Below are 55,060 nucleotides of genomic sequence, written 5' to 3'. Positions count from 1 at the left end.
CAGGAGGAGTTCGACCTCTCGATCCTCTTTATCAGCCACAATATGTCCGTCGTAAAACACATCTGTGACAGGGTCGCCGTGATGTATCTCGGGAAGATCGTCGAGATCGGCCCGACGGAGCGGCTCTTTACCGACCCACGACATCCCTACACGGAAGCGCTCGTTTCGGCCATTCCCACACCCGACCCTCGACGGAGGCGACGAAACATTACGTTGGAGGGGACCGTCCCGAGCCCGGCCGACCCGCCGTCCGGCTGCCGGTTCCACACGAGATGTCACCGGATCATCCAGCCGGCGGGGGTCTCGCTGCCACAGGATGGGTGGCGGCGCGTGATGCACTTCCGGGAACACGTCAGCCGCGGTGCGATAGATATCGACGGGATCAAGGAGAATACCGTCGCGGACGGATCGGAGGCGACGCCCGCTCACCTCGAAGCGCAGGTGCGCGAGGAATACGGGCTCACCGAACCCTTACCGGACGAGCGGGCGGATGAAGCGTTGGATCGAGCCATGGAGGCGCTCGTCCGCGGTAAGACCGACGAGGCTCGCTCGGTCCTCGAGGACCGTTTCACGACGCCCTGTGAGGAGACCGAGCCGGGATTCACCGAACACGACGACGATCACCGGTCCGCGTGTCTGCTTCACTCCGAGGAGTACGACACGCGGGATGTCGAGAGCGACGCCTACAGAACGGGTGACGGGTCCGACACCGGCGGCGAGGACATCAAGACCGATACCAGGGACTAGTGCCGCCGAAACCGACACCAAGGGCTCGCCGGTTTCTGACGCGAAAGGCGACGTTATGGGACCGCCGAGAGTCGAACTCGAGTCCTACGGACCCCATCCGCAGAGGATACCACTACCCCACGGTCCCAAGCTGCATGTGGACGGATGGGCGTTCGGTAATTAAGAACTTCGTTTCGTGGACGGGTGCGGTTTCGCGTCACTCCGTCACATCGCGCGGCACGACGAGGTCACCGTCATCACGCACCGCGAGGCTCGCGATCGGGTCACCCTCGTAGACGGCGAGCCCATCGGTTCGGCCGAGCATGTAGCCGTCGTGCTCGACCCGGATCGTCGCTCGGGGCTCGCCGGTGGCGGAAACGACCTGCGCGAGCACGTCGCCATCCTCGAACACCTCGCCGGGGCCGACGTGGTGACGAACGAGGCCGGCCACCTCAGCGGTCGGTCCGCGATACCGTCGAACGGGGAAGGAGACGGACGGAGCCGTGACGCCTGCCTCGTGTTCCAGCTCGTCTCCCGTAAGGAGGCCCATGTCGAGGGCAATCCGGTGGATCCCGTCGACGGCGGCCGCGACGAGTTCGTCATCCACGACGCTATGCGCGCCCAGTTCGGCGGTGAACGCCGGAACGCCGGCATCGTTGAGGACGGCACCTGCCAAGGAGCGGTGGAGGTTCTCCTCGACGTACTCCGCTGCGGGATACTCCGTCACTATCGGGAAGCCGAACGCGTCGACGATCGTCTCCAGTTCGTCCGCCAGCGCGTTCGCCTCTGCCTCGGTTCGGCGGTCGCCGTACAGGACACGGTCGCGGATCGCGAACGGCTCACTGGCGACGCCCGCGGTGTGGCAGTCGATGAGCGCGTCCGCGGCGGTCGGGCCGTCGACGATGGCCTCGTAGAGCCGCCTATCGATCCGTTCCTGGAGCTTCGGCGGCCGGGAGGCACTCGCATCGGCGTCCGGGAAGTGACGGTTCGGGTCCGCGTCGTCGTAGTAGGTGTGGCGAACGCTCCGTCGGAGCCCGGCCGGCGAGACGACCGGCACGGCGACGACCGCACCCGAGAGGGCCGAGAGCGACGCCTCGAACGCGGCCATCGCGTCGAGCACGGCCGCGATCCCCGTCGCCTCGTCGCCATGGACGCCGCCGGTCAGCCAAAGGGAGGGCCCGGGTTCGGAGCCGTTGGCGATGAGGACCGGCAGGCGCTCGGGTGTTCCGGTCGGGAGGTCGGCGACCTCGAACCAGCCGCGTGCGAACGTGCCGGGCTCGGCGGTCGCGGTTCCGAGTTGCATGCCCCCATCTGCGACGAGTCAGATTATAAAAGGACTCGCTCAAGCTCGACGACAACGCCGGAATCCGCATCCGGGTGACCCACGAGCCGTCCGAGACAGACCGCTACGTCGTCGGGCGTGTAGCAGGTGACAAGTGGGTTCTCTTCCGCACCCTCGTGGTTGCCCGCGTCGCCGTCGGCGTCGCCGTCACCGACCGCACCGGAGACGCCGGCTGCTGGCTCCGAGACATCGATCACGCCGGGTGCGTACACCGGCGCGCCCGTGGCGACGGCGCGTGCGGCGGAGGGCGCGATCGTCACGGACGGGAGGTGAACGAACGCCGCCTCCGCGGGACGGACGATTTCACGCAGGAACGTCTCGTCGCCGTCGGCGGCCCACACGAGCGCGTCCGTCAACTCCTGAAGCGTGTGGAGATCACGGTCGTCGAACGGATCGGTTGCGGTGCGCCGGAGGTGGCCCATGTGCGCGCCAACGCCCGCGGCCAAGCCGATGTCGTGGCACAGCTTGCGAACGTAGGTCCCGGACTCACAGCTGATCCGGAGCAGGGCACGGCGATCGTCGCGCTCAAGCAGATCGAGTCGGTGGATCCGTCGTACCCGGAGCCGTCGGCTGACCGCGCTTTTACGTGGCGGTTTCTGATAGATCGGCCCCTCGAACTCGGCGATCACCTCCGGGAGGTCGCCCGGTGCCGGCCCGTGGAGTTCGAGCGCCGAGACGTACTCCTTTCGCCCCGCAAGAAAGACCTGTGCGGCACGCGTCGCGGTCCCCGTGAGCGTCGGGAGACAGCCGGTGACCTTCGGGTCGAGCGTCCCGGCGTGTGCAACACCCGCGATCGGTGGGCCCTCCGGATCGATGGCCGCCAGCGTCTCGTTTATCAGATCGCGGACCCACGCGGAGACCTGATGGGAGGACGGGCCGGCCGGCTTATCGAGGTTGATCACGCCGAATCGGAGCAGTTCGGGGACGCTCCGGGCAGTCGGTGGCGCCCGCAGCCGATCGACATCGGTGTCAGCCGCGGTGTCGCCCGCCGTTGAGGCGTCGGTGACATTTTCCCGAGACGCGACGGCGTTCTCCCGAGACGCATCGGCGGCGTTCTCCCGAGACGCACCGGCGGCGTGCTCCCGAGGCGTGCCGCCGGGATGATCACTCATGTGCTATCGATTCGAGGCGGGGCGTGGTTAAAAGTCGTGGGTGACGCCCACGACCGGGACCTTTCCCTCGTCCGTCGTGGGTTCATACGCCTCCACGGTCGCGACGAGCGCATCAAGGAACCGATCGGGGCCCCAGCGCGCGGTGTTGTATGCCGCATCATAGATCGAGAGGTCATCGATGTCGATCCCGTAGTACTCCAGATAGCGCTTCCGCTCGGACGCTTCTCGACGTTTCGTCTCCTCGCGGGCACGGGGGACGGGTTTGTCCTCACGCGCGGCGATCCGTTCGGCACGAACCGCGACCGGCGCGTCGAACCAGAATCGGAGGTCGGCGTGATCGCCCGCCAGCCACCCCGCAAGCCGTGATTCCAACACGAGGTCGTCTCGCGTCGTCGCGATCGTATAGAGCCGCTCATCGAGGGCGTGATCGATGTCGTCGTCGTTTTCGGCGTGTTCGTTGAACTCGACGGGCGTCATGCCGCGCTCGGCGGCCATCTCACGGAAGATGTCGCCGCCGGAGACGTGTTCGAGCCCCAGTGCCGCCGCGAGCCCCGCGGCGTTCGTGCTCTTCCCGCTTCCCGGCGGGCCGGAGACGGTGATCAGCATATGTCCATTCCGGCGGTATCGCTCAAAACCGTTGTCGTTCGTCGGTTCACTGCGATACCCCCACTGGGATCACCGATCGCCGTCGGCGGCGGTCGCCGCGGTCATCGACCAGACGGCGATGAGGCCGAGCAGCACGGCCGGGATCAGCGGTAAAACGAGATAGGTCCCAAAGAAACTGAGGCCGAACGATCCGGCCGCGTACGGATAGGCGTAGATGATCCCGGGGATCACGAGCACACAGACGATGAGCGCCGCCGTCAGCGCCCATCCCTGTCGACCGAAGCCATCCGCTGCGGGCTCGTCGGGACCGGTGTCGACCCGCTCGCCGTCGGGCGTGTGGACGTAGCCGCCGTCGGTGCCCGGACCGCTGTCCGGGTCGCTCTCAGCGCTCACTATCGGGGATTACGACTACCTTGCCAAAGCCCTCACGGTTTTCGATCAGCTCGTGGGCGCGGGCCGCCTCGCTCATCGGGAGCGTCTCACGGATCCGCGGCTCGAAGGTGCCGTCCCAGACGAGTTCGAGCACGTCGTCGACCTCCCCCGGCGTCGCCATCGTCGACCCGATGACGCTGAGTTGGTTCCAGAAGATCCGATTCAGCCCCGCATCGGGGTTCGGTCCCGTGGTCGCCCCACAGGTGACGAGCCGACCGCCCTTCGCGAGCGACCGCAGCGAGTCCGGGTAGGTCGCCGCGCCGACGTGGTCGACGACGACGTCGACGCCGCGCTTGCCGGTCATCGCCGCGACCTCCTCGGCGAGATCCGTCGATTCGTAATCGATGACGTGGTCCGCGCCGCACGCCTCGGCGTGAGCGAGCTTCTCCTCGCTTGAGGCGGTCGCGATCACCTCACAGCCCGCGTGATCGGCGATCTGGACGGCCGCATGGCCGACGCCGCCGGAGGCCCCGAGCACGAGGACGGACTCGCCGGCCTCGATGTCCGCCCGGGTGTGGAGCATCCGCCACGCCGTCTGAAAGACGAGCGAGGCCGACCCGGCCACCTCCCACGCGACCCCCTCGGGGACGGGGACGAGGTTGTCCGCGGGGACCGCGGCGTACTCCGCGTGAACGCCCGGCAGATGCTCGCCAATGATCTGAAAGGAGACACAGAGCGACTCCTCGCCGTCGCGACAGAACTCACACGAGCCACACGAGACGCCGGCGCTGACGGCGACCCGGTCGCCCGGTTCGAAGCGGGACACGTCGTCGCCGACGCGCTCGACGACGCCGGCCGCGTCGCTGCCGGGGATGTGCGGCATTTCGAGGTCGATCTCCGGCAGCCCACGTCGCGTCCAGACGTCGAGATGGTTGAGCGCACCGGCTTTGACGTCGACGAGCACCTCGTCGGCGGCGGGCTCCGGGTCCGGCATCTCGCCGTACTCGATCACGTCACGGTCGCCATGCTCGGAGAATCGAACGGCTTGCATGAAACGACCCACGCGGACGGCCGATAAAAGCGTGTGTGAATCGGAGACACACGGAGGTCACATCGATCCAGCGATCGGACGAGTATAAAAAGGACGACGACCCGGCTATTGGAACGCGCCGCCGTATTCGGCCTCGGCCGGCCGATCGACGTCGGAGCGCTCGAACTGCTTTTCGATCTCCTCGTAGCGTTCGCGCGTCTCCGGGGTGACGCTCGGGTTGACCTCCTCCAAGGCCGATTCGAAGTGCGCCATCGTCACGCGGACGTTGCCGACGGACTCGGCCACCTCTTCGGGCGAGACGCTGGCGATGAACTCCCGGGAGGCGCTCATCGAGGCCTCGCGGGCGACCGCCTCGAGGTCGGCACCGACGTAGCCCTCGGTCTCGCGGGCGATCCGGTCGAGGTCGACGTCCTCCGCGAGCGGCTTCTCGCGTGTGTGGACCTCGAGGATCTTCCGGCGCGCCTCCTCGTCGGGGACGGGCACGTGGACGTGTCTGTCCAGCCGACCGGGACGCAGGAGCGCCGAGTCGATGAGGTCCGGGCGGTTCGTCGTCGCGATGACGACGACGTCCTCCAACGATTCGAGCCCGTCGAGCTCGGTCAACAGCTGGGAGACGACCCGCTCGCTCACGCCGGAGTCACTCGTGTTCGATCCGCGCTCGGTCGCGATCGAGTCGATCTCATCGAAGAACACGATCGTGGGCGCGTTCTCGCGGGCCTTGCTAAACACCTCGCGGACGCCCTTTTCGGACTCACCCACGAACTTGTTGAGCAGCTCCGGGCCCTTGATCGAGATGAAGTTCGACTCGCTCTCGTTGGCGACCGCCTTCGCGAGCAGGGTCTTGCCCGTCCCGGGCGGGCCGTACATGAGGACGCCCTTTGCGGCCTCCATGTCGAGCTGGTCGAACACCTCGGGGTACTCGAGCGGCCACTGGATCGTCTCCCGGAGCCGCTCCTTAGTATCGCCCAGTCCACCGACGTCGTGCCACGTAACGTCGGGCACCTCGACGAAGACCTCACGCAACGCCGAGGGCTCGATCCCTTTTAAGGCCTGCTTGAAGTCGCCCTCGGTCACCTGGATGGCGTTGAGGACGTCCGCATCGATCTCGTCGCTTTCGAGGTCGAGCTGCGGGCGGATGCGACGCAGCGCGTGCATCGCCGACTCCTTCGCGAGCGACTCCAAGTCCGCGCCGACGAAGCCGTGGGTGTTCTCGGCGTACTCGTCCAGGTCGATCCCGTCGGCCAACGGCATGTTGCGGGTGTGGACCTGCAGGATCTCCTTGCGGCCATCGCGGTCCGGGACGCCCACTTCGATCTCCCGGTCGAACCGTCCACCACGGCGGAGCGCGGGATCGATAGCATCGACGCGGTTGGTCGCGCCGATGACGACGACCTCACCGCGCTCCTCCAAGCCGTCCATGAGCGAGAGGAGCTGGGCAACGACGCGGCGTTCCACGTCGCCACCGGCCTCCTCGCGTTTGGCGGCGATTGAGTCGAGTTCGTCCATGAAGACGATCGCGGGCGACTCCGCGGTCGCCTCCTCGAAGACGTCACGGAGCTGCTCCTCGCTCTCGCCGTAGTACTTCGACATGATCTCCGGGCCGGAGACCGTGTGGAAGCTGGCGTCGATCTCGTTGGCGACGGCCTTCGCGATCAGCGTCTTGCCCGTACCCGGCGGGCCGTACAGGAGCACGCCCTTCGGCGGGTCGATGCCGAGCCGCTGGAACAGCTCCGGGTGCCGCATCGGCAGCTCGATCATCTCCCGGACCTGTTCGAGTTCGTCGTCGAGCCCACCGATGTCCTCGTAGGTGATGTCGAGCGAGCCGTCGCCGGGCGCGCCGCCCCGTGCGCCCGCGTCCATGATCTCCTCGGCGGGCTTCTCGGAGATGGTGATCTCCGTCGAGTCGGTGACGACGACCGTCCCTGACGGCGACGTGGACGCGATCTTCAGCGGGACCGCCTGCGTCTGCCCGCCCATGAAGCCGAATCCGAGCGGAAGCCGGACGTTCTGGCCCTCGGTGACGGGCTGGCCGCCGAGTTCCCGACGGATCAGCGCGTCGATATTGCCGCGGATCCCCAGTCGCTGGGGGAGCGCGATGGTGATCCGATCGGCGGGCTCGACATCGACCGCCTCGACGCTCACGCGGTCATCGATCCCGACGCTTGCCTCCTGACGGAGCTTTCCGTCGATACGGATGACGCCGGTGCCGTCATCTTCGGGGTAGCCGGGCCAGACGCGGGCGATCGCCGCGCCCTCGGGCCCCTCAACACGAATGAAGTCGCCGCCGGCGAGATCGAGCTCCTCTGCGGCGACGCGGTCGATCGCGGCCAGCCGACGGCCGGCGTCCTTCTGTTTTAACGGTTTGACGGTGAGTTTCATAGCGCGCCCTCGATGGTCAATACACCGTTCGACACCGAAACGGTATCGGCGCTCCCGGGAAGCTCGAACTCGGATTCGACCGGTTCGCCGTGACTTTCGATCACGACGATGGCCGTCTCGCCGACGGTGTCGACGCTGATGGCCTCGTCGTCGACGCCGATATCGGCGGCGACGACCCACCGGTCCTCGTATTCGTACCGACGAAGCAACGCATCCCCGCCGACGGATTGGGTGAGTCTCATGATTGTGCTAACTCCAAGTTAGGCAAGAAAATATTTAAATCTTTCGTAGACAAATCGCATGACTGCAGGTATGTGCTGAATTTCTATAGTTTTGCGGTTCGATCGGCGGGCCCATACAGATCGGTACGAAGGGGCCTCGATCAGTTCGTGGTGAGTTCTTCCGGAGGACCGACTCCCGTTTAAAAGAACGGCGGTGATACTCGCCAACACACGTATCATACCCGAGAACGAACCGCACGCACATGAGCGTCGAATCACCTCCGCCCAACTACCGGACGCTTCCCGAGAGCGAATTCCAAAAGCGCATTGCCGATCTTTGGGAGCGATACGCCGACTGTGACCTGTGTGCGTACGATTGCCGTGTCGATCGAACACGAGGCGAGGAAGGCACCTGCCAGGTCGACGATACCGCGTACGTGTCGAGTTATTTCCCGCATTTCGGCGAAGAGGAGTGTTTGAAAGGCCACAACGGTAGCGGGACGATATTTCTGGCGAACTGCAACATGAAATGCGTCTTCTGCCAGAACTTCGAGACCAGCCACGAGGCGGAAGGGGATCCGGCGACCCCGGAGGAAATCGCCGGGATGGCGCTGGAACTCGAATCGAAGGGCTGTCACAACATCAACTTCGTCTCTCCGACCCACCATTCTCCCCACCTCGTCGAAGCGATCAAGATCGCGAAGGACCGTGGACTCGATCTCCCCATCGTCTGGAACTGCGGCGGATACGAACGCACCGAGATCCTCGAAACACTCGACGGGATCATCGACATCTACATGCCCGACGTGAAGTGGGCCGACGATCGGGCTTCGGCGTTGTACTCGAAGGCACCGAATTACTGGTCGAACATCCGTGAATCGCTCCGGGAGATGCACCGGCAGGTGGGTGACCTGCGGATGAACGATAGGGGGATCGCAACCGACGGATTGCTCGTTCGACACCTCGTGATGCCCAACCACGTCGGGAGCGGAAAGCGGGTGATGGAGTTCATCGCCGAGGAGATCTCCGAGGATACCTTCGTCGACATCATGGCCCAGTATCAGCCCTACTACAAGGCCGAAAGCGAGGATTTCTACGAGGAGATCGGCCGCCCCATCACCGAGGAGGAGTACGGGGAAGTGGTCGAACACGCCCGGGAGGTGGGATTAACGCGTTTGTATCTGGACCGTTCGATGCTGAAAGACCGATCGGCCGTCTTCGATCTGATCTGACAAGCCGATCAGTATCGACCAACCCCTTATATACCGCTCAGTATCCGGCGAGCGGGTCGTCGAGGTCGATCTCGCCGGCGTCGATCGCGGCTTCGACCTCGCGGGCGGCGGTGACCATGTTCTTCGTCTTCCCGTAGGCGACCTCCCGCGGGAGGAGCTTCAGCCCGCAGTCGGGCGAGACGGTGAGTTTCTCCGGCGGGACGATGCGGAGGCCCTGGAGGATGTTCTCCTTGATCTCCTCGACGCTCTCGACCTCGGCGGTGTGGGCGTCGGTGACGCCGAGCGCGAGGTCCGGCTCGAACTCGGGGTCCTCGAAGACCGGCACCTGCTCGTAGTCGCCGTTGCAGAGTTCGACGTCGAACTCGTCGATCGGATAGTCGTTGATCTCGGGGTAGATCCGCGAGTAGTCGCCGTAACAGACGTGCAGGCCGATCCGGATCTCCTCGGGGATCCCCGAGACGATCCGTTCGAGCGCCTCGCCGACGATGGCGTGGTCCTCCGGCGTCGTCGCCAGCGCGGGCTCGTCGATTTGGATGTAGCGTGCGCCCGCCTCGACGAGCTTTTCGACCTCCTCGTTCACCAGATCCGCGAGGTCATAGACCAGCTCCTCCGTCGAGGGGTACGCCTCGTTGAACGCCCAGAAGCCGAGGGTGTACGGTCCCGTGATCGGTACCTTCACCGGACGGGAGGCGACGTTCGAGGTGAACTCGAACTCGTCGACCAGCCACGGCTCGTCGTAGGTGACCTCCTCGACGACGCTCGGTTTGTCGAAGTAGTTGTGTCCCCACACCTTCACCGGGCCGTTGAACTCGTAGCCGGGGATGCGCTCGGCGAAGAACTCGACCATCTCGTTGCGGCGCATCTCGCCGTCGACGACCGTGTCGAGTCCCGCACGTTCGTGTTCGTCGGTGATGATCCGACAGGCATCGTCGTGGGCCTCCGCGAGGTGGGCCTCATCGAACTTCGAGTCGGGGTCGTCGACGAGTTCGTCCGCTCGATTCAGCCACTTCGGCTTCGGATAGGAGCCGACGACGGTCGTTAACAGGAACGAGTCGTTCGGGTGATCGTGCGGGCGGAACTGCTCGCGGTTCTTCTCGGGATTTCGGGCCATTAGTCGATCACCTCCGTCGCCGCGGCGAGCGCGGCGAGTTTCTCGGTCGCCTTGTTCGAGGGCAGATGGAACAGTTCGGTGTTCGCCGTCAGATACGTCGTTTCGAAGGACTCGACGGGGACCTGCGATTCGAACCACTCGACGCGCTCGGCGATCGTCGCCGGCTCCTCGACGAGCGTGTTCTGCCCGTCGACGAGCCCGAGCGCCAGCGAGTCGGTCGAGCCGTACTCCTGCACGTTATAAACCGTCGCGTCACGGTCGCCGGCGACGAGGTCGAGCCCCAGCGCGTCGGCTCCCGCCTCGTCGACGAGGTGCGCGTAGAGTTTCTCGTCGAGCGCGCCCCAGTACGTGTGAACGACGACCTCGGCGTCCGTCGCCTCCGCGACCGTCCGGATCGCATCGGTCGCCCGCTCCTCGGTATCCGTTGCCGGCGGGTTCTCGATCAGCGAGGGTTCCAGCAGGAAGAGCGTCTCGTGTGCGGGGAACGCCTCGACTTCGCCCGCGAGGAACTCCGCGACTGCGGCGAGGAACTCGCTTTCGTCGCCGTAGTAGTCGTCGCTCGCGAGGTCCGCGAGCGAGTACGGCCCGGGCAACACCGCCTGCAGCGGGGCGTCGCCCGCGAGGACGTCGGCGGCGGCCTCCAGGTCGGCAGCGACGTCACCGGAGGGGGTCAACTCGCCGACGACGCGGGGGTCTCGGTAGAAGTTGTTGTTGTCATAATAACGGACGATCCCGCCCGTTTCGACGTGCTCGTGGATCGTCAACGGGTGAGCGATCATGTCGTCCCACCGGCCTTGGCCCTCACCGACGCGGTCGAGACCCGCGTCGAGCTGATCCTCGACCAGTTCGCCGCGAACCTCGTCGTACGTCTCCGTGATCTCCGCGCCCTCGTCACCGCTCAACAGATCACCTTTCTGGTGACCTTTGAGGTCCGAAAGCGTGTCCTTCGCCCAGTCCGGGAGGGGAAACAACCCCGGCGTGGTCGCGACTCGTTCAGTCATCACCGGCGCTTCGCTATGCCGCTGTATAATATTTGCGAACCTATTTGATGACTACTGGTAATCCAATTCCGGATGAACGGGACGGGGGAATGCGCCCACCTGCGATACCTGCGGCGGGTACGCTTATGCTGCGTCTGGCGAAACGGCCAGCCATGTCAACGCACTCGGTCGTCTCGTTGTTTCCCTCGGCCTCGGAGGTGGCCGCCGAGCTGGGGGTCGTCCCCGCGGCGGTCTCACACCAGTGTGACCATCCCCCGGCGGTGCGCGACCGACCGACGCTCACCGGCCTCGTCCGTGATCTCGATGCGGATCCCGCGAACGCGGACCGGATCGTCGCCTTCGATGACGTCTACTACCTCGACGGCGACGTCCTCGCCGACGCGGATCCCGATGTCGTGCTCACACAGGGGGTCTGTGCGGTCTGTGCGCTCGACGCCGGATTGGCCCACGAGGCCGTCGAGCGACTCGATCTCGACGCGACGGTCCTCGATGTCCACGCCGAGACCCTCGAAGACGTGCTTGAAAACATCGATCGGGTCGGGGAGGCGATCGGTCGTTCCGGGGCGGCCACCGCCCTCCGTGCGGATCTCGAATCGCGGATCGAGCGAGTCAAAACGGCGGACGGTGCTCCCCCATCGAACTCGCGGCGACCGCGCGTGGCCGTTCTCGACTGGACCGACCCGATCCGCCACGGCGGACTCTGGGTTCCCGAACTGATCGAGGCGGCGGGCGGCGAGTGCGGCCTCGCAGAACCCGGCAGCCGCGCCGGTAAAGTGAGCTCGGCGGAGCTCCGGAGCTTCGATCCCGAGGTGCTCGTCGTCGCTCCCTGTGGCTACGACCTCGCGGAGTCGACCGCGGCCACAGAGGAACTGCTCGTGCGCGAAGCGTTCGAGACGGTCGCAGCCGTCCAAGCGGGACGTGTCTACGCGATGGACGGCGCGGCCCACTTCAATCGACACAGCCATCGCGTGGTCGACGCGCTCGAGACGCTTGCGGAGGTGATCCGCTCGCCGGACGCCTCGGTGGCGGTGGAGAAGCACGTGAGCGAGGGGATCGCGGACTCGTCGGTTGAAAAGCGGGTTCGTCGCGTGACGGTTCCGGGCGTCGAGGGGTAGGAGCGCTCATCCGATGAACCGATCTGATACATCCGTTTCAGGGGGATGGGTGATATGCGGTCTCGGTGAATTCCGTGATCTCTTGTGAGATGGTTTCCAATGCGCTATCATTGGTGACGTTTTCGATCGCACGGGCAATGAAATCTGCAACGTGCTCCATATGCCGTGTTTCCAGTCCATTAGCGGTGATGCTGGTGGTACCTAGTCTAATGCCGTCGGTATTGGTCGCGTGCTGAGTGTGTGGAAGCGACACCCGATTCGCGATAATACCGGCCTTTTCTAGCGCGTGTTCGACGTCCCTCCCGGATCGCCCCTCGTCAGCATGACGAAGGTCGATGAGAACGATGTGGGTATCCGTTCCACCGGTGAATATCTCCAGTCCACGTTCAACAAGGGCCTCTGAAAGGGTTCGTGCGTTAGCGATCACCTGATCGATGTACGTTTTGAATGCATCCGTACGAGCTTCAGCGAACCCGATGGCTTTGCCGGCGATATTCGACATCGTTGCACCACCCTGAAGCATCGGAAAGAGCGCGTTATCAACGGCTTCCGCGTACGCATGATCACAGAGGATCATGCCCCCGCGACCCGCTCGAATTGTCTTGTACGTAGAGCTTGTACAGAAATCGGCGATTCCCACCGGCGAGGGGAACCGTCCAGCCGCGATCAGTCCGCTGAGGTGAGCGATGTCTGCTAAGTGATACGCGTTCGTCCGGTTAGCGATCGCTTGGATTCGTTGCCAATCGATCTCACGGGGATACGTCGAGTATCCAGAGATGATGAGATCCGGATCGATTCGATCAGCACGCTCCTCGAGCGAGCGATAATCGATCGCACCGCTTTCCGGATCCAGGTGATAGAATTCAGTGTCGTACAGTTCACCACTGACGTGATGGTCGCTACCGTGAGTGATATGACCCCCGTCCTGCGGATCCAATGCCAGAATCTTGTCACCGGGATTAAGCACCGCCAAGTACACCGCGAGATTGGCCAACGAGCCACTGTGCGGTTGAACATTGACGTGTTCGGCGCTCCACAACTCCTCTGCGTACGCAATTGCCAGCGATTCAATCTCATCGATGTGTTGTGATCCGGGATACAGCCTCGAATCGGGATATCCGAGCGCGTTTCTGTTCGTAAGCATCGTTCCCTGCGCCCGTTTTACCGCATCACTCGCCTCGTTTTCGGATGCGATCATCATCAAATTCCGTCGCTGTAACTGGTGTTCCCGTTCGATGGCGTCCCCAATGGCGTTGTCCGTCGACGTCAGAAGATCGTATGGCATTAATTAACAAATCCAACTCCACAACGAAGGATAGGTATTTCGACTCTACAGTGGACGCTTCAACAGAGTTGAGTCACGGTGAAAGCAATGACTGTCGTCAGCCATCGGTTCGAGCCCAATATGATCACCGCCGATCAGCCACAAAACGACAAAAGAGCACGAAAATTAGAGAACGCGAAAAGTTAGATGATCCCTTGAGCCCGAAGGACGAATTCAGCTATCAATGCGGAGCCGATGAACGTGCCGAGCATCGCGATGACCGTGACGATCACGATCTTCCAGCTGATCTCTTTGAGCCTGTCGTACTGCATCGCCACAGAAAGGCCAGCATATGCCAAGATTGGCGTCGCCGTGGCGAGGAAATTGATCTCACCGACGGCTGAGAGAAACGGCTCTTGAACCGGGGAGAACGGAAGCGAAAGGATCGTTGCGACGAGGATCGCCCAGGCGATTCCGGGGAAATTAACGGGGATTTCACGTGCCAGAATGAGCGAGACGAGGCCGATGGCAATGATCATCAGGATTCCTGGAATGGACTCAACGATACCGGCGTCGTAGCCGACAGCATTGCCGATAATCGTGATGACGCCGACGATGATGAGCATCTTCAGCGACTCGATGATATACTCAATACGGTCCATGTTACTCACCCCTCCCAAGAACGGGGTTCAGTTTCCGGTAGAGGAAGTTGACGAATGGCAGTCCGACGAACAGGACGATCCACAGTCCGGTGAAGTTCGTGAGCGTGTTACTGGTCGCGGCGAACGACAAGATTTGGTCCTCAAGTCCGGGTGGCGACACGGCAGCGAGCGAGCCCGCACAGGCCGTCATCATGCTTGCACTTCCCATTCCGCATCCCATACTGAGTGATAACGGATGCAGTCCGAACAGCGGGGCGACCCCACCGAGAATGCCGAAAAAGATGGTCCCGATGAACGTGCCGATCAAGTAGTTTCCGAGGACACCGATCCCCTCCGGGGATTTGGGACCGTAGTACTCCGTAACGATCCCGTAGACCGGTTCCCGAACAACGCTGATCGTGGCGCCGATCGCCTCACGCTTCATTCCCAGCAGGAGTGCAACCGGTAAGGAGATCACGATGGTTGCGAGGTTCCCCACTTCCTGTAACACGAACGCCGGACCGGCCTGAATTATCTCCCAGAAGGCAGGCCCGACGAGTGTGCCATAAATCACCCCCAATGGCATCAGCGAGATCAAGATCATTGGCGTGCTGATCCGACTTACCTCGGGAGGTGCAACCTTCTGCAGTTGCGTGAGATAAGCCCCCAAGAATCTGAAGCTGATAAGCATTCCAAAGACGACCGCATACAACATCGGGAGAATGATGATCGCGGCCTCGCCGATCGGGTATTCGAACGTCCCAATATATTCGGAGACGACGACGATAGCGAGTACCACCGCGTGTGCTTTTAAGTGGAATTCCCATCGGCCCGTCGTGCGTATCGGATCCCATTCATCCGCCCCTTCGGCTTCTGGATCGGTTTCTGTAGTATCGTTTTGTGCATCAGTCATTTAGTACCACGGCCCAGTCGAAACAGCAATAGTACAAATAGATTTCTCTGAAATACGGATCGTAGTACCAAGTGAACGTGTCCGAAAATAGCAACGAATAGACTTCTGTTTCGATCCCCCGCAACACTACAACAGTTAATCTGTGAGATAGTGAATATCGATCCCATATCCTTGTCCAGCATCGGCCATCCGTCATGGGTCGTCAACGAACACCCGGTTCAGTTCGAAAGGAGCTGTTCGAGAAACGCACTCAGTACCGCTGCTGCCGACTCAACGTCGGCGATGGGTACGTACTCGCCATCGGAGTGAGCGATCGGTTCCGTTCCATCATGTATCAGGCCCGGGCCAAAGACGATAACCGGCATCGAAGGGGAGAAAAAAGCCGCTTCGGTGGCCGCTTCAAACGGACGAGTCTCCACTGATCGGTTAGTTACTGAACTCGCCACCTGCGTAAACCGTTCGACGAACGCGTTCGCCGGATCTGTTTTAAATGAGTCCAACGAGGATCCCGCATCATATTGGGTGATCGCGTGATCGCAGTCGAGATCCTGGAGACAGGCTCTGATCCGCTCTGTCGCATCCTCACGGGATTCACCGGGTATTGTCCGATAATCTACAACGAATTTTGCGTATTCCGGGACCTGATTCGGACGATTCCCCCCTTCGATAATCGTTGGAGTGAAATCGTTTCGTCCCAGTTCGTCGTCCTCTCGTGGCCGTAAGTTGCGTATAATATGGATAGCCCTAGCGGCACACATAGTCGCGTTTATTCCACTTTCCGGTGTGCCACCGTGTGCGGATTCACCGGATAATTCGATCAGCAAATCGTAGTGTCCGCGGGCTCCGTAGCAGACATCTAACCCAGTGGGTTCTCCCACGATGGCAAAGTCAGCCGAGATCCCATCTGAAAGGTATTCATACAGACCACGCTGGGTCGTCTCTTCGTCCGGTGAGACCAGCAACGTGATCGTTCCTCTCTCGGGATCAATCCGGTCGAAGGCAGCCACCATCGCCGCGAGCGAGCCCTTGGCATCACACGCACCTCTGCCATAGATCGTTTCGTCATCTCGACTGAATGCAATATGTGGAGAGACGACATCCATGTGGGTGTTGAAAACGAGTTCTGGGCCACTCGCGGCCCCTTCTTTTGTTGCATGAATACAGCCCGTCTCGTCCAACTCCGCGTTCGCAATCGTTTCGAGGAGATAGTTCTGGATTTCAGAGACGGTTTCATGACTCTCGATCTTCATGAGTTGTTCGAGATATGACACTGGCTCCATAGGTCCACTACATCCGTCCGCCATTTACTGTTACCGGGGATTCATGAGAAAGCCGATTGCGGCCATCCACGTAAATGAGTAATCTTACCGCGGAGACGATGTCGTCCAAGCGGTCGGTGAAGTACTCGTTCTCGGGCGACGTTTTATTGAAAACGTCCGCTGTTTATTCTGTACTCCGTATCTGCACACCAGCGCTCAATCACCCCTTATCCATCGTCCCGATCGAACCGAACGACGCTCAACGTCTCGAAGGGAAACGATTCCTCACGGACGACCTCGTGGGTGAAGCCGGCGGCTTCCGCGAGCGCCAGCACCTCCTCGTAGCCGGTGAGCGAGGAGACGAGCAGGACGACGCTGCCGCCGGGCGTGAGCACCCGCCCGACGTCGGCGAGAAACGGTTCGATGAGGTCCCGTCCGGACTCCCCGCCCGACAACGCCCGCTCCATCCAGTCGTCCCACTCGTTTTCCGGGTCAGTCGGCAGATACGGGGGGTTGAAACAGACGACGTCGAACGCGTCGTCGCGGAAGGGATCGAGTAGGTTCCCGAGCACGGCCTCGACGCCCCGGCCGCGGGCCTCCCGTGCCGCGTGGGGATTGACGTCGCTGCCGACGGTCCGGACGCCGCACCGCTCGCGGATCCGTGCGGCGACCCAGCCGGAGCCGGTGCCGACCTCCAGCACTCGGTCGGGGGTGGCTCCGGCCCCAGCAGCACGCTCGCGAGCGACCTCGACGGCGCCCTCCGCGAGCAATCCGGAGTCCTCCGCGGGTTGATAGACATCGACGTCGAGCCCGCGTCGTTCCGCGAGATCGCTCATCGATCGTCACCGTTCCCGGCAGTCGATGACCGATCCCCACCGTCTCCGCGTGGCACATCCTCTGCACGGCGCATCCGCGTCGGATCACGGCCGATCGAGGAGTCGAGTTGCACACCGAACTCCTCCTCGCGCGCCGACAACGTCTGTTGTGGGAAGGGGATGGTGATGCCTTCATCCTCGAGGCCGGCTTTGATGGCACCCATCGCGGCCGTCTGTGTCCGCCACCGCTTGCGCATGCTCGGCTCCGTGATCCAGTAGCGGACCCCCAAGACGATCGCGGAGTCCGCGAAGCGTTTCGTAACCACGTCGGGTTCCGGCATCAAGGCGACGCCCTCGATGTCGCGAACCGCCTCGCGGATCGTCGCGCCGGCGCGGTTGATATCGGCGTCGTAATCCACGCCGACTTCGATCTCGATTCGGAGGCGGTTCCGCTTCGAGCGGTCGATGACCGGCCGCGCACGCACCTCGTCGTTGGGGATCGTGACGACTTCGCCGTCGAACGAGCGAAGCCGCGTGTTGATCACCGATATCTCCGTCACCGTTCCCTCGTGGTCGCCGATCGAGACCCAATCACCGACCTCGAAGGGCCGCGAGAACATCAACACGAAGCCGGCGAGCACCGCCCCGAGCGTCTGTCTCGCCGCCATCCCGATCACGATCCCGAGGAACCCGGCCCCGACGAGGAGGCTGCCGACGTTGTCGGTGAACAGTCCGATAATGACGAGCACGACGAGCGTATAGACGCTCACCTGCAGGGTCCGCAGCAGGATCTCCTCTTGATGTTCCGAGATCGCCGTGCTCTCCATCGAAAGCTCACGGATGACCCCGCCGAGGAAGTCCGTCAGCGCGTACGCGCTCGCGAGCAATACGATCGCGAGCACGACGTTCGAGAGCTGATCGGCGATGGCAGCGTTTTCCAGCGCGCTCACCAGCGCCCCGCTCATTCCCCAGATGGCAAGCACCGCGAGGACCGCGAGCGCCGTCGTTCCGGCGACGGTCGTCGAGAGCAGCAGCCGTCGTTTCGAGGAGAGCTCCTCGCTGTGTTTTTTCAACCGTCCGCTCACGAGTCGAACCCCGATCACGATCCCCAAGACGGCGAGCGAGAGGGCGATCCGCTCGACGTTTCCACCCGCCAACTGCTCGATGGACGCGATGGTATCCGTGACCGCGAGCAGTTCAGGGCCGATCGAAGGCGGCATATGCGGGGTCATCCCTCCGGCGACCCGTGTGTTCGAGCCAGTTCCGCGAGCGAAGCGAACGCCGCCGGATCGAGGTCGCCGGGTCGCTGTCGGAGCAGCCGTTCCTCGGCGGCGTCGACGACCGCATCGGCGTCGGCGAGCCCGGAGATGTGGCCGGTGTTTCGGATCGCGTTTCTGACCGTCTTTCGTCGCTGGGTAAAAAGCGCCTTCACGAATCGGAGGAAGAACGCCTCGTCGCCGACCTCGTACTCGGGCGTTCGGGGCGTACAGCGGACGATGGCGCTCTCGACGGCCGGCTGGGGGTCGAACGCCTCCTTCGGGACGTGCTCGACGAGTTCGACGTCGGCGTAATGCCCCGCCGAAACCGAGAGCCGACCGTACTCGCTCGTTCCCGGGTCGGCAACCATCCGTTCGGCGAACTCCCGCTGGAACATCAACACGAGCGGCTTACTGGCCGGCAGCAGCCGGAAGGCAATCTCCGAGGAGACGCCGTACGGCAGGTTGGCGACGCAGGCGGTGAACGGCGGGAACTCGACCGACAGCGCGTCCCCCTCGATCACCTGGAGGAAGTCGTCGGCGATCGCCTCGGCGAACTCCTCCCGAAGAAAGGCCGCGAACGCGGGGTCGCGTTCGATGACCGAGAGGCGGTTTTTGTGTCCCGTCTCACTTCCCGGCACGTTCACGATCGTCGCGAGCAGCCGGTCCGTGAGCGCACCCGCGCCGCCGCCGACCTCGAGGAGATGTCCGTAGTCCGTCCCCTCGGGGAGATACGTCGGGATCCGATCGAGCACCCGATCGTCCACGAGAAAGTGTTGATCGTGAGTGGGGTTCGCTCGTGTCCCCGCGCGGCGCGCCAGGGCGTCGGGGTCCCGGTGACCGTACCGATGGTCGTTCACGCGCGCGTCGCCTCCCGAGCGATGAGTCATTACCGGTCGTACAGGGTGATTCCGGGTAAACCCCTCGTTTCTGGAGGCGATGATCCTCCCGCGACGGCGACGTGGTCTCATCGTGGACGGTCGTTCAGTAATGCCACGGATACTCCCTAAAGGCCGGCTCGCGCTTTTCGAGGAAGGCATCACGCCCTTCGGAGGCCTCCTCGGTCATGTACGCGAGCCGGGTCGCCTCGCCGGCGAACACCTGTTGGCCGACCATGCCGTCGTCGGCGAGGTTGAACGCGAACTTCAACATCCGCATCGCGGTCGGCGACTTACGGGTCATCTCGTCGGCCCACTCCAGCGCGACCGTCTCCAGGTCCTCGTGAGGGATCGACTCGTTGACCATCCCCATCTCCTCGGCCTCGGCGGCCGAGTAGGTCTTGCCTCTGAAGAACACCTCGCGGGCCTTCTTTTGGCCGACCTGTCGGGCGAGGTATGCGGACCCGAACCCGCCGTCGAAGGAGGCCACGTCCGGGTCCGTCTGGAGGAACTTCGCGTGCTCCGTGCTTGCGAGCGTCAGATCACAGACGACGTGTAACGAGTGACCGCCGCCGACGGCCCAGCCCGGAACGACGGCGACGACGGGCTTCGGCATGAACCGGATCAGCCGTTGGACCTCGAGGATGTGCAGCCGACCCGCTCGCGCCTCTCGGACGAGGTCGTCGTCCGCTGCATCCGCCTCGTCGCCGTCGCGGTACTCGTAGCCCGAATCGCCGCGAACCGACTGGTCGCCACCCGCACAGAACGCCCAGCCGCCGTCCTTCGTGGACGGGCCGTTACCCGTGAGGAGGACACAGCCGACATCGGCCCGCTTGCGGGCATGATCGAGGGCGGCGTAGAGCTCGTCGACCGTTCCCGGTCGAAAGGCGTTGCGCACGGCGGGGCGATCGAAGGCGATCCGAACCGCGGGCACGTCGACCGCACGGTGATAGGTGATGTCGTCGAACTCCTCGGTGACGGGCTCCCACGCGTCGGGGTCGAAGATCTCCGAGACCATGCTCGGTTCTTGACCCGGCAGGGTATGAATCGTCCGACGTGCAGGGCGAGGTCACGTTCGGCCGGTACTGCTTTAGCATCGGTCCCACACGGAAATGCATGCACGGAGTTGGCCACCACGGGGGTCGGATCGGCGGCGACGCGTTCACGTTCACCACCCCGCACGTCAGGTTCGGCGACGGCGTCGCGAGGGCGATCGACGACGTCCTCGCCCGCGCGGAAGTCCAGAACCCGCTCGTCGTGACGGATGAGGGGGTGGAGGCGGCCGGCGTCCTCGATCCCGTGCTCGAATCGATCACGGGCGATCCGCTCGTTCACTACGCGACGACCGAACCGTCGACGGCGGACTTCGACGCGCTCCCGACGGACGCCGCCGACGGCGTCGTCGCGGTGGGTGGCGGTTCCTGTCTGGACACCGCAAAGGTCGTCGCGACCCTGCTGGCGCATGGGGGCGACGCGGCGGAGTATCTCGGCGTCGACACGGTCCCCGGCCGCGTCGCGCCGCTCGTCGCGATCCCGACGACGAGCGGCACCGGTTCGCAGGCGACCCAGACGGCCGTCCTCACCCACGACGGGATCAAACGTGGCGTGAGCGACGAGTACCTCCGGCCCGACTACGCGCTGGTCGACCCGACGCTCACCTTCGGGCTCCCCGCGAGCGTCACCGCACGGTCGGGATTCGACGCGTTTGTCCACGCGCTCGAATCGTTGACCGCCCGCGATCATCGGTGGATCGACCCACGGCCGATCACGTATCAAGGGGCGAACCCGGTCTCCCGGTCGCTCGCCCGCGAAGCGCTCGTGCAGGTTCACGGGGCGATCGAACGGGCGACGTTCGACGGCGACGATCGCGACGCGCGCCGGGCGATGAGCCTCGGCTCCCATCTCGCTGGGACGGCGTTCTCAGCATCGGGACTGGGGATCGTCCACGCCCTCGCGAGCGCGCTCGGGGGACTCGTCGACGCGCCCCACGGCGACTGTCTCGCGGCATCGATCACGGCCGGGTTGACGTACAACCTCCCGGTCCGTCGGGACGCGTATGCCTCGGTCGCCCGGCTGCTTGATCTCGACGATCCCGCAAGCACTCGGAACGGTGCCTCTGCCCTCGTCGACGAGTGTGACCGCCTTCGACGATCCCTCGGCCTCCCGACCGGGATGGATGATCTCGGTTTCGATCGGGCTGACGTCGACGAGATCGTCGCCAACACGCTCGTGCAAGAGCGCCGACTGCCGACGAACCCACGGCGGGCCGGCGATGACCTTCAGGCGCACCTGATCGAGATGGAGTTCGACGGCTGAGCGGTCGACGGCGTGGGAACCATCACAGCAATCCACGTATGCGCTCGCCACCCTCGTCGTGAGTCGCCGACTGGAGGATCGATACGAAGAGATGGTCTCACTCTTGATCCGTCGTGGATCGCGTGGGAGGGTAAGGAGGAATGCCCGGAAGGCCGATCGGCTCCGGGTGGGCGTGTGATTCAGGCGTCCCGTTGGGCTTCCGGCTTCAGGCGTCCAGTTCGGGTTCTGACCTCAGGCGTACCGTTCGAGTTCCGGTCGGTCGAGGTCCTCGAGGACGTCGGCGGCGACCCCGGAGAGGAACGATTCACCCTCGTCGGTGAGCCGGCGACCCTCGCCGGAGGCCGTCGAGACGAGTCCCTCCTCCTCTAACGCCTGCAGCGAGGAGCGAATGAGCTTCCGGGAGCCGGCGGAGTGTTCACCGGGGCGGACCGAGTAGCGGTTGGAGCCGCGCTTTTTCGAGCCGTACTCGGTCGCGAGCCGCTCGATGCCGATGGGCTCGTTTTTGGCGACCTTTCGGAGGAGGCTCGCCGAACGGACGTACCAGAAGTCGTCCTGTTCGGGGGGGAGTTCGCGACCCTCGCCGCTTTTGCTGAAGGCGACCCAGTCGGGCTCGTCGATCCGGTCCTCGAGTCGTGCGGCGACCTCCTCGATGAGGGCGTCCGCCGGCACGTCGTAGATGGTAACCATTGGGGGAAGTTCAGCCTTGCGTCGTTTAAACCCATCGTATTCGGGAGGTGCCGTGTGACCCGTTTTCACGGGCTCTGGCGTCGATCCCCGTCGAAACGCTCGACGCAACCACGACCGCCTTCGGCGGCCTAGCTGGGCCGTTCACCGGCCGTCTCGGGCCCGTCGAACACGAATTCGTCCCCCGCGCTCCGCAGGGTGAACCGATCGAGTTCGGCGACGAGCGTCCCCGCACCATCACGCAGCTCGGTGATCTCCGTCGCGATCTCGGCGATGTCGTCGGCGGTTCGCTCGGCCCCATCGGCGACCGAGTCGCCCGTCTCCGCCAACGCCCGCGCACGATCGGCCACGTCGGCGATGGTCGAGGCCACCTCGGTCGCCGACGCGGCGCCGTCGTCCGTCGCATCCGCGACCTCGCCCATCGAGTCGTCGAGACGGTCCATCGCCTCCGTCACCGTCCCGAACGTCGACCCCGCGGCGTCGACCTGCTGGCGGCCGTCATCGACCGAGGACTGCAGCTCGCCGACGTCCGTCCGAACCGCCGTCACGTCCGAGAGCGTTCGATCGACGTTCTCGCCGATCGTCGCGGCGTGCGTCTGAGTGCGGTCAGCGAGCGCTTTGACCTCCTCGGCGACGACCGCGAAGCCGGCACCGACGTCGCCCGTCGCGCCGGCGCCTGCACGCTTGCTTCCACCCGCTCCCGTGTCCACGCCGCCATCCGTCGCCGACCCGGACGCAACCGCGCCACCTCCAGCGCGAGCCGCCTCGATGCCGGCGTTGAGCGCGAGGATGTTCGTCCGGTCGGCGATGTCCTCGATGGCGGCGGTCGTCTCCTCGACGGCATCCATCCGCTCGTCCATCGACTCCGCGAGGTCGACGACGGTACCGACGCTCTCCTCGACGGCGTCCATCACCGTCACCGCATCGCGAAGCTCGTCCTCCGCGTCGTTGGCGATATCGGCCGTCTCGGTCGCCTCCGTCGAGACGGACTCCGCGCTCGCGGCGATCTCCTCGATCGTCGCCGAGAGCTGTCCCATCTCCCCGCCGGCGGTCTCCAAGGCCGTCGCCTGGTCACGAAGCCGCTCGGAGAGATCGCGGACCTCCCGGGCGCTTTCGCGCTGTGTCTCACGGAGCGTCTCCGCGCGGGCCTGCACGGAGTCGGTCGTCGATTCGACGTCGGCCGCGAACGTCCGAAGCTGGATGATGACGTCGGAGAGGTCGTCCGTCATCGATCGGTAGGCGTCGCTCAACTGCCGGATAGCCTCGACGTCGCTGTCGCGCGGCGGTTCGACGGTGAGGTCACGGTCGGCGACCGCCGACAGTGCATCGGCCAGCTCGGACGCCTCCAAGCGAAGGGTCTCGTTGAGCGTTGCGACCTGCTCACGCTGTTTTTCCGCCTCCTCGCGGGCTTGTTCGACCTCCGCCTGTTTTTCGGCCAACGCGTCGAGGTCGTCCTGCCGATCGTCGAGGTCGCTGTAGGTCGCCTCGAGCGAGCGCCAGTGAAAGAGGATGGCCACCGCGAGGCCGGCGACGAAGACCCCGTGTATCACGCCCCACGCGATCGGGTGGTCCATCGCCGCCGGATGGTTGTACACGTGCATTCCGGTGACCATCCCGAAGAGGCTGTGCTGAAAGACGACGTAGAGAATCGCGGCCGCGAACGGCACCCAGTCCTCATACAGCGCGACGACGCCGACGCCGACGAAATAGAGGAAGTGCGCCTCGATGAATCCACCCCAGAAGTACGCGAGGACGGCGGCGACCGACATGAACGAAAGCGATGCGAGCGTGGATCGAACCCGGCGTGGAAGGGCCGGAATCGCGGCGAGCGCGGCGAGGATCCCGACCGCCGCCACGCCGCCGATGGCATGAGTGATCGGGATCTCCGGAAACGCCGCCCCCGTGAGCGTTCCGGTTCCCTCAAAACGGCTGATGACGAGCAGCACCGGAAGCTGGGCAAGAATACCGAGGAGGATCATCCGATGGCGTCGCTCGAAGTCGCGCTCGGTGACGCGGTGGCCATCCGGAATCGCCGCGATGAACGCGGCCAGTTCACCAGCGACGCTCCCACCCTCCACCGCACGTTCTGAAGACATCCTACCCGTTGGATGTTAAACCCAATATAAACACCTACGCCCGAAAATATCAGCATTGATGGCTCCAACCCCAAAATCATCACTTGAGAAACTAATTTTCCGGGGATGAATCAACCTCCGCGCGAGACTGGATGTAATCCCTCTACGCGATGTACGCGTATTTTCGCTCGTTCATGCGCCCCCAGCCGGTGAAGACGAACTCCGCCTCCGGCGCGGTGAACTCCTCTATTTCGCGGTCGAGCTCCTTGTCGTACTCGTGGACGTCGTGGACGTCCTCGTACTCCTCCCATGAGAGGTCATAGCGGGCGGCGAGCTGGGCGTCGATGTCGAGCGCCTCGATCTCCGCCTGCCAGCCCTCACACACCGTCTCGGCGTGGATCTCCGCCTGTGCGCCGGAGCCGTACGATCCGACGAGCAGCGTCTCGCCGACGCCGTCGCCGTCGCGCTCGAGCAGGTCACGCAGCGCGCTGGTGCGGGCGACGTGGACGGAGCCGGTGTACCAGTTGCCGACCTCTCGTGCGAGCCCCAGCGTCGGCTCGACGACGTCGGCGTACCACGCCTGGTACTGGTCGGTTCCTTTGAGTTCGTCCATGTACTCGCGGATCGCCTCCTCGAACGCCTCGCGGTCATCGTACTCCGCCTCACGGGGCTGTCGGCCGATCTCCCCGGCGAGGTCGTCCTCATAGCTCGTATCGCGAATGACGTGGCGGTACGCGAGCAGCGCGGCCTTGCGGACCATGCCCGGGAACGGGGTGTGGAAGGGCGCGTACGCGAAATCGTCGAGTTCGACCTTGCCCGCGACGGACTGGTAGTCCTCCAACGCCTCGCGCATCCGGGCGAGATACACCTGCATCGAGCGCTTGCCGTCGACGCTGGGGAACTGCTGGTTCGGCTTCAGAAAGTCCGTCTCGTCTTTCGAGCCATACCCCTGATGCGTCGAGAGTTCGACGATCGAGGGATCCTCGTCGATGAGCATCGCGACTGCGCCGGCACCCTGGGTCGCCTCGCCGGGGTCGCCGCGGGCGTACAGCGCCGTATCCGTCGCGATCACGAGTGCCGCGCGGCCACGGTTCCGCCCCGCCCGGATCCAGTTGTACGCATCGTCGATCGCCTGGGTCCCCGCGACACAGGCGAACTTGCGCTCGCCTTTGTTCGCGTGGGTGAAATCGCCGTCATAGACCTGTTCGAGACAGCCCGCGATGTACGTCGAGACGGGTTTCGAGTGGTCGAACGCCGACTCCGTGGCGACGTCGATCCGTCCGATGTCCTCGGGGACGAGCCCCTTGCGGTCCATGAGCGTCTTGGCGGCGTTCGCGCCCATCGTGACGATGTCCTCGTAGACGTCCGGGAACGAGGAGTTGTTGAGCCCGAGCCCCTTCGTGTACTTCGCCGGATCGTCGCCCTTCTCCGGCGCGAAGGTGTTCGGTAAGTCGAGTTTGAGCTTCCCCGTCCGGATCTCGATCGCGTCGATCCCCACTGCGGTCATACATGGTCGTTCATACAGCGGGCTTATGGGCCTGTCGATGGGAGTTACGTCGATCGTGGAAACGAATTGGGGGAGAGGGATATAAATGAGCCGCACCCGCGGTAAACGTTATAGTAGTACGAATACGTATTACAAACATGTCAACGACGGTTTCCGCGAAGATTCCGGAGGAACTCAAGCGTGAGTTGGAGGACGAGAACGTTAACGTAAGCGAGGCGATCCGCGAGGCCTTGGAGGCTGAGGTTCGTCGACGGCGACGGGAGCGACTGTGCGAGCGGGCGGCGGAGCTTAAAAATGACACGAGAGACCCAGTCGACGCCGATGAGATCGCGGGGTTGGTGCGCGAGGACCGAACGGAACACGACCGATGAGCGACGATGCAAACGGCGAGCCCGGCCGAACGCCGGTCTTCGACACGAGCAGTCTCATTGCCGTCCTACTCGATGACGACACACCCCCGATATCGGTCCTCTTCGACGGTCACGTCCTCGATCTCACCATTTATGAGGCGGGAAACGTCCTCTGGAAGATCCACACATTACAGGGACGAACAACACAACAGGAGCACGCGGAACTGATCTCGTTGCTTGCGGACCTTCGGCGCGAACTCGTCGTGCACGATCTGGAGGAGATCGGCGTCGATACGGTGATGAGGGTCGCAACGGCGACGGATTTGACGTTCTACGACGCCGGATATCTCGCATGTGCTGAGATGGTGGAGACGACACTGGTGACTGAAGACAGCGAACTTTCTGCGGTCGCTAACGGTCGCGTGAGGTCGAAGCGAGTACGGAACGTTGACGTTTTCACTGATAATAATAATAAATGAAGTTATCAGTTTGTTAGGAACAGTTGACCGTCTTTGGATCGGCGTACCGCTTTCGATTTTTACCGTGACTATTTTCTTTCATAATTATGGGCTACTTTCAGATATTTCGGCTAGACGGCTAGTTACCCGGACCAGGGACACCCGTAATATATATTGTTCTACGGTTATCGTCGTCAATAAACGTTATACCGATCATGGATCCTCGGGCATCGCTGTCAAATTCGAGTGTTATTGTATTTGTGTCACCTGTCTCTTCAAACGAAAGAGGCTCCGGGAGGTCTTTGAAGCCACCACGAAGCTCAATGTCAATTTCTTCTATCGTAAATGAATTCTTAACCGCCGAACCATCATAATATAAATTATATGCGATTTCTTCAAACACAATACTCTCTTCAGCATCGTTGCGGAAGGTGAGTTCCACTTCACTGTTGCTCACACCACTACTTTGTCCTCCTCTTATATCATCCAAAATTACTCTGTTATCTCCCCCGCTAGGATTCAATCCTTCAGGATCACCACTACGTTCTTCAGTATCACTGATCTCAAATTCTACAGACTGCCAGTCTTCTTCCCCAATGCTTGCAGTGACATCGTTGGATCCAATGCTAGTGAACACACGACCGTCGTCGTTCGTAGTAAAGGAGCCTCCATCAATTGTCACTGTTGAGCCGGAAACCGGATTATTGTATTTATCTCGCACCTCGACACCGATCTCACTATTAGGTGATACGATTTCTGAGCCGACCGGAACGATGTACGCCGGTTCACTCGTTCCCTGACCGTCGATTGAGACCTCCGATAAGCGGAGGTCATACTGGTCAGATTCCATGAACTCGATTCGTATCTCCCCGTTTCCTTCAACAGGTTCGGCAGTCACCGGGATGTCCTTGAGTTCAAACCTATCAGTCCACAACTCTGCGGCACGAGTCTCGTCACTCAAAGCGGTGGGAAGGACGATACTGTCACCAGCTTCGACGTCTATTGGCACCGTTCGAGCACCCTGAGAGACGGCTTCCGGATCAACGCTTCGTGCTTCAACACCGTCCTCAGAGACCGTTCCAGACAGAGTTGTCAACGAGATCCGGTCGCTCCGGACAGCGGTCTGATCCGTTCTGAACAACGTCGCATCGCTCGGGAACTCGGCACCGACGATGGAGTGTTCATAAATAAGCGTTGGAGCGTTCTGGAACTCGTTGTAGTTCGCAGTGTATCGAACCGACCGCGTTCTGTACTCCGCTCCACCGTCGTTCCAGAAGCTAACAATGTTCTCGTGTGCAGCACTTTCATTGATCGTGATATCATTGAGATCGATTTCTTGGTCAGAAGTTGTTTCGAGGCTTCCCGTTGCAGGGGGTGGATTCACGAAGAACGTCCGCTGTGGATACCGCGTCCCGAGTTTCACTGATGTCGATCGACCATCACCGGAGCGCCCGGCACTCAGGATCGAGTTCCGGAGATCGACGAAATCACCCTCCACCTCTTGACTATGTTCGAACTCCACCTCGGTGTTCTCCTGTGGTACAACCAACGCCTGATAGACGGCCAACGAGATGATCAGAAAGCCGAAAAGGACCACGGCCCCGACCACGACCGACTGCCCCCGCCGGTCGTGAATGAATGTCATGATCCACGGTCCGGGACCGACCCTTATAAATTCCGCACCCGCGCTCTCAACATTGATACGCGATCGGCGGCATCGGTCCGTCCTTCGATCGCGCAGCGCACACTATCCCGCCGCCCGTTTTCCGGTTTTCACCGCGACGATGGCGGAGACGACCGCCCCGGCCCCGCCGATCAGGACCGCCTGCGTCGAATTGATATCACCGAGATAGATCCCGAGAAGCGAGACGGTCACGAACGTGAACACCATCGCGGCGATCACCGACCCGAGGCCCGGTCCCGCCGACTCCCCGCCGCTAGATCCGCTCATGGCCGATCGCCTCCCGCCGCTCACTTAAAAGGCGCGCCGTTGTGCGCGCCCCCGTGGGACCCGGACCGGGTCGTTTTTGCGGGCGGCCGCCGCAGTCGGGCGTATGGCGAAACAGCCGCATCTGTTGATCGAGGAGGGCGACGTCCACGAGACCGCGATCATCCCGGGCGACCCCGGTCGCGTCGACCGCATCGCGGACCTCTGTGACGACGCCGAACTCGTCGCGGAAAACCGCGAGTACAAGGTCGTCAACGCCAGCTACGAGGGCGACCCGCTCACGATCTGTTCGACCGGCATCGGCTGTCCCTCCGCGGCCATCGCCGTCGAGGAACTCGCGCGCGTCGGCGTGAAGAACTTCATCCGCTGCGGGACCTGCGGCGCGCTGCAGGAAGGCATGGAGATCGGTGACATGGTCGTCGCGACCGGCGCGGCCAAAGAGGAGGGGACGAGCAAGCGCTATGAGGACGCGGTCTACCCAGCCGTCCCCGACTACGACGTGCTCTCCGCGCTCGTCGACGCCGCCGAGGCGAACGACGAGGAGATCCACGTCGGCCCCATCGTCTCCGATGACGCCTACTACAACGAGAGCGACGAGTTCGTCGCCGACTGGGAGGCCGCGAACCTGCTCGCGATCGAGATGGAGGCCGCCACCGTCTTCGCGCTCGCCCGCCGCAAGGGGCTCCGAGCCGGCGCGATCTGCACCGTCGACGGCAACCTCGTCGAGGGGACGCAGAAGGGTGCCGACTCCGACGACGAGCTGCCGGAAAAGGCAAAGGACAACGTCGAGCGCGCGATCCGGATCACGCTGAACGCCGTCGTCTCGTTATAAGGACGCGGATCGGTGGACGCTGTCTCCGTGTCGACCAACACTCGTTCACCGATCAAGGAGGTCGGCCGCGTCCACGACCGTCGCGAACTCCCCGTTCAAGTGCGCGAGCGCGACGCGGTGGGACGTCTCGGCGTCGACCCGCTCGCCGTCGGGCGTCTCGCGGTCGTGTGTCGCCGTCGCGTCGGCGACGAGGTACACCTCGTAGCCGCGGTTCTCGGCCATCCGAACGCTCGTCGAGACGCAGTGATCCGTGGTCAGCCCGCAGACGACGAGCGTCCCAGAGCCCTGCTCGCGAAGCCACGCGTCGAGGTCGGTGTCGACGAACGCGCCGTTGACCGACTTCACGAAGGCGACCTCGTCCTCCAACGGCGCGAGGTCGGGTTTCCACGCGAATCCCGGTCGGTCGGGCCGCAGCGGCGAGTCCGGTTCCGTCGAGGCATGGCGGACGTGTGCGACCGGGCGATCGGCGGCTCGCCACGCCGCGAGCAACGCCGCCGCGACGGACTCCGCCTCGGGATTGTTGCGTGCGCCCCACCCCGACTCGTCGAACCCCGTCTGGAAGTCGATGAGCAGGAGGACCGCGTCGTCCGGGAGGGGGGTGTCATCCCGAAGTTCGGGGGCCCCCTCAGTCATCGTCCGCACCGACGATAGTGGGGGACGGACCGCCGCTGTCGGCGTCGCCGGCCGCCGAGAAGCGCTGCCATGCGCCGGGTTCGAGCAGCTCGGCGGGAGCCTTCGGATGCTCACGGGTCGGATTCATCGGGCACTCGTCCGGACTTTCGGCGTCGTCCTCGCGGAAGAGATACTGCGGCCACTCGCGGTCGCCCTCGGCACCCCAGTCGCCGAGGTCGGCGTGTGGACAGACGCCGTCGTACTCGGCCATCCGTTCCTGAATGACCTCCCGGGCCTGCTGCCCGGCTTCGGTGTCGGCGGTGATCCCCTCGAAGACCGCCCGCGGCTGGAAGGTGATCTCCAATCCGACCGGCGAGTACCGGCTTCGTCGCTCGTCATAAAACGGGGCCCGCGAGGTCGGAAAGAGCGGCTCGCCGCCGAAACAGAACTCCCAGTAGGGATCGTCGGGATCGGTCGGAATGTCTTCGGGCCATGGCTCGGGGTCGTGAACGTGGAGGAATTCGAGGACGTGCCAGAGCGCCTCGTGGAAGTCGGCCTCCGTGGCGTCGTCCGCAAGCGGCTTAAAAAAGACCGCGAGCGGCACGCGCTCGGCGTGATCGCGGTAGGTGTCGAGATATTCGAGGAGGACGTCCCGGAACCGGAGGAGTGCAGCTGGCTCCGTCGTCGACTCACACGCCGCATAGAGCAGTTCGCCACGCCGTTCGACTTCGATCCCGAAATAACAGGGGAACGGCGAGCCGTCGTGGTCGGCAAGCATCGACTCACGGAACGTGCGGTAGTGTTCGGACAGCCATGCAGGCGCGTCGTCGAGCCGTTCGTGAAGGGTCTCCTGATCCAACAGCACGCCCTCGGTGCCGGGCTCGTTCATGTCCGATCAAATGGCGTCAAAGGGCTTTTCGGTTTCGTTCGCTCCCGTTTCGTGGGAAGGCCGATCAGCCCCTCAGTCGCCCGCGACCGCGAACCGGGAGGCGTCGCTCTCGGCGGTCGGTGAGGTGACGAGCGAGACGCCCACGGTGAGCGCCGCCGAGAGCACCATCAGCGCGAGCGCGTAGTCCCACCCGCCGAACGAGCGCGGCAGCGTAGGGATCAACACGAGCGCGAGGTAGATGATCTGTGGCACCGCCACGCCGGCGATCATCCCCGAGCGGGTCGTTCGGTCCCAATAGAGGGCACAGATCACGGGGAGCGCGAGCAGCGCGAACCCGGAGAACGCCGTGTCACCGACCTCGATAAGCGTGCCGGGACGCAGGAGGCTGGCGAAGAACGCCAGCGTCGCGAAGACGGCCACGCCGACCCGCCCGAGCCACGCCTCCCGGCTCGCGCTGGCGTCAGGGTTGATAAGGGGTCGGTAGAGGTCGCGGGTGAAATACGACGAGCCGGAAAGCAGCATCGAGTCGGAGGAGGACATCATCGCGGCCATCGCGCCCGCGATGACGAGCGCCGCGAACCAGAACGGCGTGTACTCGTTGAGCACGACGGGGAGCACGTTCGCGCCCTCAGCGACATCGATGGGCATGCCGGCGGCCCAGGCCCCGAGCATAAACGCCGGAAGGAAAAGGAGGAGGACGAGCACGGGCCAGAGTGCGAACGAGCGCTTGAGGACCGCGCCGCTCTCGGCGACGAAAAAGCGCTGGTTGATCTGTGGGAACATCGTCACACCGAACGCGATGGTGATGGCGCTGGAGATGATGAACCCGGGCGTGTAGAGGCCGCCGCCGAAGCTCCCGAAGTCGGGACGCGCCTCCAGCATGGACCCCGTCGCGGATCCCAACCCGCCGACCGCGGCAAGCACCCAGATCGCCGCGATCCAGACGATAGAGAGCATGAAGAGCCCCTGAATGGTATCGGTCCACGCCACCCCACGCATCCCCGCGAGCACGACATAGAGGATCATGAACGCCGTGATGAGCGCGGCACCGGCCCAATACGGGACGATGCCGTCGGAGAGCCCAACCAGCGCCTCGCCCGCCCCCATCTGCTGGAGCATGACGTACGGAAAGAGCCAGATGAGACTGACGCCCGCGACGAGCCCGCGGAGGCCGGGCGAGCCGAACCGATCGCCGAGCATCTCGCCCAGCGTCACGTAGCCGTTACGTCGGCCGACGAGCCACTGCTTGTAGCCGATGACGTACCAGAGGACCGCGAACAGGACGCCGTCCAGCGCACCCATCACGATCAGCCACTCGGGACCGGCCGAAAACGCGAGGTTCGGCCCGCCGAAGAAGGTGAACGCCGAGAGCAACGTGGCGAACGTCGTGAACAGGAGGACGAGGGTGCCGAACGACCGGCTCGCGAGGTAGTAGTCCTCGGCGGTCGCCTCCGTGAGCCGGTACGCAAGCAGGCCCACCGCGAGCGCGACGAGGAGGTAGACCACGATGATCCCCAGTTGGACGGCGACGCTCACGGTCGATCACCTCCCTCGACCGACGGATCGAACCCCATGCCCCGCTCCCACGCGCCGCTTGCGACGAATCGCCAGAAGAGGATCGAACAGATCCCGAGCCACACGATGTGCCACCAGATCCAGACCGGGAGCCCGGCGACGACGAGATCGACGCCCCACAGCGGCCAGGGGACGGCGAAGACGATGAGCACCGCGAGGATCGGTATCCATACGAGATCTCTTCTAGACCGCCTCATTATAACACAATTAGGTCATTGTGGATTAAAAAGTATCGATGTGCTTCGACTGAGAGCTTCGAAGAAAATTTTTCTTCATAACACCGGTTCGGGGAGGAACCCGACAACTATTTTGCGCGCACAGACGTACGTAATATCCCGAGCGACGCCGACCTGGCGACGTTCGATATTCACCATCATGATCACACACACGCACACACACGAACGACTGGACCCATGGACGATACGGCAAAGTACCTGATCCACGCGACGATGGCCGCCGACGGCGTCGTCGAGCGGAGTGACGTCGTCGGCGCGGTGTTCGGCCAGACCGAGGGCCTCCTCGGCGACGAGTTGGATCTTCGCGGCCTCCAGGAGTCCTCGAAGGTCGGCCGGATCGACGTCGACGTCGAGTCGGAAAACGGCCAGTCCTTCGGCGAGGTGACGGTCGCGTCGAGCCTCGATAAGGTCGAGACCGCGATCCTCGGCGCCTCGCTCGAGACGATCGACCGGATCGGCCCCTGTCGGGCCTCCGTCGAGGTCCGCAGCATCGAGGACGTCCGCGCCGCCAAGCGTCGGGAGGTCGTCGAGCGCGCGAAGGAGCTGCTCGCGGAGGGGTTCGAGGAGACGAGCCTCGCGAGCACGGACGTCTTGGAGGAGGTCCGCGACGCCGCCCGCGTCGAGGGCATCGACGAGTACGAGGGATTGCCCGCCGGCCCCCGCGTCGGCGACTCGGACGCCGTCATCGTCGTCGAGGGACGCGCCGACGTGCTCACCCTGCTTGAGGGAGGGATCAAAAACGCCGTCGCCGTCGAGGGGACGAACGTCCCCGAGACGGTCGCCGATCTCACGCGGGACCGGACGGTCACGGCCTTCCTCGACGGTGACCGCGGCGGCGAGCTCATCCTTCGGGAGCTGACGCAGGTCGGCGAGATCGACTACGTCGCGTTCGCGCCGCCCGGAAAGTCGGTCGAGGACCTGAACCGGGGCGCCGTCTTCGAGGCGCTTCGCGGAAAGATCCCCTACGAGACGCTGGCTGACGAGCCGAACCTCAGGCGGGCGGCAGCCGACCGGACGCGTGAACGGACCGACGCAACCGGTTCCTCGGCCGATGCCGAAACCGGTGCCCCCGAAGGGACAGACGGAACCGGCGATCCTGAAGACACCGACGACGCTGAGGATCCCGAAGACACAGACGGCGCTGAGGATCCCGAAGGGACAGACAGCGCTGAAAATCCTGGGACAGGCGAGGCCGGCGCTGGCGCGTTCAACAGTACCGATCGACACGACCACGGAGACACGGATCGATCCTCCGAGGAAAGCAGCGGCATCGACGCCGTGGACGACGGGGATGAGGCCGACGACGTGGCGGAAGGCGAAGCCGACGTCGAAATCGGCGGGACGGGCGCCGAAACCGAAGACACGGACACCGAAAGCGAGGAAGTCGGTGCCGAAAGCGAGGAAGTCGGTGCCGAAAGCGATGATGCCGTCGTCCAGGACGACGAGTCCCGGTCGCTCGAAGAACACGTCAAAGAGGTCATCGACGCCGGTAGCGGCCTCGCTCGGCTGCTCGCGGACGACCTCGGGGTCCAACGCGAGGTCGAAGCGACCGCCGCCTTCGATGCGATAGCGGAGGCCTCGGACCCGCCGCACACGGTCATCGTGGACGGGCGTATCGATCAGCGGCTACTCGACATCGGCGCACAGCGCGGGGTCGGTGAACTCCTCGGACGGGAGACCGGGGAATACGTCAAGCGACCGATCGGCGTCCGCGTCCGAACCGTCGGCGACCTTCAGGTCGACGTCGACGCGATCGCCGAGTGAACGACGTGTGGGCTGGGAACGCGCTCACACCAAGGCGACCAGCTCGAGGCCCGCGAAGAGCACGTCGCCGTAGGTGAGCGCGACGACGAGCCCGAGGAACATCGGGACGATAAACGGCATGCCGGGGGAGACCCACACCGCCTCGCGCTCTGAGACGACCGCCAGTCCCTCCCGAAGGGTTTCCGCGTCCGTACCGTACGCGGATCCGTCGATCGACGAGAGGAACCGCTCGGCCGCCCACGGGTCCTCGAACGGCTCGTCGTTGTCGACGCCGTCACGATCCCCGTCCCCGTCGCCATCGCTCCCGTCATCGATCAACTCACCGTCATCGATCAGCTCCCCGCCATCGGTTGCGGGGTCGACGTGAGTTCCGCCATCGGTCGGATCGAACGTCTCCGTCACCGTCGACGGGTCACGGAGCCGGTCGGGATCCGCCCGTAGCTCCGCCAACGTGAGCCCACGCCAGCGGAGGTACATTCGAAGCGCGTCCAGATCGAGCCCGTTTCGTGTCGTCCCCGAGGTGTCCTCGAAGAGGCGGCCGTGTCGATTCGGCAGGCTCTCGGTCGCGACCGGTCGGGCGAGAAACGCCGCGGGACGAAGCCGCCCGGACGCGAGATTGTACGCGCCGAGACCGGCGGGGTAGGCCAATCCCAGAAGCACCGTGTTGGTGAGGATGGTGAGCGAGAAGACGCCCAGATCGGTTACGACGAGCGGAAAGGCGGTCGTGCCGACGAAATAGGTCGGAAACGTCGGGAAGACGACGGCGAGCGCGATGAGCGCCTTCGCGTCGGCGCCGCCGAACGCGCCGAGATACCAGAACGCGTAGCCGAGCGGCGCGACGAAAAGCAGGCTGATCCCGGCTTGGATCAGAAAGAGCCGACCCTCGAAGGTGGCGAACGGAAGGTGCTGGACCGCCTCGAACGCGAGGAGGAAGAACCCGAGCGCGTACAGCGGCGGCCAGATCCGGTTCGGCAGGCGACGGGTCCGAACGTCCCGCACCGCCGCCCAGCCGAAGACGAGGACGACGACTAGCCGAAGGAGGTCCGGCACCGTCGCGAAACTCGCGAACATATCCACATTCCGGCGGGGCGGGAAATTAGGCGTTCGGGTTCGACCCTCGGTGCTGATAATCGGCGGTGAAGGGTGGACGGACGGGTGAACCGATCGGATCCCTACCGGCCCGCCGCGTGGCCGTGGACGAACTCCCGCAGGAGCTTCCCGGCGACCGCCGCCGCCTGCCCGTCGTCGCGGTCGTTTACCTCGACCACGTCGAAGCCGTCCGCGTGTGGGGCGACCGCGCGGACGACGTCACGGACCTCGCGGGGGTGAAGGCCGAACGGCTCCATCGTCCCCGTGCCCGGCGCGAAGCCCGGGTCAAGCCCGTCGATATCGACGGAGCAGTAGACGGATTCCCCCGCGAAGGCGTCGGGGGAGAGCCCATCTATCCAGCCGCGAGCGTCCTCGGGGGCGACGACCTCCACGTCGGCCGCGTCGGCCCGCTCCCATTCCTCCGGAGATCCGGTTCGGGCGCCGATCACGACGACACGATCGGCGATCGAAAGGGATCGACGCGTCACGCAGGCGTGGTTCCAGGGGTTGCCGTCGTACTCGTCGCGGAGGTCGAGGTGGGCGTCACAGATCACGAGGACGTCCGGGTCGACGGCCTCGACGCCCGCATACGTCACCGTATGCTCGCCGCCCAGCATGAGCGGAACCGCACCGTCGAGAACGACGCTCCGAAGTTCGGCGGCGAGATGGTCGAGGAAAGCGGGCACGTCGTCCCACGGGGGGACGTCGCCGGCGTCGTGGACCCCGCGTCCGGAGAAGAAGCCGTCCGTCCGTCGCTCGTAATCGTCGTAGGTCTCGGCGAACCGTCGGATCCGATCCGGGCCGAATCGGGTGCCCGGCTGAAAGGTGGTGGTCGCGTCCAGGGGCGCACCGAGGATCACGTAGGACGCCTCCTCGCGGGTGGCGCTCGCCCCGGGGAACATGGCTATCCGACGACCTTCCGCTGGCCCTCGTACTCGAGGTACTCGATGGTGTCGTCCGAGGAGAACGACTCGCCTTCGGGGATCAGCATGGTGAACGTCTCGTAGGTGTCCAGATCCATCACCTGGGCGTCGTCGCCGGAGACGGAGACGACCTGCCCCTGCTTCCGCTCGATGATCGGGACCCACACCTTCGCGTCGACCGGTTGTGAGAGCGAGCGTTTCTTCTCATCGAAGACGCCTTTCCCTTCGATCCGGGCCTTTGCGCTGCCGTGTTTGCCCGGCTTCGCGGTGCTGTAGTGGTTGATCTTACAGGGCGAGTCGTCCATCATCACGTAGCTGCCCTCCTGAAGTTCCCGAACCTGCTTCTGCTCTCTCGGCATATCCACGCCTTCCCGGGGCGCGGGTATAAACGGTTTGGAACGCTGGCGCGGGGGCGATGTCTTGCCGACAAAAAGGGGATGAGAGGCCCTCAGGGGTGGAACTCGTCCTCGTACTCCGCTTCCTCCTCCTCATCGGGCGGCACGAAGTGGCCGGTGAGCAGGTAGCTCACGATGAACAGGACGATGAACCCGACGCCGACCGCGGCGGTCGTCCGCACGACGAACGGGAACTCGATCCAGAGGAAGTACCGATCGGCGATGATGATCGCGATCACCGCCGCGATGATCGCCTTCTGTTCGTCTGTCGGGTCCGTCAGTACCTGTTTGACGTCGGCTTTGAGTTCGTCGATGAATCCCATGTTCACGTACCTCCGTCGTCCGCGGTGGCGTTCCCGTGGTCCGTGATGACGCGTCGAACCCGCATGAGCGCCTCCTCCAACTCCTCGGTCGGGAGGCCGAACCCGACGCGGAAACGGTCCGGATGGCCGAAGAGCGTCCCCGGCGCGAGCACGACGCTCTCGTCTTCGACGACGGTCCGACAGAACGCCTCCGCGTCGGTGAACCCCTCGGGTATCGTCACGAAGCCGTTCACCCCGACCGGCTCGTGCCACTCCAAGCCCATTCGGTCGACCCACTCGGAGACCCGTCGGCGGTTCCGCCGCGCGAGATCGCGATTCTCCTGAAGGATCCGTTTTTCCCGTCGGCCGAGCGCCTGCTTCGCGACGTGCTGGTCGATCAGTCCCGTCGAGATGGTGGTGTAATCCTTCCACCCCCACGCGCGATTTACGACCGGCTGCGCGCCCGCGATCCAGCCGAACCGGAGTCCAGCGAGCCCGTACGCCTTCGTGAGGCTCGTCGTCGAGATCCCGTTCGGACCGTAGCTCGCGACCGGCGGCTGGGGATCCTCGGCGAGCAGCCGGTAGACCTCATCACAAAGCAGATAGGCGTCGTGTTCGACCGCCGTCCCGTAGGCCTCACGCATGGCCGTCTCGTCGTGATAGCGCCCGGTCGGGTTGTTCGGGTTGTTGATCACGATGACCGCCGTGTCATCGCGGGTCGCCGACGCGATCGCGTCGGGGTCCAACCGCCACGCGGGTGGCTCCAACTCGACCCGTGTCACCTCGCCGAAGGCCGCCGGGACGGCATGGAGCGCCTGATACGTCGGCGTGACGACCACGGCGTGAGTTCCCGATCCGGTTCCGGCCGGAACTCCCGCGCCGTCGACGGGGCCGTCGTCGCCGAGCAGCGAAAGGAACGCGAGGAGGTTGGCCTCCTGGGTGCCGCACGTGAAGATCACCTCGTCGCCGCTTCGGCCGTATCTCTCGCCGACTGACGCCCGAAAGGATGGGTCGCCGTTCGTCGGGATGACGTAGTCGAGCGGTCCGGGATCGAGGTCGAACCGGTCGGCTTCGATCGACCGGATGCCGCTCTCGGCGAACATGATCTCGGCCTCGTGTTCGTACTCGGCGAACCAGCGCTCGAGGCCGAACGGTTCGATCTGCATATCGGACCTGTGGTCGGTGAGGAATTAGGTGCTACGGTCCCGGCTCACCGAAGCGCGTCGAACTCGGCGGCGGAGAGGAGCGCCGCCACATCGTCCCCGTCGAGCGTTTCGAGGATCGCGGCCGCGTCGCCGTCGACGAGGATCGCGCCTGCCTGCACGTTCGAGTCGAGGGTGGTCACGCCGTCGATCCCCTCGACGAACGACTCGGCGGCCCCCACACCCTCCTCTACGGCCTCCAACTGTGCCTCCTGGAGTTCCGCTTGTGCCTCCTCCTGATCGATCTCGCCCTCCTCGACCCGTTCGCTGATCTCGGCTTCGATCTCCGCCATGCGCGCCTCGACGTCGACCGCGATCGTCGCGGCGGCCTCGCCTTCCGGCTCCGGGACCTCGCCGTCGTCCGCGTCGGCGGGGCCATCCTCGGGGACCTCATCGTCATCGTTATCGAGTGCGGCACAGCCCGCAAGTGAAAACGCGGAGCCGGTCGCGGCGGCGGCCAACACGTGTCGACGGGATGTATCTTCCATACCTACTCTTCGGACGGAGACTGAAGAGGCTTCTGACAGGGACCAAGCGATGAAAACGCCCGATTTGGACCGTTAATATACCAATATCGCCACCTCAGTGTCGGAAGAGATGGACGGCACCGTCGTCCCGGAGAAGACAGAATCTGGCGCCGTCGTTTTCGGGAAACCGGGTCGTCTCCCGACGCGTCGTGAACAGTCGAACGAACGGCTCCCCACAGGCGGGACAGGGAACCTCCCGTCGGTTCTCCCAGAGGCTCGTCTCGCCGGTATCACGGAGCTGTTTGAGCGCATGGCGATGATCGTGGACGTCGAAACCGCTCATGGTCGCCGGTTCGGCCCGGTGTATATAAACGGCGACCCCGGCGGTATCAGTCCTGAGTACGTTCGGAGCCGCCCGTTGCCGCATCGGCGAACAGGTCGTCGACGCGATCGAGCGACCGTTGATCGCCGGTTCGGACGAACTCGCCGAGCGCGTTCGCGGCGTCGACGAGCGCATCTGCGACCGCGGGGTCGACGTCGCCACCGAGCGCGTCGACCCGTTTGATCCGGTCATGCAGCGTCTCGGCACGGTCGCGTGCCGGGCGAATGCGGGCGGTCGGATCCGTCCCCTCGACGGTGACGGCGGGTCCCGGATCATCATCAGCAACGATGTGCCGCGAATCATCGTCAGCGTCGGTGGACCCGCCACCACCGGCTCCGCCGGTTTCGTCGCCTGCTCCCCCGTCCGTGTTCGACAGCTCATCGAGGAACGTCGAGAGGTCGTCGCGATACGCGGAGCAGGCATGCACCGTTGCCATCCCACGGGCCTCCCGAAGCGTCCGGGGAACCGCGGCCGTCTCGGGACGGTCGCCGTCGTCCGCCCCCGCGAGCAACGCGAGAAGGTAGGCACGGTCCTCGTCGGTCGGATCGACGAGCCTGTCGTAGGCGTCGGCCGCCTCCAAGAGCTCCCGGGCGGCGAGATACGTCGTATCGAGGGGTTGGAGCGTGCCGTCGTTGATAAACCCGCGCCGGCGGAGGTATGCGCGAAGGTCGGCCTTGAGATCGCGGACGCCCGCCGACGGGAGGATCCCCTGGGCCTCGCCGAACTGGGAACGGTGAGGGGTCAGATCCAGCGTCGCCGGCGCGTCCGTATGGGTTCTTCGGGAGCCGACCCCGACGCTTCGGAGGCTGCCGCACTCCGGGCAGGAGACCTCCCCGATGTCGTAGTAGGACCAGCGCGCGCCACACGACTGGCACTCCCGCTCTCCACGAACCTTCATAGAGGCCCTTTTCAGGGACGATGTAAATCGCTGTGGGTCGGGCGGCACGGCGGAACGCCGTAAGCGCTACCGTCCGTCCGGGAGCCGGCCCGATCGATAACAGCCGAGAGGGGTTGCCGTGCCGAACCGCCGAGCAGCGTCCGCCGGCGATCACCGACCGCCGTCGGTCAACGCGATCGGCTCGTCGTCGGTGACCCGGTCCTCGACGCCATCGTCGGCTGCGTCGGCCGCGGGATCGGCGACGACCTGCGTCCAGAGGGTCGCGCCGATGACGGCGTAGGCGACGAGGTCGTAGTGGACGTTGCCGCCGAAGGCCGTGAACGCCGCGAGCGTGCTGTAGGTGTAGACGGCGAGGACCCCGACGACGAACGCCGACTCGGTCGTGAACTGACGGTCCAGCGCCGATGCCCACGCCCGCCGGATGACCGGGCCGCAGGCGACGAGGAACGCGATGCCCGACAGCGCCGCGAGGTTCACGTAGAAGTGGGTCGCGACCCGCGAATCGAGGAGCGACTGCAGGTACGCGACCGTGACGGGGTCATAAAAGAGCCACTCGACGCGGGTCGGGTAGAGGACGCCGATGTACGGCGTGGCGACCATCAACCCGAACAGGACGGCGACGGCGATCCGGGCGGAGTCGAACTGGGCCGCCCGCCGGCGCTCGAACGCCTCGTCGCCGGGGTCGACGAGCAGCCCATAGGATTCGAGCGTGGCCCGAAGCGCCGCGCGGTCCGTCGCCGGGTCGTGGTGGATCCCGACGGTCCCGTTGCGCTTCGTCGCGGACGCGGCGCTCACGTCGTCGTGATCGAGGAGGACGGCTTCGAGAAGGGCTTCCCGGCGCTTCGTTTCGATCCCGGAGACGGCGAAGGTGTCGTGGACGTGTGTTTCAGGCACCCGTGACACCCGCGGCCCGTCGCCCGGTTCGGGCGGTTCGATCCCGCGGTCGCGGGCCGCGACGTCGAGCCGCGTCGTCCCGTCGCGGTCGTCTTGGCCGTGCATGACACAACCTGTGGCTCCAAGAGCATGAAGATTACCCCCACCGGTCGGCTCGACCACCTGTGGCTTCTTAAGCCCCGCTCGTGTGGTTCCGGACCATGCGCCACAAGGCGGCCCTTTTCGACCTCGATGACACCCTCTATCCGTATCCACCCTGTAACGAGGCAGGCAAGGAGGCGGGGTTCGAGGCGTTCGGGGAGTTGGGCTACGATATCGACCGCGCGCGGTACGACGAGCTGTACGCCGCCGGAAGACGGGAGACGAAACGCGAGCTTGCCGGGACGGCGGCCTCACACGAGCGATTCATCTATTATAAAAAGGCGCTTCGGCGGCAGACCGGAACACACGACGCCACCGAGGCGTTGACGCTGGGCGAGGCCTACTGGGGGGCGTATCTCGACGCGATGGAACCGTTCGAGGGGATCGGGGCGCTGCTCGCGGAGCTGCAGGCCGCCGGGATCGACGTGGCGATCGTGACGAACCTCACGACACGGATCCAACTGAAGAAGCTGACCCGACTCGGCCTGGACGACCACATCGATCTCGTCGTGACGTCGGAGGAGGTCGGTCGCGAGAAGCCCAGCGCGCTCCCGTTTACGACCGCGCTCGCCGCCTTCGATCGCCGGCCGAGCGAGGCGGTCGTCATCGGCGACAACCCGACCGCGGACGTCGGCGGCGGGAACGCGATCGGTGCCGCCACCGTCCTCTTCGACGCCCGCGCAGCCGAGCGCGGCGTCGGTGGGAGCCACGGCGGTGGCAGTACGGATGACAGCGAAAGCAGCGACGACGACGACACAAACGACGACGGCGACGGAACTATCGACGTGACGGATCTCCCACCCACGGAACGGCCGGATCACCTCGTGCGGAGTGTGGACGAACTCGCGACGGTGCTCAGGTGACCCCGGGACCCGGCAACCCTCCCGGCCATATAAATACCGTGCCGGACACGGTATCGGCATGACCGATCACGAGCCGGTTCCCGCGGTCGCGGCGACCGCGGAGGAGATCGCGACCATGGAGATCCGCGGCGCGGCGGCCATCGCGGACGCGGCGGCCCGGGCGCTCGCGACACAGGCCGAGGCGATCGACGTCGACGACCCCGAGGCGTTTCGTGCGTCGATGCGTGCGGCCGCGAGGACCCTCCATGAGACTCGCCCGACCGCCGTCTCCCTGCCGAACGCGCTTCGGTACGTCCTCCAACGCATGAACGGCCGGACCGTCGATGAGCTCCGCCGCGGCGTCACCTCGGCCAGCGCCGCGTTCGTCGACCAGCTCGACCGCGCGCAGGAGGACCTCGCGCGTGTCGGCGCGAACCGGCTCGCCGACGGCGACACCGTGATGACCCACTGTCACTCGACGGACGCGCTGGCCTGTATCGAGGAGGCGGTCGACCAGGGGAAGTCCATCTCGGCGGTCGTCAAGGAGACCCGGCCCCGGAACCAGGGCCACATCACCGCCGAACAGCTCCGTGACGCCGGCGTCCCGGTCACGCTCATCGTCGACTCCGCGGCGCGGCGCTACCTCGACGAGGTGGACCACGTCCTCGTCGGTGCGGACTCCATCGCCGCCGACGGCGGCGTGATCAACAAGATCGGCACCTCGGGGCTCGCGGTCAACGCCCGTGAGCGCGGCGTCCCGATCATGACCGCCGCCCAGACGATCAAACTCCACCCCGAGACGCTGACGGGTCACACCGTGGAGATCGAAATGCGCGCCGAAGAGGAGGTGATCGATCCGGTGGTTCGGGATGAGATCGGCGAGATCGCCGTCGAGAACCCGGCGTTCGACGTGACGCCGCCGCGGTACATGGACGCCATCGTCACCGAACACGGGCAGTTCCCACCCGAGAGCATCGTGACGCTCATGCGCGAGCTGTTCGGCGAGGGTGCCGAGGAGCCGTGGGCCGAGCCATGAGTGGGGATGGTGCGGCCGGTGCCGAGGAGGATATGGAAGGCCAGACACACCTGGAGGACGTCCGTGAGGCGCTCGACGCGGACGAAGCGAGCGGAGCGGACGGAACCGACGGAGCGGACGAAGCGAGCGGAGCGGACGGAACCGACGGGGACGCAGGGGGAACGACGAACGCGACGGACGGTTCCTCCACGCGCTCGCCGAAGGTGATCACGGCGGGCCACCTCAACTGGGACGTGACGATGTACGTCGACCGGCTTCCCGGTCCGGACGGCGAGACGCGGATCGACCGACTCGAACAGTCCGGCGGCGGCAGCGCGGCAAACGTGGCCGTCGGCCTCGTCGACCTCGGCGGACGGGCGATCGTCTACGGGAGCGTCGGCGGCGACGAGTCGGGGGCGCTCGCGCTCCGCGGGCTCGCGAACGCCGGTGTCGACCCGGGCCACGTGCTCATCGACGCCGACCAGCCGACCTCGGTGAAATACGTGATCGTCGACGGCGATGGGGAATTGTGCATGCTCGCGAACGACGGCGCGAACGAGGCGTTCTCGGCGGCCGACCTCGACCGCGATACCCTCGCGGCGGCCGACCACCTCCATCTCACGAGCCAGCAGCCGGAGACGGCCACCCAACTTTCGAACGCGGCCCACGACACGGACGCGACCCTGAGCTTCGACCCCGGAAGACGCGTCGGCGAGCGGGCCTACGGGGAGGTACTGGCCTCGGCCGACCTGCTCTTCCTCAATACACGGGAGGCGGAGGCGGTCGCGGAGACGACCGACATCGACCCATGGAAGCCCGAGGATCGCGTGGTCGCGATCAAGCTCGGCGGCGACGGCGCATCGATCCGGACGCCACACGGCGACGTCTCACATCCGGGCTTCCCCGTCGAGCCCGTCGATACCACCGGGGCCGGCGACGCCTTCGCCGCCGGCTTCCTCGCGACCGCCCTGTGCGAGCCGGCGATCGTGGAGGACGGCTTCTCACACGATCCACGGGACTACGAGTTGCCCCTGCTCGTCGGCAACGCGTGCGGCGCGCTCGCGGCACGGGCCGTCACCGCCCGGGTCGACCTCTCGTGGGACGCGGTTCGTGAGCGGATGGGCGAGTCGCCGGAGGCGGACCTGCTCATCGAGATCCGGACCTGAGGAGCGGTCTAGACGGGGCAAGACGACCGATCAGTCCCCCGAACACCTCCCGACGCGCATCACCTTAGATCACGTCGTTCGCGAGCGTGCCGACGCCCTCGTAGGTGATCTCGACGCGGTCGCCCGGCTCGATCGTTCCCGGGTTCGCCGGGCTGCCGAAGGCGACGCAGTCGCCCGGACGGAGGGTAAAGCGCTTCGAGAGGAACGAGACGATTTCGTACGGATCGAAAAGCATCAGTTCGGTGTTCGCGTCCTGCCGCACCTCCCCGGAGACGGTTGTCCGGATATCGAGATCCGTCGGATCGACCTCGGTTTCGATCCATGGACCGAGCGGAGCCGAACCGTCGAACGCCTTTCGGGCGGTGCGACCGGCCTGATCGAGCGCGTCGACGTCGTTGAGGATGGTGTAGCCGCGCACGATCCCCGGCACGTCGTCGGGGGCGACGTCGCGGCAGCGCTCGTCGATCACCGCCACGAGTTCGCCCGCGTAGGTCAGCTCGTCGGTCCAGTCCGGATACCGGATCGGCCGTTCGTGTGCGAGGAGGCTCGTTGGCGGTTTGATGAAGAAGTCGGGTTCCTCGGGCCGCTCGTAGTCCATCTGGTCGAGCGTGGCGGCGTAGTTCCGCCCGACACAGTAGAGCGCACTCGGCGAACACGGCGGGAGAAGCCGGCCGTCACGGCCGACCTCGTAGCGCCCGTCGGCGGCGATGACCGCTCCGTCCACATACCGTCCCGAAACGGGACCCTCGGCGGTGAGCAGGCGTGCAAGTCGCATGCGGGGAGCACCGAGGGAGGTATAAAAAGTACGTCGGTCATCAGTGGGTGTCGTGCTCGGTATCGTCCTCGGGATCCCGCCCCCGATCCGTCCCGGTCGGCACGCCGATCACGACGCCGGTGCGGATCTCGAGGGCGATGTCGTACTCCTCGCGTCGATCGGTCGTGGAGCCGATCCGCTCGACAGTCGCCTCGTGGGAGCGCTTGACGGCGCTGCGCTCGCGCTCGGAGAAGCCGAGTCGGTCGCCGACGACGTCCCAGTGATCCGGTTCGACGAGAAAGGCCTCGCGCTCGTCGTCGGCGTCGATGCACTCGTACCGTCGGCGATACGAATCCAGCCGGGGGGCGAGGTCGGCCTGCACCTCCGCGAGGAGGGACGGAAGGCGAGCGAGCGGGACGCTCGCGAGCGCCCCGGCTTTTAACAGGGCCGTCCCGGCGATGGGATGGTCGCCGGCGTCTTCGCTCTCACCGTCAGTTCGATCGCCGTCCGTTGGCGACCCGTCCTCGGCTGGCATGGTCGACGGCTCACCCGCCGGCCCGCATGGCCTTGCGTTTAAATCGCGGGATCAGCTCCTCGATGACGGCCGGTTCACCCGTGAACGCCACCGTTACCTCGGTGAGCGTGATGGAGCCGGCGACGTGAACCGGCTCGGTCCGAAGGCCCGCGCGCCACCCATCACCCTCGACGCGGGTCGCCTCCGCGGGGTCGTCGGCGTCGACGAGGGTCCCGCCGAGGTTTCGGAGGTAGTGGGCGGCGAGCCGCCGGGAGATCCCGCGATAGGCACGCTCCTCACGGACCCACCCGGGCTCCGTCGGGGGGAGGGTGGCGGTGTCGGCGTCGTCGTCGCCGCCGTTTCCATTTGGATTACTCATCGCCACCCGCGACCGGCGGGAACACCGCGAGACGGTCCCCGTCCGCGAGCGACGTCTCCAGCCCGTCGAGATGGAGCACCTCGCGGCCGTTTTTTAAGACGTTGATGTGTGGCGCGAGCCCGCCGTCGACGATCAGGCGATCCTCGAGGTCGGCGTATTCGGCCTCGAGGTCGCGGAGAACGTCGCCGACGGTCGCCCCGTCCGCGGTCTCGTACGGGAGCGTCTTGGTCCCGACGGCCTCGCGAAACGTCGCGAAGAACCGTAGCTCCAGTTCCATGCTCGGACGTCGCGGCCGAGTCACTTAAAAGCGGTCGCCATCGCCCGGTGGGATGACGGCGATCCCGTGGCGAGCACGAGCGGGCTGTCCTCCCTGCTTATAGATCCGAGAGCCGGATGCCGTCGTCGACGACGCGATACAGCCGTTCGCGGTCGATCTCCTCGGCGAGCCACTCGTGTTCCGCCAGCTGGCCGATGAGTTCGATATAGAGGTTTCGCCAGGCGATGGCGTAGATGGGCGACTGCCCCCACGCGCGAAGCTCCGGGACGAACTCGTGATACGTCTCGGCCTGTGCTTCCATCCGCTCCATGGCGTCGACGACGACCGGCGCGGCCTCCGCGGGATCCGTCGCCTCGATCTCCTCGTTGAGCCGCGTCTGGATCCCCACGATCGCTCGACGCATGTCCTGTTCGGCGGTTCCGTCCTCCTCCGGGAGCGACTCGATGACCCCCTTCGGGATCCCGAGGGATATCTCCGGCATACCCCGATCGAGGAACGGCGGGCACAAAAAGGGCGGCGCGACCCCACGGACAACTGCGCGAAACGCCTATGGCGTCGGGGCGGCCTTCTGCAACGCGGTTTCGGCGATGTTTCCACCGTAATCGGCCGATCTGAGCACCGAGTCGACGACCAGCCCGAGCAGTTGGGCGCGGGCGGGATCGAGGTCGCGAAGCAGTTCGTCGATGGCACGGACCCGCTCGTCGATCGCCCGGACCCCGGCACGGGCGACGTTGGCCTGCCGACCCGCCGCGTCCGTGTCGTCCTCCAAGAGCGCGTCCATCGCGGAGTCGATCACCTCCACGGCGTCCTCGTGGAGGTCCTCGATGGCGGCGATGACGGTCTCAGGGAGCGGCTCCTCGAAGCTCAGCGTGAGATAGGCGATCTTCGTCGCGTGATCGCCGACGCGTTCCAGTTGCCGTGCGCTCGAGTGATAATCGAAACACTCCTCGCGGGGCAACCCGAGCTCCTCGGCCGCCTTCGGCGTGCGCAGCGTGGCGCGGAAGATGCGCGAGACGACGAGCCAGAGGCGGTCGAGATCGTCATCCCGTCCGATCACGTCACGGGCGAGGTCGTGATCGAGTTCCGAGAGGGCGGTGATCGCGTCGGCGAGCATCGACAGCGAGATCAGCCGCATCCGCGTGACGGCGTTGTGTATCGACAGCTCCGAGGAGTCGAGCAGATCGCGGATCACGACCCGGTCGCGCGTCTCCTCTAACACCTCCAACCCGACGAGGCTCTGGACGACCTCCCGGATCGTCGAGCGCTGTTCGGCGGCGATCTCCGATCCCTCCAACACGATGACGTCGAACCCGCTTACGTACATCGTGGTCACGGCACGAGTGAGCTCCTGTCCCCGCAGATCCGTGATGTCGAGGGTCCCCCGCGTTCGCTCCTCGTCGGTCCGTGGGGTGAGAAACAGCGAATCGCCGTCCGGATAGAACTCGACTTCGGTACCCGCGCCGACGTCGTTCTCCGTCGCCCACGACTTCGGGATCGAAACGGTGTACGTCGAGCCGCCGGTGACTTGCACCTTCCGCGTCTCCATAGTCATCCTTCGAGGCGCACGTATGTTAAACGTGTGCAAAATATATACTCTCGTATTGACCATGATCGTCAAGCAGTAGCCCGGTAGACGCCCGATACTCGCGAATAAATCATCGTCCCAGATCCAGTGGGCGAACCCGCCATACTACTATTTAGTACTATATAGTAATTATAGTAGCGTATTTAGTCCCCAGGATCCCACGATTAAGACGATGGAACGCGACACCACCGGTGAGGGCCTTGGGAGACTCTCCCGACGGGCCTATCTGGCGGCGGCGGGCGGGGCCGCGGTCGCCCTCTCCGGCTGTCTCGTGCGCGGCGAGGCGGGTGAACGTGGGTTGGAGGGCCGAGTCGTTGTCGACGGAAGCAACACCCTGTTACCGCACGGGGCGGCAGTCGCGGAGGAGTTCCAGTGGCGTAACAACCGCGTCCAGATCCCCGTTCGGGGTTCGGGAACCGGCGCGGGATTCCAGCGGTTTTGCAGCGGGGACACGGACTTTCAGAACGCCAGCCGCGAGATCGTCGAGGACGAGGAGGCGATATGTGGCGACAACGACGTCGAGTACCTCGAACTCGAAACCGCCCTCGACGGGGTCGCCATCTGGGTCCATCCGGACAACCACTGGTGTGACACGCTGACCGTCGAGGAGATCCATCGGCTCTGGCGCTCCGGGTCCGACGTCGAGACGTGGGGTGACCTCCGTGAGGAGTGGGCCGACGAACCGTGGGGCGACGAGTCGATCTCGCTGTACGGTCGCGATCCGGCCTCGGGGACGTTCGATTATTTCACCCAAGCCATAAACGGGGAGGTCGGGAACATTCGCTCGGACTACTCCGCGAGCGCCGACACGAACGTCATCGTCCGCGGCGTCCGTGGCGACCGGTACGCGCTCGGGTTCGGCGGGGCGGGCTACTACTACGAGAACGAAGACGAGCTCAAACTCGTCGCCGTCGACGACGACAACGACGGCGTGCGTCCGACCCGCGAGACGATAGAAAGCGGCGAGTACACGCCCCTCTCACGGGCGATGCTCCTCTATGTGAGCGTTCCGGCGCTGGCACGGCCGGAGGTGCGGGCCTTCGCCGAGTTCTACTTCGAGGAGATCGACGACGACGCGGACGACTCGGTGGTCGAGGGGGACGAAACACTGACATGGACGCAGTGGGCCGCCCGGCGGGTCGGATTTTATGGGATCCCCGACGAGACCGTCGAGGCGGGTCGTGAGAAGCTGGCGGAAGCGATCGAGACGGTCGAGGAGGAACCGCAATGAGCGACGCGAGCGGCGCGGTCGACCTCACGCGGGCGGGCTCCGACATCCCGGCCGCGAAGAACCTCGCGGTCCGGGCGGTCTTTTTTACCTGCGCGCTGATCACCGTGTTGACGACCTTCGGGATCATCGTCGTCCTCGTAGACGGTGCGCTCGGCTTCTTCCGCGAGGAGACGCTCCTTGGATTGCTTTCGGGTATCCTCGGCGGACTCCTCTCCGGTGGTCCCGCCGAGGCGTGGGCCGCCGCCCGCTCCGGGCTCGGCGTGCAGGTCACGGTACGGGAGTTCCTCTTCGGAACGGACTGGTCGCCGATCATCCGCCCGCGGTCGTACGGCGTCATCCCGCTCCTGTGGGGGACGATGATCATCGTCGTCGGCTCGGCGCTCATCGCGCTGCCCATCGGGACCGCGACGGCGATCTACCTCTCGGAGTACGCCGACCGGCGTGTCCGGAAGGTGATAAAGCCAACCCTCGAAGTGCTCGCGGGGATCCCCACCATCGTCTACGGGTTCTTCGCGCTTTCGTTCATTACCCCGATAATTCAACGGTTCTTCCCGGAGACGGGGACGTTCAACGCCGCTGCCGGCGCGATCGTCGTCGGGGTCATGATCATCCCGATGGTCTCCTCGCTTTCGGAGGACGCCATGTCGGCCGTCCCCGATGACCTCCGAAACGCCGCCTACGGTCTCGGCGCGACCAAGTTCGAGGTGTCGACGGACGTCGTCGTCCCCGCGTCGCTCTCGGGCGTGCTCGCCTCCTACATCCTCGCCATCTCGCGGGCGATCGGCGAGACGATGGCGGTGACGCTTGCGGTCGGGATGCAGCCGAACATCACGCTCAACCCGCTTGAGCCGATACAGACGATGACCGCCTACATGGTGCAGGTCGGGATCAGCGACGTCTCCGTGGGATCGATCGGCTATCAGAGCCTCTTCGCGGTCGGGTTGGTGTTGTTCGTGATGACGCTCGCGATGAACCTGTTGAGCCTGTGGGTGAAGGGTCGCTATCGGGAGGCGTACCGATGACTGGGTCCGAACGCGATGGGGACGGAAACGTCGGGGGCGATAATGACGGAGACGTTCGCGCCGATGGCGGGGATCCCTTCGCCTCCGTCGGCGGCAACATCGAGCGCAAACAGCGGCTCGGCCGGGTGTTCGTCGGGATCTGTTTCGCCTCGACGCTCGTCGGCATCGTCGCGCTGGTCGCGCTGATCGGTGACGTGCTCTATGAGGCCTGGGGCTGGGTGACGCTCGATTTCCTCACCTATCCACCCTCGCGATTCATCGAGAATTACTACCCGGGCGGCCGCGGCGCGGGGATCTATCCCGCCCTCATCGGCTCCATCCTCCTCATCGCGCTGACGGCCGTCTTCACCATGTTCATCGGCGTCGGCGCGGCGATCTACTTGGAGGAGTACGCCGCAGAGTCGCGGCTGAAGAGCTTCATCGAGGCGAACATCGCCAACCTCGCGGGCGTCCCATCGATCGTCTACGGGCTCCTCGGACTCGCGGTGTTCGTCCGCGCCGTCGGCTTCGGCGAGAGCCTGCTCGCCGGCGCGTTGACCCTGACGCTTCTTATTTTACCCATCGTGATCGTCTCCGCACAGGAGGCGCTCCGAGCGGTGCCGGACTCCCAGCGCGAGGCTGCCTACGGCGTCGGCGCGACCGATTGGGAGGTCGTCCGGGACGTCGTCCTCCCCGCGGCGCTGCCGGGGATCATGACCGGGACGATCCTCTCGCTCTCGCGGGCGATCGGCGAGACCGCCCCGCTCATCATGGTCGGCGCGGCGACCTCGATGTTCGTCGCGCCGGTCCGCGAGGTAAGCGGCGTTCCCGTGCCGGATCTGTTCGGCTCGTTCGCGGCGATGCCGATGCAGATCTTCGACTGGGCACGGCTCCCCGAGGCGGAGTTTCAGCACGTCGCCGCCGCCGGCATCGTCGTGTTGCTCACCGTCCTTTTATTGATGAACGTGACCGCGATCCTGATCCGCAACAAGTACGAGACCCGATAATCCATGCCCGAAGACACACCGACGGACGACGACGTGACCGCTCCCACTCCGAGGAGGAACACCGCACCGACGGCCACCGACGGCCCACGCCGAACCGAGGGCTCACTCCGAACCGACGGCGGGCAGGTCGCGGAGACGACCCCATCGATACAGGAGATCCCCGAGACTGACACCGTCATCGAGGCGAAAGATCTGACGGTCCATTACGGGGACGTACAGGCGCTCCAGCCCGTAAACGTCCGGCTCCCCGAACGCGAGGTGACGGCGATCATCGGCCCGTCCGGCTGTGGAAAGTCGACGTTCCTCCGATGTCTCAACCGGATGAACGACATGGTCGATGCCGCCCGCGTCGGCGGCGAACTCCGGTTCCGCGGCAAGAACGTCTACGACGAGGACGTGGACCCGGTGGCGTTACGGCGCCGCGTCGGGATGGTGTTTCAAAAACCGAACCCGTTCCCCAAATCGATCTACGACAACGTCGCGTATGGGTTGAAGATCCAGGGCTTCGATGGCGACATGGACGCCCGCGTCGAGGAGGCGCTTCGCGGCGCGGCGCTGTGGGAGGAAGTGAAAGGCCAACTCGACTCCTCGGGGCTCGACCTCTCCGGCGGCCAACAACAGCGGCTCTGTATCGCCCGTGCCATCGCGCCCGATCCCGAGGTTATCCTCATGGACGAGCCGGCGAGCGCGCTCGACCCGGTGGCGACGGCGAAGGTGGAGGACCTGATCGACGAGCTCGCCGCACAGTACACGGTCGTGATCGTCACCCACAACATGCAGCAGGCCGCCCGCATCTCGGATAAGACGGCCGTCTTCCTCACCGGCGGCAAGCTCGTCGAGTTCGGCGATACGGATCGGATCTTCGAGAACCCGGAGAACCAGCGGGTCGAAGATTACATCACCGGAAAGTTCGGGTAGCCGGGGTTCGACTCCGATTCGCCCACTATTCGTCGATCTGATGGGGGTCCAATAGTATACCTGATACCGGCACGAAACGTTGACATTCCCCGGGGTAATCGTTATCCTATGGACCCCAGTCGTCGTGCTGCCCCCGGCGAGGGAGACGACCCCGATGAGTCATCGGTATCCCCTGTCGAGGCGACTGGGGAGCAGCGTCGACGAGCCTCTGGGTTTCAAACGAGCCGGATCCTGATCGTCGACGACGAGCCCGACGCGGCGGATCTCGCGGCGACATATCTCGAACGGCTCCTCACCGACATCGAGACGGCGACGGTAACGAGCGCCGATGCGGCCATCGACCACCTCGATCTTGAACCCGTCGACTGTATCGTGAGCGATTACGACATGCCGGGTCGGAACGGCCTGAAACTCCTCCGTGAGGTTCGTGAGACGGAAGGGGAGATCCCGTTCATCCTGTTCACGGGGAAAGGAAGCGAGGAGATCGCGAGCGAGGCCATCTCTGCGGGCGTCACCGACTACCTACAGAAACGCGTCGGTCCCGATCAGTACGAGGTCCTCGCCAACCGTGTGGCGAATGCGCTCCAGCAGCGACACGCGGAGATCGAACTCACCGAGACGAACAGGAAAGTCACCGCGATCCACGATTTTGTGACGGAGTTGTCGAGCGCCGAATCGGTCGAGGAGGTGTTCGAGCGAGTCGTCGACGCCAGCGAGGAGATCCTCGAATTCGACCGCAGTATGACCGCACGTCGGGAGGGGGACGTCATCGTCCCCGCCGTACGGTCCGCGTCGGTCACCCCCGACGACGTTCGGACGTTCAAACTGGGGGAGGGAGCGCTCGGGAGGACGGTCGCGGAGGAGCGAACGTTCGTCATCGATGACCTCGACGCGGATGAAGCAAGCGAGGGAGCGAGCGCTGCCGATCCCGTCTCCGACGACTTTCGGTCCGCGATCAGCGTCCCGATCGGCTCGTATGGTGGGTTTCAGGCGGTTTCAGCCGGATATGGTGAGTTCGACGATCGTGACGTCGAGTTCGCCGAACTCGTCTGTTCACACGCGCGCGACGCCATCGAGCGGATACGGACGGAGGCGGAGCTCCGCGCCGGCCGCGATCGGCTCGCCGCGCTGTTCGAGAACGTCCCGCTTCCCATCGCCCGGATCGTGATCGACCAAGCGGGCGACCGGCGGTTCGATGCCACCAACGACGCCTTCGAGGAGACGTTCGGGGCCGCCGCGGGCGAGGATTCGTATCGCGAGACGTTCGATCGGATCGTGCCGGAGGGGACCGAGCGGGTCCATCCAACGGAGGTCGCCGAGGGTGAGGAGCCGGTACGGGCCGAAGTCAAGCGACGAACAGTCGATGGCTCCCGAGAGTTCCTGGTTCATGTGATCCCCACGCTGCGCCGGGAGGGTGCGCTCGTCTACGCGATGTATGCGGATATCGACGAACAAAAACGCATCGAGCGGACCCTCCGTGGCCTCCATGAGGTGACCCGACGGATGTTTTTAGAGGAGGATCGAACGGGCGTCGCTCACGTTGCAACCCGAGCGGCCGTCGATATCATCGACTTCCCGAACAGCGGCGTTCGCCTGTACGACCCGTCCACGGAGGCGTTGAAGCCCACGGCGATAAGTCGTGAGGCCACGGCGGCCATCGGCGAGCGACCGCCGTTCGGCCCCGGCGATGGGCTGATCTGGGACGCGTTTGAGGGCGACGAGCTTGCCGTCGTAAGCGACCTCGATGCGGTGGAAACGGCGATCGGCTACGGCGCGCTCCGGAGCCTCGTGGTCGTGCCGCTCGGCACGCATGGGGTCCTCCTGTTGGGTTCGGAAGAGCCCTCATATTTCGACGAGACGGACGTCCAACTCGCCCGGTTGCTCGGTGCGAACGTCACCGTTGCGCTCGATAGAGCCGAACAGATCGAACGGCTCCGGGAGCGTGACTCCGCGCTCAAACGTGAGGTCGAACGGCTGGAGTCGTTCACGGGTATCGTCTCACACGACCTCCGAAATCCGCTCAACGTGGCCACGGGACGGCTCGCTATCGCCCAGGACCGGATCGATGATCCTGACACGATCCACCACCTCGATCAGGTCGCTGACGCACACGGTCGAATGGCGGGACTCATCGATGACCTCCTTACGCTGGCACGTGAGGGCCGGGCGGTCGATACCCTCGAGCGAGTCTGGCTCGACGAGGTGACGGCCGCCGCTTGGGCGACCGTGCCCACCCACGATGCCACCTTACACACCGAGACGGCGGACGCGGTCGTTCGTGCGGACCCGGAGCGGGTTCGTACCCTCTTCGAGAACCTCTTTCGAAACGCCGTCGAGCACGCCGGCGACGACGTCACGGTAACGGTTTCCGCGAGCGAGGACGGGTTCGTCGTCGCCGACGACGGACCGGGCTTCGAGATGGACCCCGAGCGGGCGATGGAACACGGCGTGAGTAGTCGGACACGAGGGACGGGATTCGGGCTGGCGATCGTTCATCAGATCGTGACGGCCCATGGCTGGGAGCTGTCCGTGGAGAACGACGACGGCGCTCGATTCACCGTTCTGACCGGCTAACTTCGAGGGTCGGTGCGGCGTTCACGGGTGAGTCGGGTCGATCGCGGTGCACCGAGGAACAAGCGGTCGACCGTGCGCCCGTAGCCCTCGCCCGGCGGCCCACCGCTTGTTACGGTTCGACCGCGTTCCTCGCCTCGTCGCTCCCGTCGTTTTTATCCGATGCCGACGAAGCGGTCCTATGATAACGATAAAAGACACCGTTCACGATCACATCGAGATCGACGGCGTCGCCGCCGACCTCCTCGATACGCCGACGGTCCAGCGGCTCCGGGGCGTCTCGCAGCTCGGCACCGTCCAACTCGTCTATCCCTCGGCGAACCACACGCGATTTGAACACAGCGTCGGGGTCTATCACCTCGCGAGCCGAGCGCTCGAACACCTCGGCATCGACGGGCGAAACGCCGACCGGATCGAGGCCGCCGCGATCCTCCACGACGTCGGCCACGGCCCCTTTAGCCACAACCTCGAAGCGTTGACACACCGTCGAACCGGGAAGTATCACGACGACGTGGAGGAGCTCCTCGCGAGCGGATCGGTCGGCGAAGTCCTCCGTGATCACGACCT

The 55,060-nt window shown here is 64.8% G+C and carries 58 protein-coding genes and 1 tRNA gene (2 of these 59 running past the window's edge); 17 read left to right on the top strand and 42 right to left on the bottom strand.

Going from position 1 to position 55,060, the window contains the following annotated elements; genetic code table 11:
- Positions 1-747, top strand: the 3' portion of a protein-coding gene (locus CHB65_RS03245; protein WP_089383626.1) for an ABC transporter ATP-binding protein. The gene continues 645 nt to the left of window position 1, outside the view; only the last 747 of its 1,392 coding nucleotides appear in the window; its start codon lies off the left edge, out of view; its stop codon occupies positions 745-747.
- Positions 748-803: 56 nt separating this feature from the next.
- Here the strand turns inward: CHB65_RS03245 and CHB65_RS03240 are convergent.
- From CHB65_RS03240 to CHB65_RS03205, 8 genes are all read right to left on the bottom strand, one after another.
- Positions 804-874: transfer RNA gene (locus CHB65_RS03240), tRNA-Pro, on the bottom strand.
- A 69-nt stretch (positions 875-943) separates the two neighbouring features.
- Positions 944-2,029, bottom strand: coding sequence for a succinylglutamate desuccinylase/aspartoacylase family protein (locus CHB65_RS03235; RefSeq protein WP_089383625.1), 1,086 nt, complete (start codon positions 2,027-2,029; stop codon positions 944-946).
- Between the two features lie 23 nt (positions 2,030-2,052).
- Positions 2,053-3,180 (bottom strand): RNA-guided pseudouridylation complex pseudouridine synthase subunit Cbf5, encoded by a 1,128-nt coding sequence (locus CHB65_RS03230; protein WP_089383624.1) that lies wholly within the window; start codon positions 3,178-3,180, stop codon positions 2,053-2,055.
- Between the two features lie 27 nt (positions 3,181-3,207).
- Complete coding sequence (gene cmk, locus CHB65_RS03225; RefSeq protein WP_089383623.1) at positions 3,208-3,786, bottom strand: (d)CMP kinase; 579 nt, start codon at positions 3,784-3,786, stop codon at positions 3,208-3,210.
- 69 nt (positions 3,787-3,855) lie between these two features.
- Positions 3,856-4,179 carry a hypothetical protein gene (locus CHB65_RS03220; protein WP_089383622.1) on the bottom strand — a complete coding sequence of 108 codons (324 nt, stop codon included), beginning with the start codon at positions 4,177-4,179 and terminating at the stop codon, positions 3,856-3,858.
- Positions 4,169-5,209, bottom strand: a complete 1,041-nt coding sequence (locus tag CHB65_RS03215) for a zinc-binding dehydrogenase (RefSeq protein WP_089383621.1) — start codon at positions 5,207-5,209, stop codon at positions 4,169-4,171. Before CHB65_RS03215 ends, CHB65_RS03220 begins: the two co-directional genes overlap by 11 nt.
- Positions 5,210-5,314: 105 nt before the next feature.
- On the bottom strand, positions 5,315-7,588 hold the full coding sequence (locus CHB65_RS03210) for a CDC48 family AAA ATPase (protein WP_089383620.1): 2,274 nt from the start codon (positions 7,586-7,588) through the stop codon (positions 5,315-5,317).
- The gene (locus CHB65_RS03205) at positions 7,585-7,830 is read right to left on the bottom strand and encodes an Hsp20/alpha crystallin family protein (RefSeq protein WP_089383619.1); all 246 of its coding nucleotides are present in this window, start codon (positions 7,828-7,830) and stop codon (positions 7,585-7,587) included. Before CHB65_RS03205 ends, CHB65_RS03210 begins: the two co-directional genes overlap by 4 nt.
- Positions 7,831-8,072: 242 nt before the next feature.
- Here CHB65_RS03205 and CHB65_RS03200 point away from each other — a divergent pair, with 242 nt between their 5' ends.
- On the top strand, positions 8,073-9,041 hold the full coding sequence (locus CHB65_RS03200) for a radical SAM protein (protein WP_089383618.1): 969 nt from the start codon (positions 8,073-8,075) through the stop codon (positions 9,039-9,041).
- A gap of 37 nt (positions 9,042-9,078) precedes the next feature.
- Here the strand turns inward: CHB65_RS03200 and CHB65_RS03195 are convergent, their stop codons facing one another.
- Both CHB65_RS03195 and CHB65_RS03190 read right to left on the bottom strand, forming a co-directional pair.
- A complete protein-coding gene (locus CHB65_RS03195) occupies positions 9,079-10,152 on the bottom strand; it encodes a methionine synthase (protein WP_089383617.1) in 1,074 nt (357 codons plus the stop codon).
- Positions 10,152-11,153, bottom strand: coding sequence for a 5-methyltetrahydropteroyltriglutamate--homocysteine methyltransferase (locus CHB65_RS03190; protein ID WP_089383616.1), 1,002 nt, complete (start codon positions 11,151-11,153; stop codon positions 10,152-10,154). The genes CHB65_RS03195 and CHB65_RS03190 overlap by 1 nt, the downstream gene beginning before the upstream one ends.
- A 152-nt stretch (positions 11,154-11,305) precedes the next feature.
- On the opposite strand from CHB65_RS03190, the gene CHB65_RS03185 reads away from it, so the two are divergent.
- Positions 11,306-12,268: an ABC transporter substrate-binding protein gene (locus tag CHB65_RS03185; RefSeq protein ID WP_089383615.1), complete on the top strand. Its 963-nt coding sequence runs from the start codon at positions 11,306-11,308 to the stop codon at positions 12,266-12,268.
- Positions 12,269-12,305: 37 nt separating this feature from the next.
- Here the strand turns inward: CHB65_RS03185 and CHB65_RS03180 are convergent, their stop codons facing one another.
- From CHB65_RS03180 to CHB65_RS03145, 8 genes are all read right to left on the bottom strand, one after another.
- On the bottom strand, positions 12,306-13,553 hold the full coding sequence (locus tag CHB65_RS03180) for a serine hydroxymethyltransferase (RefSeq protein ID WP_089383614.1): 1,248 nt from the start codon (positions 13,551-13,553) through the stop codon (positions 12,306-12,308).
- A gap of 182 nt (positions 13,554-13,735) precedes the next feature.
- Positions 13,736-14,194, bottom strand: coding sequence for a hypothetical protein (locus CHB65_RS03175; protein WP_089383613.1), 459 nt, complete (start codon positions 14,192-14,194; stop codon positions 13,736-13,738).
- Position 14,195: 1 nt separating this feature from the next.
- The gene (locus CHB65_RS03170; RefSeq protein ID WP_089383612.1) at positions 14,196-15,086 is read right to left on the bottom strand and encodes a DUF3100 domain-containing protein; all 891 of its coding nucleotides are present in this window, start codon (positions 15,084-15,086) and stop codon (positions 14,196-14,198) included.
- A 218-nt stretch (positions 15,087-15,304) separates the two neighbouring features.
- A complete protein-coding gene (locus tag CHB65_RS03165; RefSeq protein WP_179213564.1) occupies positions 15,305-16,366 on the bottom strand; it encodes a M20 family metallopeptidase in 1,062 nt (353 codons plus the stop codon).
- 206 nt (positions 16,367-16,572) lie between these two features.
- The gene (locus CHB65_RS03160; RefSeq protein ID WP_089383610.1) at positions 16,573-17,181 is read right to left on the bottom strand and encodes a HemK2/MTQ2 family protein methyltransferase; all 609 of its coding nucleotides are present in this window, start codon (positions 17,179-17,181) and stop codon (positions 16,573-16,575) included.
- Entirely contained in the window at positions 17,178-18,380 is a 1,203-nt protein-coding gene (locus CHB65_RS03155) for a mechanosensitive ion channel family protein (protein ID WP_089383609.1), read from the bottom strand. The genes CHB65_RS03160 and CHB65_RS03155 overlap by 4 nt, the downstream gene beginning before the upstream one ends.
- A gap of 8 nt (positions 18,381-18,388) precedes the next feature.
- A complete protein-coding gene (locus CHB65_RS03150; RefSeq protein WP_089383608.1) occupies positions 18,389-19,306 on the bottom strand; it encodes a 16S ribosomal RNA methyltransferase A in 918 nt (305 codons plus the stop codon).
- 94 nt (positions 19,307-19,400) lie between these two features.
- The gene (locus CHB65_RS03145; protein WP_089383607.1) at positions 19,401-20,312 is read right to left on the bottom strand and encodes a 1,4-dihydroxy-2-naphthoyl-CoA synthase; all 912 of its coding nucleotides are present in this window, start codon (positions 20,310-20,312) and stop codon (positions 19,401-19,403) included.
- Between the two features lie 98 nt (positions 20,313-20,410).
- On the opposite strand from CHB65_RS03145, the gene CHB65_RS03140 reads away from it, so the two are divergent.
- Positions 20,411-21,610 carry an iron-containing alcohol dehydrogenase gene (locus CHB65_RS03140; protein WP_089383606.1) on the top strand — a complete coding sequence of 400 codons (1,200 nt, stop codon included), beginning with the start codon at positions 20,411-20,413 and terminating at the stop codon, positions 21,608-21,610.
- 231 nt (positions 21,611-21,841) lie between these two features.
- Here CHB65_RS03140 and CHB65_RS03135 read toward each other — a convergent pair whose 3' ends face one another.
- The 3 genes from CHB65_RS03135 to hmgB all read right to left on the bottom strand — a co-directional run bounded on the left by CHB65_RS03135 (position 21,842) and on the right by hmgB (position 25,876).
- Positions 21,842-22,297, bottom strand: a complete 456-nt coding sequence (locus tag CHB65_RS03135; protein ID WP_089383605.1) for a 30S ribosomal protein S19e — start codon at positions 22,295-22,297, stop codon at positions 21,842-21,844.
- Between the two features lie 128 nt (positions 22,298-22,425).
- Entirely contained in the window at positions 22,426-24,390 is a 1,965-nt protein-coding gene (locus CHB65_RS03130; RefSeq protein WP_089383604.1) for a methyl-accepting chemotaxis protein, read from the bottom strand.
- A gap of 142 nt (positions 24,391-24,532) precedes the next feature.
- Positions 24,533-25,876, bottom strand: coding sequence for a hydroxymethylglutaryl-CoA synthase (hmgB, locus tag CHB65_RS03125; RefSeq protein WP_089383603.1), 1,344 nt, complete (start codon positions 25,874-25,876; stop codon positions 24,533-24,535).
- A gap of 137 nt (positions 25,877-26,013) precedes the next feature.
- Between hmgB and CHB65_RS03120 the strand changes: the two genes are divergently transcribed.
- Positions 26,014-26,247 (top strand): type II toxin-antitoxin system CcdA family antitoxin, encoded by a 234-nt coding sequence (locus tag CHB65_RS03120; RefSeq protein WP_089383602.1) that lies wholly within the window; start codon positions 26,014-26,016, stop codon positions 26,245-26,247.
- Positions 26,244-26,705, top strand: coding sequence for a type II toxin-antitoxin system VapC family toxin (locus tag CHB65_RS03115; RefSeq protein ID WP_089383601.1), 462 nt, complete (start codon positions 26,244-26,246; stop codon positions 26,703-26,705). Before CHB65_RS03120 ends, CHB65_RS03115 begins: the two co-directional genes overlap by 4 nt.
- Positions 26,706-26,823: 118 nt before the next feature.
- Here CHB65_RS03115 and CHB65_RS03110 read toward each other — a convergent pair whose 3' ends face one another.
- Both CHB65_RS03110 and CHB65_RS03105 read right to left on the bottom strand, forming a co-directional pair.
- Positions 26,824-28,329, bottom strand: coding sequence for an Ig-like domain-containing protein (locus tag CHB65_RS03110; protein WP_089383600.1), 1,506 nt, complete (start codon positions 28,327-28,329; stop codon positions 26,824-26,826).
- A gap of 102 nt (positions 28,330-28,431) precedes the next feature.
- On the bottom strand, positions 28,432-28,635 hold the full coding sequence (locus CHB65_RS03105) for a hypothetical protein (protein WP_089383599.1): 204 nt from the start codon (positions 28,633-28,635) through the stop codon (positions 28,432-28,434).
- 103 nt (positions 28,636-28,738) lie between these two features.
- Between CHB65_RS03105 and CHB65_RS03100 the strand changes: the two genes are divergently transcribed.
- On the top strand, positions 28,739-29,464 hold the full coding sequence (locus tag CHB65_RS03100) for a nucleoside phosphorylase (protein WP_089383598.1): 726 nt from the start codon (positions 28,739-28,741) through the stop codon (positions 29,462-29,464).
- A gap of 45 nt (positions 29,465-29,509) precedes the next feature.
- On the opposite strand, the gene CHB65_RS03095 is transcribed toward CHB65_RS03100, so the two are convergent.
- The 4 genes from CHB65_RS03095 to CHB65_RS03080 form a co-directional block, all read right to left on the bottom strand.
- Positions 29,510-30,097 carry a cysteine hydrolase family protein gene (locus CHB65_RS03095; RefSeq protein ID WP_089383807.1) on the bottom strand — a complete coding sequence of 196 codons (588 nt, stop codon included), beginning with the start codon at positions 30,095-30,097 and terminating at the stop codon, positions 29,510-29,512.
- Positions 30,090-30,965 carry a YqcI/YcgG family protein gene (locus tag CHB65_RS03090; RefSeq protein WP_089383597.1) on the bottom strand — a complete coding sequence of 292 codons (876 nt, stop codon included), beginning with the start codon at positions 30,963-30,965 and terminating at the stop codon, positions 30,090-30,092. The genes CHB65_RS03095 and CHB65_RS03090 overlap by 8 nt, the downstream gene beginning before the upstream one ends.
- A gap of 72 nt (positions 30,966-31,037) precedes the next feature.
- On the bottom strand, positions 31,038-32,501 hold the full coding sequence (locus tag CHB65_RS03085) for a sodium:solute symporter family protein (protein WP_089383596.1): 1,464 nt from the start codon (positions 32,499-32,501) through the stop codon (positions 31,038-31,040).
- Positions 32,498-32,737, bottom strand: a complete 240-nt coding sequence (locus CHB65_RS03080; RefSeq protein WP_089383595.1) for a hypothetical protein — start codon at positions 32,735-32,737, stop codon at positions 32,498-32,500. The genes CHB65_RS03085 and CHB65_RS03080 overlap by 4 nt, the downstream gene beginning before the upstream one ends.
- Before the next feature lie 216 nt (positions 32,738-32,953).
- Here CHB65_RS03080 and dnaG point away from each other — a divergent pair, with 216 nt between their 5' ends.
- Positions 32,954-34,540, top strand: coding sequence for a DNA primase DnaG (dnaG, locus tag CHB65_RS03075; protein WP_089383594.1), 1,587 nt, complete (start codon positions 32,954-32,956; stop codon positions 34,538-34,540).
- Between the two features lie 24 nt (positions 34,541-34,564).
- On the opposite strand, the gene CHB65_RS03070 is transcribed toward dnaG, so the two are convergent.
- The 9 genes from CHB65_RS03070 to CHB65_RS03030 all read right to left on the bottom strand — a co-directional run bounded on the left by CHB65_RS03070 (position 34,565) and on the right by CHB65_RS03030 (position 41,197).
- Entirely contained in the window at positions 34,565-35,611 is a 1,047-nt protein-coding gene (locus CHB65_RS03070; protein WP_089383593.1) for an A24 family peptidase, read from the bottom strand.
- 101 nt (positions 35,612-35,712) lie between these two features.
- On the bottom strand, positions 35,713-36,531 hold the full coding sequence (gene speB, locus CHB65_RS03065; RefSeq protein WP_089383592.1) for an agmatinase: 819 nt from the start codon (positions 36,529-36,531) through the stop codon (positions 35,713-35,715).
- Positions 36,532-36,533: 2 nt separating this feature from the next.
- Complete coding sequence (locus tag CHB65_RS03060) at positions 36,534-36,911, bottom strand: translation initiation factor IF-5A (protein WP_089383591.1); 378 nt, start codon at positions 36,909-36,911, stop codon at positions 36,534-36,536.
- 89 nt (positions 36,912-37,000) lie between these two features.
- The gene (locus tag CHB65_RS03055; protein ID WP_089383590.1) at positions 37,001-37,270 is read right to left on the bottom strand and encodes a hypothetical protein; all 270 of its coding nucleotides are present in this window, start codon (positions 37,268-37,270) and stop codon (positions 37,001-37,003) included.
- Between the two features lie 2 nt (positions 37,271-37,272).
- Entirely contained in the window at positions 37,273-38,415 is a 1,143-nt protein-coding gene (locus tag CHB65_RS03050; RefSeq protein WP_089383589.1) for an aminotransferase class I/II-fold pyridoxal phosphate-dependent enzyme, read from the bottom strand.
- Positions 38,416-38,459: 44 nt separating this feature from the next.
- Positions 38,460-38,939 (bottom strand): hypothetical protein, encoded by a 480-nt coding sequence (locus CHB65_RS03045; RefSeq protein WP_089383588.1) that lies wholly within the window; start codon positions 38,937-38,939, stop codon positions 38,460-38,462.
- A gap of 94 nt (positions 38,940-39,033) precedes the next feature.
- A complete protein-coding gene (locus CHB65_RS03040; RefSeq protein ID WP_089383587.1) occupies positions 39,034-39,261 on the bottom strand; it encodes a DUF7385 family protein in 228 nt (75 codons plus the stop codon).
- Positions 39,262-39,307: 46 nt separating this feature from the next.
- Positions 39,308-40,198: a DUF7117 family protein gene (locus CHB65_RS03035; RefSeq protein WP_089383586.1), complete on the bottom strand. Its 891-nt coding sequence runs from the start codon at positions 40,196-40,198 to the stop codon at positions 39,308-39,310.
- A 150-nt stretch (positions 40,199-40,348) separates the two neighbouring features.
- Complete coding sequence (locus CHB65_RS03030; RefSeq protein ID WP_089383585.1) at positions 40,349-41,197, bottom strand: hypothetical protein; 849 nt, start codon at positions 41,195-41,197, stop codon at positions 40,349-40,351.
- 95 nt (positions 41,198-41,292) lie between these two features.
- Here CHB65_RS03030 and CHB65_RS03025 point away from each other — a divergent pair, with 95 nt between their 5' ends.
- From CHB65_RS03025 to CHB65_RS03015, 3 genes are read left to right on the top strand one after another with little or no spacing between them, the layout of a single operon-like run.
- Positions 41,293-42,096, top strand: a complete 804-nt coding sequence (locus tag CHB65_RS03025) for an HAD family hydrolase (RefSeq protein WP_089383584.1) — start codon at positions 41,293-41,295, stop codon at positions 42,094-42,096.
- A gap of 58 nt (positions 42,097-42,154) precedes the next feature.
- Positions 42,155-43,111, top strand: a complete 957-nt coding sequence (locus CHB65_RS03020) for a ribose 1,5-bisphosphate isomerase (RefSeq protein WP_089383583.1) — start codon at positions 42,155-42,157, stop codon at positions 43,109-43,111.
- Positions 43,108-44,256: a carbohydrate kinase family protein gene (locus CHB65_RS03015; RefSeq protein ID WP_089383582.1), complete on the top strand. Its 1,149-nt coding sequence runs from the start codon at positions 43,108-43,110 to the stop codon at positions 44,254-44,256. The genes CHB65_RS03020 and CHB65_RS03015 overlap by 4 nt, the downstream gene beginning before the upstream one ends.
- 64 nt (positions 44,257-44,320) lie before the next feature.
- On the opposite strand, the gene CHB65_RS03010 is transcribed toward CHB65_RS03015, so the two are convergent.
- The 6 genes from CHB65_RS03010 to CHB65_RS02985 form a co-directional block, all read right to left on the bottom strand.
- Positions 44,321-45,031, bottom strand: a complete 711-nt coding sequence (locus CHB65_RS03010; protein ID WP_089383581.1) for a fumarylacetoacetate hydrolase family protein — start codon at positions 45,029-45,031, stop codon at positions 44,321-44,323.
- A gap of 40 nt (positions 45,032-45,071) precedes the next feature.
- Positions 45,072-45,545, bottom strand: a complete 474-nt coding sequence (locus CHB65_RS03005) for a hypothetical protein (RefSeq protein ID WP_089383580.1) — start codon at positions 45,543-45,545, stop codon at positions 45,072-45,074.
- A gap of 10 nt (positions 45,546-45,555) precedes the next feature.
- Entirely contained in the window at positions 45,556-45,903 is a 348-nt protein-coding gene (locus tag CHB65_RS03000; RefSeq protein ID WP_089383579.1) for a hypothetical protein, read from the bottom strand.
- The gene (locus CHB65_RS02995) at positions 45,896-46,180 is read right to left on the bottom strand and encodes a ubiquitin-like small modifier protein 1 (protein ID WP_089383578.1); all 285 of its coding nucleotides are present in this window, start codon (positions 46,178-46,180) and stop codon (positions 45,896-45,898) included. Before CHB65_RS02995 ends, CHB65_RS03000 begins: the two co-directional genes overlap by 8 nt.
- Before the next feature lie 97 nt (positions 46,181-46,277).
- Complete coding sequence (locus tag CHB65_RS02990; protein WP_089383577.1) at positions 46,278-46,661, bottom strand: hypothetical protein; 384 nt, start codon at positions 46,659-46,661, stop codon at positions 46,278-46,280.
- Positions 46,662-46,727: 66 nt separating this feature from the next.
- Positions 46,728-47,726, bottom strand: a complete 999-nt coding sequence (locus CHB65_RS02985; protein WP_089383576.1) for a phosphate signaling complex PhoU family protein — start codon at positions 47,724-47,726, stop codon at positions 46,728-46,730.
- A gap of 211 nt (positions 47,727-47,937) precedes the next feature.
- On the opposite strand from CHB65_RS02985, the gene CHB65_RS02980 reads away from it, so the two are divergent.
- From CHB65_RS02980 to CHB65_RS02955, 6 genes are all read left to right on the top strand, one after another.
- Positions 47,938-48,996, top strand: coding sequence for a PstS family phosphate ABC transporter substrate-binding protein (locus CHB65_RS02980; RefSeq protein ID WP_089383575.1), 1,059 nt, complete (start codon positions 47,938-47,940; stop codon positions 48,994-48,996).
- On the top strand, positions 48,993-50,018 hold the full coding sequence (gene pstC / locus CHB65_RS02975; RefSeq protein ID WP_218818912.1) for a phosphate ABC transporter permease subunit PstC: 1,026 nt from the start codon (positions 48,993-48,995) through the stop codon (positions 50,016-50,018). Before CHB65_RS02980 ends, pstC begins: the two co-directional genes overlap by 4 nt.
- Positions 50,015-51,004, top strand: a complete 990-nt coding sequence (pstA, locus tag CHB65_RS02970; protein ID WP_089383574.1) for a phosphate ABC transporter permease PstA — start codon at positions 50,015-50,017, stop codon at positions 51,002-51,004. The genes pstC and pstA overlap by 4 nt, the downstream gene beginning before the upstream one ends.
- Before the next feature lie 3 nt (positions 51,005-51,007).
- Complete coding sequence (gene pstB / locus CHB65_RS02965; protein ID WP_089383573.1) at positions 51,008-51,922, top strand: phosphate ABC transporter ATP-binding protein PstB; 915 nt, start codon at positions 51,008-51,010, stop codon at positions 51,920-51,922.
- A 108-nt stretch (positions 51,923-52,030) separates the two neighbouring features.
- Positions 52,031-54,496, top strand: coding sequence for a GAF domain-containing protein (locus CHB65_RS02960; protein ID WP_089383572.1), 2,466 nt, complete (start codon positions 52,031-52,033; stop codon positions 54,494-54,496).
- A 178-nt stretch (positions 54,497-54,674) separates the two neighbouring features.
- On the top strand, positions 54,675-55,060 hold the 5' end (the start) of the coding sequence (locus tag CHB65_RS02955; RefSeq protein WP_089383571.1) for an HD domain-containing protein. Its footprint extends 847 nt past the window's final position; only the first 386 of its 1,233 coding nucleotides appear in the window; its start codon is at positions 54,675-54,677; its stop codon lies off the right edge, out of view.

This window comes from Halorubrum vacuolatum, assembly GCF_900188065.1.
Lineage (GTDB): Archaea > Halobacteriota > Halobacteria > Halobacteriales > Haloferacaceae > Halorubrum > Halorubrum vacuolatum.
This window is presented reverse-complemented; position numbering and strand designations above follow the sequence as displayed.

Coding starts and splice junctions, on each gene's coding strand:
- CHB65_RS03210 (WP_089383620.1), bottom strand. CDS start 7,588: ATGAAACTCACCGTCAAACCGTTAAAACAGAAGGACGCCGGCCGTCGG.
- CHB65_RS03105 (WP_089383599.1), bottom strand. CDS start 28,635: ATGAGCGGATCTAGCGGCGGGGAGTCGGCGGGACCGGGCCTCGGGTCG.
- CHB65_RS03020 (WP_089383583.1), top strand. CDS start 42,155: ATGACCGATCACGAGCCGGTTCCCGCGGTCGCGGCGACCGCGGAGGAG.
- cmk (WP_089383623.1), bottom strand. CDS start 3,786: ATGCTGATCACCGTCTCCGGCCCGCCGGGAAGCGGGAAGAGCACGAAC.
- CHB65_RS03155 (WP_089383609.1), bottom strand. CDS start 18,380: ATGCCGCCTTCGATCGGCCCTGAACTGCTCGCGGTCACGGATACCATC.
- CHB65_RS03195 (WP_089383617.1), bottom strand. CDS start 10,152: ATGGCCCGAAATCCCGAGAAGAACCGCGAGCAGTTCCGCCCGCACGAT.
- CHB65_RS03160 (WP_089383610.1), bottom strand. CDS start 17,181: ATGAGCGATCTCGCGGAACGACGCGGGCTCGACGTCGATGTCTATCAA.
- CHB65_RS03005 (WP_089383580.1), bottom strand. CDS start 45,545: ATGCCAGCCGAGGACGGGTCGCCAACGGACGGCGATCGAACTGACGGT.
- CHB65_RS03190 (WP_089383616.1), bottom strand. CDS start 11,153: ATGACTGAACGAGTCGCGACCACGCCGGGGTTGTTTCCCCTCCCGGAC.
- CHB65_RS02985 (WP_089383576.1), bottom strand. CDS start 47,726: ATGGAGACGCGGAAGGTGCAAGTCACCGGCGGCTCGACGTACACCGTT.
- CHB65_RS03135 (WP_089383605.1), bottom strand. CDS start 22,297: ATGGTTACCATCTACGACGTGCCGGCGGACGCCCTCATCGAGGAGGTC.
- CHB65_RS03015 (WP_089383582.1), top strand. CDS start 43,108: ATGAGTGGGGATGGTGCGGCCGGTGCCGAGGAGGATATGGAAGGCCAG.
- CHB65_RS03030 (WP_089383585.1), bottom strand. CDS start 41,197: ATGCACGGCCAAGACGACCGCGACGGGACGACGCGGCTCGACGTCGCG.
- CHB65_RS03205 (WP_089383619.1), bottom strand. CDS start 7,830: ATGAGACTCACCCAATCCGTCGGCGGGGATGCGTTGCTTCGTCGGTAC.
- dnaG (WP_089383594.1), top strand. CDS start 32,954: ATGGACGATACGGCAAAGTACCTGATCCACGCGACGATGGCCGCCGAC.
- CHB65_RS03110 (WP_089383600.1), bottom strand. CDS start 28,329: ATGACATTCATTCACGACCGGCGGGGGCAGTCGGTCGTGGTCGGGGCC.
- pstA (WP_089383574.1), top strand. CDS start 50,015: ATGACTGGGTCCGAACGCGATGGGGACGGAAACGTCGGGGGCGATAAT.
- CHB65_RS03095 (WP_089383807.1), bottom strand. CDS start 30,097: ATGACTGAGGGGGCCCCCGAACTTCGGGATGACACCCCCCTCCCGGAC.
- CHB65_RS03000 (WP_089383579.1), bottom strand. CDS start 45,903: ATGAGTAATCCAAATGGAAACGGCGGCGACGACGACGCCGACACCGCC.
- CHB65_RS03040 (WP_089383587.1), bottom strand. CDS start 39,261: ATGAGCGGTTTCGACGTCCACGATCATCGCCATGCGCTCAAACAGCTC.
- CHB65_RS03080 (WP_089383595.1), bottom strand. CDS start 32,737: ATGAGGCGGTCTAGAAGAGATCTCGTATGGATACCGATCCTCGCGGTG.
- CHB65_RS03150 (WP_089383608.1), bottom strand. CDS start 19,306: ATGACTCATCGCTCGGGAGGCGACGCGCGCGTGAACGACCATCGGTAC.
- CHB65_RS03025 (WP_089383584.1), top strand. CDS start 41,293: ATGCGCCACAAGGCGGCCCTTTTCGACCTCGATGACACCCTCTATCCG.
- CHB65_RS03200 (WP_089383618.1), top strand. CDS start 8,073: ATGAGCGTCGAATCACCTCCGCCCAACTACCGGACGCTTCCCGAGAGC.
- CHB65_RS03055 (WP_089383590.1), bottom strand. CDS start 37,270: ATGGGATTCATCGACGAACTCAAAGCCGACGTCAAACAGGTACTGACG.
- CHB65_RS03115 (WP_089383601.1), top strand. CDS start 26,244: ATGAGCGACGATGCAAACGGCGAGCCCGGCCGAACGCCGGTCTTCGAC.
- CHB65_RS03165 (WP_179213564.1), bottom strand. CDS start 16,366: ATGGAGCCAGTGTCATATCTCGAACAACTCATGAAGATCGAGAGTCAT.
- CHB65_RS03070 (WP_089383593.1), bottom strand. CDS start 35,611: ATGTTCGCGAGTTTCGCGACGGTGCCGGACCTCCTTCGGCTAGTCGTC.
- CHB65_RS03185 (WP_089383615.1), top strand. CDS start 11,306: ATGTCAACGCACTCGGTCGTCTCGTTGTTTCCCTCGGCCTCGGAGGTG.
- CHB65_RS03100 (WP_089383598.1), top strand. CDS start 28,739: ATGGCGAAACAGCCGCATCTGTTGATCGAGGAGGGCGACGTCCACGAG.
- CHB65_RS03035 (WP_089383586.1), bottom strand. CDS start 40,198: ATGAAGGTTCGTGGAGAGCGGGAGTGCCAGTCGTGTGGCGCGCGCTGG.
- CHB65_RS03180 (WP_089383614.1), bottom strand. CDS start 13,553: ATGCCATACGATCTTCTGACGTCGACGGACAACGCCATTGGGGACGCC.
- CHB65_RS03120 (WP_089383602.1), top strand. CDS start 26,014: ATGTCAACGACGGTTTCCGCGAAGATTCCGGAGGAACTCAAGCGTGAG.
- CHB65_RS03010 (WP_089383581.1), bottom strand. CDS start 45,031: ATGCGACTTGCACGCCTGCTCACCGCCGAGGGTCCCGTTTCGGGACGG.
- CHB65_RS02980 (WP_089383575.1), top strand. CDS start 47,938: ATGGAACGCGACACCACCGGTGAGGGCCTTGGGAGACTCTCCCGACGG.
- CHB65_RS03230 (WP_089383624.1), bottom strand. CDS start 3,180: ATGAGTGATCATCCCGGCGGCACGCCTCGGGAGCACGCCGCCGGTGCG.
- CHB65_RS02995 (WP_089383578.1), bottom strand. CDS start 46,180: ATGGAACTGGAGCTACGGTTCTTCGCGACGTTTCGCGAGGCCGTCGGG.
- CHB65_RS03175 (WP_089383613.1), bottom strand. CDS start 14,194: ATGGACCGTATTGAGTATATCATCGAGTCGCTGAAGATGCTCATCATC.
- CHB65_RS03170 (WP_089383612.1), bottom strand. CDS start 15,086: ATGACTGATGCACAAAACGATACTACAGAAACCGATCCAGAAGCCGAA.
- hmgB (WP_089383603.1), bottom strand. CDS start 25,876: ATGACCGCAGTGGGGATCGACGCGATCGAGATCCGGACGGGGAAGCTC.
- CHB65_RS03235 (WP_089383625.1), bottom strand. CDS start 2,029: ATGCAACTCGGAACCGCGACCGCCGAGCCCGGCACGTTCGCACGCGGC.
- CHB65_RS03215 (WP_089383621.1), bottom strand. CDS start 5,209: ATGCAAGCCGTTCGATTCTCCGAGCATGGCGACCGTGACGTGATCGAG.
- CHB65_RS03050 (WP_089383589.1), bottom strand. CDS start 38,415: ATGCAGATCGAACCGTTCGGCCTCGAGCGCTGGTTCGCCGAGTACGAA.
- CHB65_RS03045 (WP_089383588.1), bottom strand. CDS start 38,939: ATGGAAGATACATCCCGTCGACACGTGTTGGCCGCCGCCGCGACCGGC.
- speB (WP_089383592.1), bottom strand. CDS start 36,531: ATGTTCCCCGGGGCGAGCGCCACCCGCGAGGAGGCGTCCTACGTGATC.
- CHB65_RS03145 (WP_089383607.1), bottom strand. CDS start 20,312: ATGGTCTCGGAGATCTTCGACCCCGACGCGTGGGAGCCCGTCACCGAG.
- CHB65_RS02990 (WP_089383577.1), bottom strand. CDS start 46,661: ATGCCGGAGATATCCCTCGGGATCCCGAAGGGGGTCATCGAGTCGCTC.
- CHB65_RS03130 (WP_089383604.1), bottom strand. CDS start 24,390: ATGTCTTCAGAACGTGCGGTGGAGGGTGGGAGCGTCGCTGGTGAACTG.
- CHB65_RS03090 (WP_089383597.1), bottom strand. CDS start 30,965: ATGAACGAGCCCGGCACCGAGGGCGTGCTGTTGGATCAGGAGACCCTT.
- pstB (WP_089383573.1), top strand. CDS start 51,008: ATGCCCGAAGACACACCGACGGACGACGACGTGACCGCTCCCACTCCG.
- CHB65_RS03060 (WP_089383591.1), bottom strand. CDS start 36,911: ATGCCGAGAGAGCAGAAGCAGGTTCGGGAACTTCAGGAGGGCAGCTAC.
- pstC (WP_218818912.1), top strand. CDS start 48,993: ATGAGCGACGCGAGCGGCGCGGTCGACCTCACGCGGGCGGGCTCCGAC.
- CHB65_RS03140 (WP_089383606.1), top strand. CDS start 20,411: ATGCACGGAGTTGGCCACCACGGGGGTCGGATCGGCGGCGACGCGTTC.
- CHB65_RS02960 (WP_089383572.1), top strand. CDS start 52,031: ATGGACCCCAGTCGTCGTGCTGCCCCCGGCGAGGGAGACGACCCCGAT.